Origin of the sequence: Leptospira gomenensis (assembly GCF_004770155.1) — a bacterium.
In the GTDB taxonomy this organism is placed as follows: domain Bacteria; phylum Spirochaetota; class Leptospiria; order Leptospirales; family Leptospiraceae; genus Leptospira; species Leptospira gomenensis.
Genome location: NZ_RQFA01000015.1, coordinates 1 through 56,468 on the forward strand (window position 1 = coordinate 1; position 56,468 = coordinate 56,468).

The following is a 56,468-nucleotide window of genomic DNA, read 5'->3' on the forward strand; positions in this document are numbered from 1 at the left end:
GAGATTTTATCATCACATTCGGAGAATAATATTACATGTTCTTTTTTGATTCCGAGAAGAATTTATGGGAAACTAAATAACTTAGAGAAGAGAAAGATCGGTAAAAATTTGAATATTCTATTAATGAAATATGAAACTAGAATATTGAAGAGTAAACGGTTTCATAATAAAACCGCTACCTCGCTGTATCAGAAGAAAGGAAGCGACCTTCTGAAACTTAATGTTCGTATTCCCACCATTTACTGGGAACAGCTTACGGCTTTTGCAAGGTCTCATGGCGTTTCTAACTGCTATTTGTATCAGATTTTGCTCATATGGGAGTATTTTCAGAATTCTGAGCAGGGTAAAAAAAGTTTTTTTTATAAAAAAAATCCGAAACAAAGAATAGCTTTGTTTTGGCTACTTGACGTTAATTCTTCATTTTCTTGGAGAACGATTCTCAAAATTTCCTCTAATACATTGGGTGACTCCGGATATTCGTAGATAAGATATGAGATTTTAAAAGAATAAATTCTAAATGCACTTCTTAAAACTCATTTTCGATGTGACTTATGACGAAGTTTAAACGGCTTGTCATTTATTCCTTCGGAGCTGAATGGAATTTCATCCGAGGTTTTTTTATTTGATAAGGAGTTCCTACAATTTTTGATTATATAAAAAATGTTTCTTTAATTGTGGGATGATTTTGAATTTTTTTAAGTGCTTTCTGAATACAAGCCTTTCCAGTCTCCGTGTGGTTCCATACATTCAGTCCGGAAGGATGAGGCAACGGGATCCAATCCACAGATACGCCATGGAGTTCCCGCGAAAAAATCCCACCTACAACGTCCTCCAATTTATACTTTACGTTATCAATCAATTGATCAATGGCCAACTTCCCAATCGGAATAATTAGTTTCGGTTTGTGGAAACGAACCTCAAATTCTAAAAATTCCGAACAATTCTGAACTTCTTCCGGAGATGGTTTTCTATCTCCGCTTTTTGCCTTTCCAGGAAAACAACGACAAACTGCCGACATATTAACCTTTGAACGGAAAGTTTCTTCTTCTATACCAATTCTTTTAAACCAACCGAAAAGAGTTTTCCCTGCGGTATACGCAAATGGTTTGCCGAATCGCTCTTCGTGAATTCCCGGCGCTTGCCCGATACTTATAATTTTGGCGGAAGGAATACATCCATGAACGGGATTACCTTGCATTTTAGGACACTTACGACAACTTATTAAACGATTCAGATGATTAAAATATTCGGATTTTCTGTTTTTCATTCTTTGGGGAATCTAATGGGCGATGATACTTGCAGCATCTTCTAACGTTGCCGTGACCCGGATTAGACTTTTTAATTTCGTGAGTTCAAGAATTTTGTTCACTTGCGAAGAAGGGGAAAACATTGCGATTCCACCCTTGCCGTTCTTTACTAATTTGGCGTGCGTGCTCATGAAAACAGCCAAGCCGGAAGAATCGATATAGCGAATATTCTCCATATTTACGAAAACATAAATGAAACCTTTGTCTATTAGCTCGAAAATTTTTTCCTTCAAAGCATGAGCTGAATAAAGATTTATTTCTCCGCTGATTCTCAATGCAACCCCCTCTTTCGGGAAATTTGCGGGAACTCCATCCTTCTGTAAAACAACCTGTAGCTCATTGATGGAGAAATCAACTTCCTCTCCGTCGAGATTCAAAGAATCGCCTGTTCCCATCAAGATTCTCCAATTTAAATTTATAAATTCGGATTCAAAATTCTCCGACGCCGTCGGAAATACGAAACGTGTATAAAATCGGTTCACGGCCGAATTTTTCGAAATAACGGGATTTTATTTTTTCAAATAGTTGATCCTTTCTGCCCCTTTGATCGAGAACCAAGATGCAACCGCCAAAACCACCGCCTATCATTCTGGCCCCTAAAGCAGCTTCCTTTCTTAATTGTTCGACTATAAAATCCGTCTCTTCGCACGAAACTTCGTAGTCTTTCGAAAGCGAACGATGGCATTCGAAAAGAATTTTACCGACCGATGCGGGATCTCCCCCCCGTAAATATCGTACCGCTTCCTCGGTCCGCATTCGCTCGGTCACCACGTGCCGAGCTCGCTTCGCTTCTACCTCGCTCAGTGCGGGAACTCCCAAATCCCCTAATTCGGCCTGATACAAGGACGAAAGGGAATTCCGAACGTTCCGAATCTTAAAAAACGCCGATTCCACTTCTTTTCTTCTATCGTTGTAAGCGCTGTCTTTCAGAGAATGTTTGACTTTCGAATCGATCAAATAGAACTCGCAATCCGAAAGTTCGATGGGATGATAATGGTATTCCAACGTCTCGGTATTCAAAGAAATGCAATGACCTACCTTTCCGGTGGCGATCGCGAATTGATCCATGATTCCGCATTGAACTCCGACAAAATGATTTTCCGCGCGTTGTCCCAAAAGCGCGATGTCTTCCCGTTTCAAATTCCAGCCGTGAATTTCCGAAAGTGCAAAGGCCATTCCCACTTCGAACGCGGCCGAAGAGGATAAACCGGCCCCTTGCGGAATATTCCCCCAAATCACAGCGTCGAAAAAATCGACCGAATAACCGAGCTTTTTGAATTCCTCGATGACCCCGAAAGCGTAATTCACCCAAGGAAATTCGTTCGAATAAGCGGCCGATTCGGATTCCACGAGTTCGTTCGATTCCATAGAAAAAATTCGAAAACGGCGTACGGAATTTTTTCGGATTGCGATCTTTATGGAAACATCTATCGCGGCGGGAAGAACAATTCCTCCGGCGTAGTCAACGTGTTCCCCGATGATGTTGATTCTTCCCGGAGCCGAAAAAAATCGAATCTTCTCTTCTTGTTTCGAATCGGCGAAAACCGTTTCGAACTTTTTAGATAAGGTCTGTTTATCCATTCTGAAGTTTCTTAAAACCCGGGAAACATTGGTATGGACTCCGCTTCTCGTCAATCCTTCTACGTTTCCGTTTTCCCGGAACTTTTGGATTTTTCTTGCCCCTCGCTTTCATTATTCTAAACTGTTCCAGCGTTCGATTTTCGGGAGAATTGGGAACGCCCTTCGATTTCGATATCCGGTTTCTTCGAAAAAGGAATCGATTCGGAGAATTCGGTCTTGAAAAAGAAACCGAAAAGAAACGAAAAAAAAGGATTTTCGTAACCTTATGATCCGATTGGAAACCAGATTCGCATCTTCTTTCGTTTCGACCCGGGAATTGGAACCGTTTTTGTCCACCGCCGAAACCGCACGACTCACCTTACACTCCGCAGACGGAAAGGGAAACGAGTATCTGGGTTGGCTGAATCTTCCGAAAAAAGAATCGGATTCCGAAATCGAAAGAATCATCCAATCCGCCGAACGATTGCGCGCAGTTTCCGAAACGGTGGTGATCATCGGAATCGGCGGATCGTATCTGGGATCGCGCGCCATCCTGGAAGCTGTCCTTCCGTATTTTAAAAAAAACTCCCGAGGGAATCCGGAGATACTCTTCGCGGGTCATCATCTCGAATCCAGATATTATTTCGAACTCGTCGAATATCTCCAAGATCGGGATTTCTCCATCAACGTGATCTCCAAATCGGGAACGACCACCGAACCCGCGATCGCGTTCCGAATCCTTTGGGATCTACTCGTGAAAAAATACGGAAGCGGAGCCGCGAAGAGGGTCGTAGCGACGACCGACGTTTCCAAAGGCGCTCTCAAGTCTTTTGCGGATGCGGAAGGTTTCGAAACCTTTACGATTCCCGACGATGTAGGAGGTCGATATTCGGTTCTCACACCCGTAGGGTTGTTTCCGTTGGCGGCGGCCGGGCTTCCGATTCGCGACTTTATATTCGGATTTCGGAATATACTTTCGGATTTGCACGAAAACAAGGATCCTTTTTCCAATCCCGCCACCCGATACGCTGCCCTTCGGAATTATTTTTTATCCACCGGTCGGATCGTAGAAATATTAGCGAATTTTAATCCTTCGCTTCATTTCGTATCGGAATGGTGGAAACAACTTTTCGGAGAAAGTGAAGGAAAGGAAAACCGTGGGATTTTTCCGGCGTCGATGGACTTTACGACGGATCTTCATTCTTTAGGGCAATACGTTCAGGAGGGGAAACGGATTCTTTTTGAAACCGTACTGAGTCCTTCCTCCAATCGATCGGATTTGATTTTGAATTCGACCCGGGAGAATTTGGATTCCTTGAATTTTTTGACCGGAAATACGATCGGGCACGTGAACGAACAGGCACGTCTCGGAACCCTTCTTGCGCACGCGGATGGAGGAGTTCCTTGTTTAGAAGTGGTTTTTCCGGACATCACACTTTCCTCTTTGGGGGCCTTATTCTACTTTTTCGAATACGCCTGCGCGATTTCCGGATATTGTCTCGGCGTCAATCCGTTCGATCAACCGGGTGTGGAAGCATATAAGAAGAATATGTTTTCCCTTTTGGACAAACCGGGTTTTGAAAAAGAAGGCGCCGCGCTTCGAAAACGTATTTTAGGAAACTGAAAGAGTTACGTCGTTTAATCCGATGGATGTAATTCATTCCTCGAAATGGAAACAGTTTTTCGATCTTTATCATGAAATTTCTTTTCTTGCTTGACACTTTTAAAATTAGGAACTGTATGAGGACATGCAGAGGAGAAGAAACAAAACGGGGATTTGTTTTGCGGCAAGTTTACTCGCCTTCTTGTTTCTTTCTATTTCCTTAACTTCTGCCAGCAATCTTCCTGGGAAGTTGCCCACCCAAAAACAAACAATAGTAGGTATTGAATCCGAATATAAAGAGCCGGTGCAATCGGAGGAAGAATCTGAATTCCTCCTGAGTATCCACTCTTATACCCATAAAAACATTTTATTCGTTTTCAAAGGCAAAATCACTTCCCTCCAGGATAGGTTCCAATTCCACTTCTGTAACTTCCAAACGATAGGTCTTTTAAACTTACCCCCTCCCGCGATCGCGTAACTAGTTTTCGAATTCTAGTTTTACCGTCACGGGGGAAATATGCCTTACAATCGAAGAAACGAGGTTCTTCCTACGAAGAATCCGAGCTCTTTCCTTGAGTTCTTAAAACGCGGGTCGATTCTTTTCGAAAATCGAATCTCCGTTTTTCGGACGCGTCTTTTCCCGTTCTCCGTCTTTATTACTGTTTGCAACTTACGGATCTCCAAATTGTGCCAATCCCGGTTTTGGGAAATTACTCGTTCTCAGGATCGGGATTGGCATTCTTTTTTCGATAAATTCGTTTCCACAATCGGAGAAACTGCGGCAACAAGCTGATTCATTCTAATCCCACGAAACGACCGCGTGTGCGTCGTGTTTCGAGTTGTGAGGTACGGGAGTTCCCGCAAATCTCCCGCGGACCGGGCCCTCTTTTTCGAGATTCCGTCTAAAAATGGTTTTATTTACTCCGGAATTGGGATACGTTTGCCGGGGATTTTTCCTCTAAGCAAAAATGGATCAGGAATTCAAAAGATGGACCCGTCTACTTCGGGCGATCGAGGCGGGAACGCGGATCGAGTTGGGGGGATATATTCTCAACGATTCGTTCCGGAATAATCTCGAAAAGTATCTTAAACTCTGTCTGGAAACCTACAACAAACTCGATTTGACCCCGGTCGTTTACTCGGTGGTTCAGGAGATGCTCCTTCGCGCCGCGACTTCCAATCTCCGGGAAATGTTCTTTTTCCGAAAAGGCGTAAACGGTACTAACAAGGAGGTCTTCGACGAAAACGAGGAAGAGTTTAGAATTTTCTTAAATACCCTCGATACAAAGGACGCAAGAATCTCGTTAAAAGAGAAAGGTCTTTTTCTTAAGGTCATCATTCGCCATAACGATACCGGGTTGGCGGTTGAAGTATTACATAATTCTAAATTGATTCCGTTTTTGGAGGAACGTCTGCGGAAATACCTCGCCGCCGCGATGGAATTCAAAAATCTCATGGAATACTACGAAGTTTATCCCGAAGACAACGAGGGTAGGGATATCGGACTTGCTCTTTCTATTCTGATGTTGCGGGAGACGGGATTAAAACCGGAACTTCTTCGGATCGGATCCGGAGAAGAGGTTCATATTTCGCGGTTGGAAGTCCCTTTCGGGGAGGAATATAGAAGTATTCGCAGAAAAATATTAAACGACGAAGAGATTTTTCCGTTTCCCAAGGATCATACCGAGGAAATCGAATTACCTTGGAAGACGAGCCGTTGCAGCTATTGCGGGAGAGTCGTGGACGACAGGATATTTTTTCCGGAAGTTCCGAAGGACATTCCGGTGAAGGTTATGCCGGAGCCGACAAGATCGGGCCACGGTATCTGCGCTTGGTGTCTTTCTTCTTATCTTTGAAATTTTCGGGATAATCCGCAAAGATCCAGGAACTCTCCCCAGCGCCCTCCCAGTTTCGAGGAAAAATTCTCATTCTTTAGAGAAACGTAATATTCTTTCTCTCCGAGGTCGATCGCCTCGCCGGAAAAACGAATGCCGGCCAACCTGTTCTTTTCCGAAAGAAGCCTGAACGTCAGTGAAAGATCCGCGAAGGATTCCGGTTCGATCGCTTCCAAAACCGAGCTGTCCAAAGTCCCGATTCCCATATAAAAAAAATTTCCAGTTCCGAAACGGATCCGATCACCTTGCAAGTCCAAGCCCGTATAACCCGCGTTTTGCGGTCGAGGAAGAAGATACAACAAACAATCCGCCGAAACGGTTTGCGGAGTTTCGACGATTTTGAAACCTTCTTCGGGGAAGTATAAAAAGTCAGGGTTGACGAGGGAAATCGTTTCTCCCATCCAGCCTGCGCGTTCCAGACCGGTGCGAATTCCTCCTGCGGTGCCAAGAATTTCCTTTTTTTCCTCAGAAAAATAAAGAGGGAATGGTTTAAAATTCCGTAGTTCCTCCCGTATTTTGTCTCCGTAAAAATGAAGATTGACCACCGCGGCTTCCGCATTCTGCGTCCAGGCTTGGAAAAGCGCGTAGTAAATCAAAGGGATTCCGTTTACTGGCAAAAGGGGTTTGGGAAGATCCCGCGTAAGTTCCTTCATCCTGGTTCCGAATCCGGCTGCGGGTATAAAAAATTTCAAATCGATCCGAATCCTTTATAAGAGTTTTCTAAAATTCGAATTCGATGTCAGCTCTTCTTTGAGGAGATGAAAGAATACGAATAGTTGATCCGGAAAAAGACCGGCCTGCACGATTTCGATCAGATTGTCCAAACCGTTCAATACACTTTGCGCGTATTTGTCCATTTTCTTTTCGGAAACAAGATAAAAATAAGATCCCAGCGCCTTGTAGGATCGTTGAAGGCATTGTAGATAATAACATTCCTTCGCTTTGGGAAAAGTATGACCGCTAGACTTTATAAAAAGCTGATATAGTCCTTGTCTCATCGCGAACGGAATCGGTCTGTAGGCGTCGTATAAAATGCTAGCAAGATCGTAAAAAGGAGTTCCCATTCTGGCGTCCTGAAAATCGATCATACAAATTCTCCCGTCCGAATCTATGAGCAGATTTCTTCCGTGAAAATCCCGGTGGCAGAACGTCTTGAGCGGATATTCCGCGAGAAAGGAGGAACATTCTTCTATGAAAATTTTCACTTCGCTTCTGAGTTGGGTTTTTAGTCCGAACTGTCTTTGGAACTTTAGAAAATTGGAATACGTAAACTCGCTTTCGAAATGGAATTTTTCCGCGTCGAATTCCCTGGAGCTCACCGGAGGCACCGGATTCGTTTTCTGAAGGTCTACGAGAATTTCGATCGCTTTGACGAGCCATTCCCTGTATTCCACGTCGTCCGCAACGGAAGTAAGATCACGCGTTCCTCCGTCGCTTAACAAAATCAGGAAGTGGATCATATCCTTTTTAATCACTTCGGGGACGTTGAAGCGGTTGTGGTTCAAAAATTCGGCGACGTCCACGAAATCGTGTTGGAATCGAACGTCTTTACAAAGGATCAGTGTTCGATCCGAATAAACGACACGAAAGTATTTGCGATCCGAGGCTTCCGAAGTTATAGGAGTGATCTTTTCCGGAGAACTGCCCGGTAATTCCAAAAATTTAAGTTCTGCGTCAGAGAGGGAAACGGATACGTTCATCGTTTTTTTATACCTTGTCCGGGAATATCAGTCGGAATTCGGTTCCTGAGTCGGGTTCGGATTCGATCTCGATGCGGATTCCGTATTGGTCCGCGATCTCCTTCGCTACGAACATTCCCAAACCGGTTCCTTTTCCGATTCCTTTGGTGGTGAAATACGGCTGATAGATTTTTTGAATCACTTCCTCGTTCATACCTATTCCGTCGTCCAAGATGGAAACGACCGGATGATGGTTGCGGATTTGAACCGAGATCGTGATGTTCCCCCGATTGCCGGTTGCGTCCGCTGAGTTGAGCATTATATTGGAAAGAAGGAGCGAAAGTTGATCCTGATCCGATTCTATCATCACTGGTAAAGGGTCCGGTTTGAAATGAATCCGACAATCCTTCAGCCTCGAGGTTTTTTGAAAAACGTCGATTACTACTTCAACGGATTCGTTGAGGTCGATGCGCTCGGAGGATTTTTTCGGACCTTCCCCCGGTTTGCCGAGTTGAAGGAGGTTGTTCGTAAGAGTCTTTAACTTGATCAATTGTCCCCAGGTGATCTGGATCGCTTTTTGACGGATCTGATCGTCGGAATCGGGCAGTTTGGCGATTTCGATATGTCCTTGGATGGCGGTCAAAGAATTGTTTATCTCGTGTCCGATACTAGAAGCCAACGTAGATAGAAAAGCTCTTCGTTCCGCATCGATCAACTTTTCCGAAATGAGAATTTTATTCGTGATGTCCCTTGCGATTCCCGTGTAATACGTCTTTCCTTCGATATCGTAATAACATCCGGAGATGTCGTACGTCCGAACTTCCCCGTTTTTGTTTTTCAAATCGGCGTGGTTGATTCTCGCGATCTGACGTTTGCTCTTACGTTTTAAAAGCTGTTCTACCTTTTCCATATAAAGGTCTTCTTTTCCGGGAGGGGAGAGGATGTTGAAATGTTTTCCTATGATCTCCTCCTCCGTATAACCGAACGCATCGAGGGCGGATTGGTTGAGGCCGGAAAAATTCAGATTCTCGTCGAAAGTGATCACGCAGTCGCTCGTTGCATTTAGAATATTATAATTTTGTAAATAAAGATCCCGCGCTCTCTGCGCCAGTTTGGTGTTTTCGTTTTCGGATTGGATCAGGGTTTCCGCGTGTCTGTCCCGCGCGTATTTTTCGTTTTTGGCTTTTTCGAGAACTTCTATGATGTTCGTCCTGCGGATCGGTTTCGAGATGTAGTCGAAGGCTCGGTTTCGGACGGCTTCTTCGGCGGTGGTAAGATCCGGGTTGCCGGTCATCAAGATGACGGGAATATTCTCGTCGATCTTGCGGATTTCTTTGGCGATTTCCAATCCGTTTTTTCCGTTCATGACGATGTCGGAAATGACCACGTCGATCCTGTACGAACGAACGATTTCGATCGCGGAATCGTAATCCTTCGCCAAAAACACTCGATATCCTTCCCGGGAGATGACCCTCTCCAGGACGGTTCGAATTTCCGATTCGTCGTCGATTACGAGCACCGTTGTAGACTTCGATTCCATAGGACTATTCCTCGGAGAAAACCCTAATTTACCAAAAAAACGGACCTATACGGGAAGGCGAATCAAAACCTTGGTTCCGTTTCCGGGCGAGGATTCCAAGGAGATCGTACCGTTGTGTTCGGAGATGATTCTCTGCGAAATTGCAAGACCCAAACCGGTTCCTTGTTTTCCTCTTCTTGTCGTGAACAGAGGAAGAAACGCCTTATCCAAAACGTCCTTGTTCATTCCCGGACCGTTATCCGAAACAATAAACAAAATCGAATCACGATTCAGATGATCCTCTTTACGCGCGGTGATCGTGATCTTGGGCGAAAGGGGTTTGGTTTCCATTTCCGAAATCGCGTTGATCGCGTTGACGAGACAGTTGATCAGCACCTGTTCGATTTCCTGCCAAGCCACCCTTATTTTCGGAAGATCGGGACTTGCGATTCGTTTTAATTCGATTCCGTTTTTTTTGCACGAGACTTCGATCAATTCGCAGGCGCGAAGAAGAATGTAATACGGAGAAACGGATTCCTTTTCCCTTGCGACGGTCCTTCCCAAGTCGAGCAACGATTTGATCAGATCCCTGATTCGAACGCTCGCGGCTTCGATCCTTTTGTAGATTTTCAAACGTTCTACCGGATCGTTTTCCTCGGCTTCGATGAGATCCTCGAGATACAAAAGGCTTGCCTGTAAAGGGTTGTTCACTTCGTGAGCGATTCCAGCGGCCAGTTCTCCTATCGATGCGAACCGCGCCGTTTCGTAAAGTTGTTTGTCGAGAAGTTTGGTCTGAGTCACGTCGGAGAAGATGAGCATCACCGCTTCTCCTTCCTCCCTGTATTTTTTAAGCGGAAGGATTTTTATGGAGAAAAAATTCTCTTCTCCTTTTACGATTTCAATGGGAAGATCTAGAAAAACCGCACGCGAGGAGGAGAGGCAATTTTCGATTCCCTTTCGTAATTCACGAGCAACTTCGTTTTCGAAAAGGGAGAAAAAATCTTCGCCCGGAGTCACATTCAATATTTGGAATAAAAGAAACTTTAGGATCGGCGCGACTTCGAGGACTTTCCCTTCGGGCGTGAGAATTACGATTCCGTTGTTCATCGCGGAAAAAAGGTTTCTCAATTTGATTTCGGAGGAACGGATCAATTCCTCGTTCTTTTTCTGTTCCGTGATATCGAGTAAAAGGAGGATCGTTCCGATTGAATTTCCGTATTCGTCCCTGATTCTTGAGGAAGCTAAAAGCATAGGCGCTTCCACGTCCGGAAATATTTTCAACTTGATTTCGGTTCGGAATTCCTCCCTCGACAAACGTCTTACGACGTCCGGGGGAAGGTTTAGGAATTCAGAAATGGGCATGTCTATGAAATCTTCTTTATAAACTCCTAATATTCTCTCGAGACTTCGGTTGCCGTACGTGATATAACCTTCGTCATCCGTGGATATCAGAGGAACTTCTATGGAATTGAGAAGCGCTCCCTGGAACTGCAACTTCTTGGAGTTTTCGATTCTTGTACGTTCGGTTTTCGCGTTTTGAAGGGAATTCTGGACGTCGGCGATGATCTCTTCGTAGAGGAAATTTTCGCCCGAATCGAACGCCATATCCTCGAGGGAAAGGATTTCGATTCCTCCAAGAAGGCGATCCTTTTCCCGGATTCCGATTGCGAGACTTCTTCTGAACTTGTGTTCGCGGAAGAGCGATTCCCATTCCGGATATCCCCCGTTTCCGAATTCGTGGATGACGAAGTTCTCCTTAGTATCGATGAGATTTCTCATCGGAAAAGGAACGTTAGACGAAATAAAGGAATGGATCCTTTGTCTTAACTCGGGCTGGAGGTCCTTTTGCCCGATCACGTTCAGTGTTCCGTCCTTAAAGTAGAATCCCCATACGAGAAAATAGTGCGGGTTTTCCCTAAGCGTGTCGCATAACTTCTGAAAGACGGAACTTTCCGAAGTTAAATAACGCAGATTCTGTCTGAGTAAACGCAGAGTTCTTAAGATACTTTGCATGTAGTAGAGTCTGAGTTCGGTCTGTTGGATTTCGGAGCGGTCCGTGAAATAAAAAAGAAGTACGTCCTTACCCGCGAAGTTGGACGCGTTTACCGTGAAGTTTACGAGTTTGTTCTCGCCGTTTTTATGTTTGAGTTGCCAGTAAACCTTGAGAGGTTCGTTGCGTTTTACGGTAAGCGTTTCGCGAGGTCGGCTCGGGCTCGGAAGCACGAAATCGAGCGGTTTGCCGATCAGTTCTTCGGCGGAGTAACCGAGAAGCAATTCTAGAGATGGATTTGTGTAGAGGATCGTTTCGGATTCCGTGTCTAACGCCAATATTCCTTCCCTTACCGGATAAAAAAAGGAATGCAGCGCGGAAAGCAAGGGGTCGGGCATGAAAATTCCGAAGGGTTTACTTTGAAAACGAGTCCGATTTCGCGGGACTTCCGGTTCGTATTGAATACCGTGATCCGATTCTTTGCAAGAACTAAATCCCTAACTTGGATACGTAAGTATTTACAGAGAAGGGTTCGCGGTAATTTATGTTCCAAGACAAACAAGAGATCCGAATATGAAAACCTTATACTCCTGGTTCCTGGCCTATTACAATCGGAAGAAGAATCGATATATGAAAGAAGTCCTGGGGTTTCGGGACTTGTACGTCGAGACCGGCGGTAATTCGGTTTATTTTCTGGAGAAAAATTCCGAGAAAAACAAAACGATATTGTTGATCCACGGTTTGTTGGATTCCGCCGCCGGATTGAGGAGACTTGCGCCTAAACTACGTCGGGATCACCGAATTTTGATTCCGGATATTCCAGGTTTCGGAAAGAGCAAACTCCCCGATCTGAAATATCTCTACCAAGTGGACGTCTTCGCAGATCTGATCTATGAGGCGATCCGAAGATTGGATCTTCGTAGTTTGACGTTAGGCGGTCATTCGATGGGAGCCTTGATCGCCATGCATATCGTTTTACGCGATCGTGAAAGAAGGATAACGAAATTGATTCTGCTCTCTCCGGGAGGAATTCCTCATCCGAAACGCGACGAGATGAAGGAACTTTTATTTCCGAAAACGGAAGAGGAACTTTTGAAATTGATCGAAGCCTTGTATTACGAAACTCCCGAACTTCCCGGAGCGTTTACGAGGAAGGTTTTGATTTCTTCCTGGAACGAACTTCCGTATAAATATCTTACGTTGAACACTTTGGATAGGGAGGAGGAGATTTTCTTGGGAAAAAAATTAGGGGAAATTAAACTTCCGTCTCTGATCGTTTCCGGGAAAGAGGATCCGATTACGGATCCCTCGATGATCAAAAAACTGCATTCGTATCTAAAAAAAAGTAGTCTGGTCTTTATTCCTGGAGCAAAACACGCGATTCATATGGAAAAATCGGACGAGGTTTCGTTCGAAATCAATCGGTTTTTGGATTGAGGAAGGTCTTGTTGTTGCGGTTGTTTTTTATTATTTTTGAAAACTGAATGTGAAAGATTTTTCGATTGTTCGATGCGCGGAATCGTGTTCCGATTCCGCACTTTAGCGGACCCGAGTCCTCTCTAAATTCCCCCCAGAATTTCCTTAACCGCTCGGATTACGTCTTGAACGTCTTCGTCCTTCATTCCGGGGAAAAGAGGAATGGAAAGCGATCTCGCGTACATAGCGTTCGCGTTCGGGAAATGTTCCTTTTTAAAACCGTAGCGGGAGGCGTAGAACGGATGTTCGTAGAGCGGGATGAAATGGAGGCTGGAACCTATATTACGTTTTTTTAATTCTGCAGCGAAGATGTCCCGATCCATTTTGGAGGAGGCGCGATCCACTTCCACGCGGAATAGGTGCCAGGAATGTTCTCCGTCGGGAGAGGGAAGAGGGAGGTGTAAAAAGGGAAGATCCGAAAATTCCTTTCTGTATGATTCCGCGATGTCGATTCTCCTTTTCCAGAGATCGTCCGCTTCCGATAGTTGTACGACGCCGAGCGCCGCAGCTACGTCGGTCATATTGTATTTAAAACCTGGGGATACGACTTCGTAATACCAACCCGGACGATCGTACGTTTCCCGGTTGATCCCGTGTAGGCGCATGAGTTTGATTCTATCGGCGAAATGAGCGTGGTTCGTCGTGACCATTCCTCCTTCACCCGTAGTGATTCCTTTAGTAGCATAAAAACTGAATACCGTAAAATCCCCGAATGTTCCGATCTTTCTTCCTTTATGAACGGCGGGAAACGCGTGGGCCGCGTCTTCTATTACATAAAGATGATATTCTTTCGCGATTTCCAGAATACCTTTCATATCGCAGATAACACCTGCTAGATGGACAGGGAGGATTGCGCGAACGGTTTTGCCGGTTTTTTTATGAAGAAGGGAGCCGTTACGATAGATACATTCTCGTTCGATCGTGGTCCGAAGTGTTTCGGGGGTCATCAGGTTAAAAAGAGGATCGACATCCGTCAGGATCGGTTCCGCGTCGAAGTAACAGATCACTTCCGCGGTAGCGGTAAACGTTACTGCGGGGCAGATCGCCGCATCTTCTTTGCTCATTCCTATGGCTTCGAGCGCGAGATGAAGTCCTGCCGTTGCCGAGTTGAGCGCGAGGGCGTAGGAGGCACCCGTGTAGCGGGCGAATTCGTCCTCGAATTCCTTTACTTTGGGGCCGGAGGTGATCCATCCCGATCGAAGAACCGTGGAAACTTCTTCGATCGCTTTTTCCGAAATACAAGGAAGCGCAAAGGGGAGAAACGTTTTGCGTGCTGTGATCATATCGGACATAAACCTCCGGTGTTTCTAAGATTCTCGGCAAAAATGCGATTTTCTCGAGAGGGAAATCCGCTGTGAAATGGAAAAATGCGGGAACTACCGCGAATGTTTCGGCCGCATCCTCGTGCGGGAGAATTTTAGAAAGACACTTGTTGTGCGGTAGTTCCCGCACGAGGACCGCGCCACTTCGGGCTCGCTTTCGCTCGGTCGAAAGCGCGACCTCGGGGAAGGAGTCCGTTTCAGGTCGGGGAAATGTGCCGCGCTTTCGGACCAGGCCCTGCGTGTCGCTTGCGGGATCGTTGACGGAAGCGGGGTCCTGGTTTGACGTTGCCCGCTCACAGTGCGGGAACTACCGCATTTTCGGAAGAGGAAGTTCCGAAAGGTCCGCCGGAACCTAATACGTAGGAACTCCCCGTTCGAATCAGAATTGAAATCTTTTGGTAGGAAATATATTTTGCCTTAGTGGCTCTAACTTTTGGGGAGATCTTAGAACGAATTCGGATCATCGACCGCGATGTCACCGAACTAAACCGATTAAAGTCGAGATTGCCGGCCGATCGGCCCTATTCTTCCTCCCTTCAGATTTCTTTCGATAAACAAATCAACGTCCTTCTGAACGAACGAGTCGGGCTGATGGAGCTCGAAGTTCTCGACCCTCCTAGCTGGATTTTAGGAGTTCCTACACCCGGAATTCCGCAAGAAACCCCGGTCCCGATCAAGGGCCTTTTTCCATCGGGTGATCTCTCGAAAGAAAAGCCGGACGATCAGGACGTAATTAATTTTTTGCGGGAACTCCCTAAAACCGAAATTCACCTACATCTGGAAGCCTGCGTAAACAAAGATACCATGAAACAACTCATGGCAAAAAACGGGATCAGCGTTTCGGAAGAAGACTTCGAGGCGAAGTTCAACTTCAAGGATCTCAACGGATTCATCCAGGTTTTCTTTTTCATACAATCACTCGTCAAAGAACCCGCCGACTTTTCCTTTTTCGTAGGAAGTCTTGCGGAATATATGCGGGCCAACAACATCGTCTATTCCGAAGTATTTTTCGCTCCGTCTAAATTCATTCAGAACGGACTCGATTTCGAAGAGATGATCGATTTTCTGGTCGGGCGAATCCGCGAGGAAAAAGAAACGGACGGAATCACCATACGATTGTTAGTCGATGTTTCCAGATCCTTCGGACCGGAGAATGCGATGAACAATCTCAACCGAGTTTTGAAACTAAGACATCCGGAAGTTATAGGAATCGGTCTCGGCGGCGCGGAATTGATGGGCCCGGCGAGGGATTATCAATCGGTATTTCAAAAGGCAAGGGAAGCGGGATTGAGAGTCGTAGCTCACTCCGGGGAAGACGACGGACCTTGGGCTATTTGGGAAGCCGTTGAATTGTTGAAGGCGGAGAGGATCGGACACGGCACTTCTGCCATTCAGGATCCTGAGTTGGTCAAGTATCTCCGAGAAAACCACATTCCAATAGAGATCTGTGTGACGTCTAACGTGTTCACCGGAAAATACGTGCGTAAGGAACAGAACCACCCTGTTCGGTACTACTACGATCAAGGACTTCCATTGAGTATAAACACGGATGATCCAGAGATATTCAACGTAAATCTTACCTATGAGTATTTTAAACTTTGGAGATTTTTGGACTTCTCTCTCGACGAAATAATCGATCTGATACGACAAGGAGTTTTCGCGTCCTTTCATCCGAATAAGGAATCTCTTTGGGCTGAAATGGAAAAAAAGATCAATCAGGTCAAATCAAGATACGGTTTACGTACGAAAGCGCTCGCTTCCGATTAAATTTCGCTTTGCGAAAACTTTTCTTTGGCGTTTAATAAACGTAATGCAACCGCGGATCAATCTAATCACACTCGGCGTAAAAAATTTTCAGGAATCGCTTCGTTTTTATCGTGACGGACTCGGCTTCCCTAAAATGGATTTCGAAGGAGGGGAGATCGCCTTCTTTATGTTAAACGGAACCTGGATAGCCATTTATCCGAAAGAGGAATTGGCAGCGGATATCGGAGTCTCCGCGGAAGGCGGCGGATTTCCCGGAATCACGTTGGCTTACAACGGACTTTCGAAAGAGGAAGTGGATCGTGTCTTTCTAAAGGCGGAAACGGCGGGTGCGAAGATAATAAAACGACCGCAGGACGTATTTTGGGGAGGATATTCCGGTTATTTTCAGGATCCGGACGGATATTATTGGGAAGTAGCGTGGAATCCCGGCTTTTATCCGGGACCTAAGGATCCCAGCTAACGGCGATTTGGCGGCACATTCGGCGTCGATCGTTCATTTTTTACAGAAGATACGCACGGTCCTTCTCGTATAAACTCCGCCGATCGTCCAATGGATCAGGTTGTCCATAAAATCCCTCCGAATTTGAATCAGAGGTTTTCCGGAAGCGCATTTCGCTTCCGGAGAGGAAAACGTTTCGATCAAACCGGCTAAAAGCCCGCCCTGTTTGAATTCCTCGTTCGGAATTTCGTTTTGTGCCGGAATGTCGAACTCTTTTGTATGAGAAATTTGTAATGTAGTATTGTGGCAAGTCCAAACAAAACACACAAGCGCGGCGACTGCGACTTTCGGAGAACGTTCTATAATAATCCTTTTGATCAATTGTAACATACCAATTCCAATGTCCGAGGGGAATAGATTCCTAACGTAAGTTGTTCGTATAATGAGTCGAAAAAAGTGGAATACTGATGCACTTCCCGCACCCCATTGGCGCAATACGAAGACGTTTCTACGGGATAATTTTTAGGACTCATTCCCCAGAAATAAAACGCCTGAGGAATCGTGTGAACCGGAGAAGGTTGCGCGTTCAGTCTTTCCCTCTCTTCCATTGCGGCTTTACATTGTTTTTGGTTGGCCGCGATGAGACAGGATTTCGGCGGATCCTGCGGAAAACGCACTCGGGCGTGTTGACATGCGGCGAACGTTCCGAAAAAAAATGGAAGAATTGCAGCGAGTGCAATCTTAAGAAAGAATCTATCATTCGATATCGACATAACCTTTTCCGAATATTCCAGCAAAAAGATTGAAATCCCCTTCTCGTTCTGCGAGATCGCGGAACACGGAGAGTTTATATTTTCCCCTTTCCAAGGATGGAATTTCTATTCTGCACGAATATGTGTTTCCTGAATTCATATTTATACAATCCGTCTTCGATCCGAGCGGATATCCGGTTCTTATAAGTCGGATTTTGAGCTCCGGATCGACGGAATCGACCTGGAAAACGCCCTGTATATTCTCCGCTTGTTTTAGAAAAAAAGAATATGTTCTCCGATCAGTTCCCGCTTCCATCCTTCCGTGAAGAAAGGATTGGGAACGTATCATTCCGTTTTGATCGTTCTTTATGAACGGAATACGCTCCTCAATCGGATCGGTATCGCATCCAACGGACGATAGTTGCGCGAGGAAGAGAAAGAATATCATGATTTTTTTATATTCTTTCATTAGTCGTTTTGTTGTCTGTAAACGCGTACGGGCTGATTGTTTTTACCCGCGCTTATGTAAATGTAGTTTACGCCGCCTTCGGTTCCTGATATCGCGGAATAAATCTGACGGTTAAGGGAATCTCCAAATCCGTTTCCTCCGATCTGTTCCCATACGTTCGAAGCGGAACCCGGATTTTGTATATTGGTTCTCCAGACCTGGATTCCGTTTTCGTTGTCGAAACCGATATACAAATAAGAACCGTTCTTGACCACCATCGTGATACTGTGATTGGAAGAATTTCCGAAATTGGTAAATCCCGCGCCGTCGTCGCCGACAACGCTCCAATCCCCCGCGTCGCAATCGGAAGCGTTCCCGGTGAGCGTAGGATCGCATTTCCAAAGTTGAGGTCGTCGATTCGTATAACTGCCGTTAGTGCAACCGGGGATCGTCTGTACCGAACCACGTAGACCGGAATTGCTCTGCGGAGTCACACATACGGTTCTAGCGGCGAAAAGTTTTCCGTTGAATTCGGCGAATTGCGGGAAAGCCTTGTCCGCCGAAATTAAATCGTAGTATTTCACAAGCTCGAGCGAAAACCAATTGTTGGAACTTCCGTTGTGCCACTTTGCGTTCGTTCTCGGTGCGACATCCGTCCAACCAGGACAGTTGTCGATCCCGCCGCAAGGAGAAGGATTTCCTCCCGTGGAACGTATTATACTTCCGTTATGTGCCGTGTTCGGAAATCCGCCGTTGGCCGCATAAATTTTTCCGTTGAATACGAAAAGAGAATCTATTCCCACATAATACGCCCAGTTGATCGATGAGTTGTCGCCTTCTTGGGAACCTCCGCCGAAATACGGCATACGATCGATTCTGAAACGGTCTCCCCTCGAGCCGTCGTTCGCATTACAATTACTTCCGATCGTACATCTTGATGAATCCGAGGTATTGAAGGTTATTTTCCCGAAGTCCGGTGAATTGGAACTTTGGTTTCGTTTCGCAAAACCCGAAAAGATCCTGTCGTTAAGGATTGTGATCGCGGAAGTTCCCGCCGTGACCGTTCCGGTGATCGTTCCCATGTCTATGTATTTGAAATCCAAACCTGCGTCCGTGTCCGAGGAATAGTAGATATAATTGAAATTTTCCGAAGAGCGAGAACCGGCCATTAGGATGTGTGCAGTTCCGCCTAACGTTCCCGTCGCGAAAATCCCCCGTCCGTCTTCGTTATCCGGCCCGCATCCAGTCGCCTGATTCGCGTTATTCGACGTGCATCCGGTGTGTCCGATCGTCACGTAAGGAGGAACTCCGATGCCCCCGTCTCTCGTTGAGGCGCTGTTAGACGAAACGTTCGAGTTTCCGGAGGAGGAAGTCGTGTCCTTCGTAAAAGAGAAGGACACCGATTCCGGCGAAGTTCCGTCGTAGTTGAAACGAACCGCTTGGTTTCCGTTCGTATTCGGACCGATATAAATCCTTCCGTTGTAACCGGTCAAATAACCGAAAGAAGAGTCGTCTCCGAAAGGATTGGTTGCGATCGGTCCGTCCGCAAAATTTACCGGAGAACTTCCGCAGCCGATAAAACTCGTTCTATCTTTAGGTGAAGACTGAAGACTTTCCGAATCGGAGGAGTTACGTATCGCTCCCCAAGTTACGTTGTCGAATCCATCCTGATCCAATCCGTTGGCGGCGATGATCGTATATTGTCCTCCGGATTGGGACAACGAATGTGTTAGACATACTTTCGAAGAATCCGCAGGGGCTCCTCCGCAGACGCTTCCGTCCAAAATTCTAACGTTATGTATGCTTCCAAGAGAGGAAACCCCGGTCAATTTATACCGCAAAGCGCATTGTGATGCATTGGAACACTCGGCCGATTTTGAGACGTCCGTACCCGAATACAATGGTTTCGAAAAGGATACTATGACCCTTCCTACGGTGTCGCATACCGCGCCCGAAATTTTGAGCTGTTCTTGTCCCGTAAAATCGGCGTTATTCGGACAACCGAGAGAGTTCGGAGAGAACGATAAGTCGTGTATTCCCGGTTTGTTAACGGAGACGGTGTACGTTTTTCCCGAAATTTGGGAGGAAGATAGGGTTATCGTGAACGTATTTCCCCCTCCGGAAATAGAACTCAACGCGAAATCTCCCGTTTGAACGTTTCCGGTAAAGTCCGAATTATCCGAGCAGGCTCCTCCGAACGAAGAACCGTTGATCACTTTGTAGTTCGAGAGAGTAAGGGCTTCGGAGTTATTTACGTTTTCTGAATATACAATACGGATAGAAGTCGGGGAAAGCGAAGTTGCGGAAACGATCGCGGGGGCTACGGTGTCGATGGCGTTGACGGTTAACGTAGTGTTGCCTGTCACGAAAGAGTGAGTTGCCGATATCGAAGGTGTTCCCGCGGAAACGCCCGTAGCCAGACCTTTACTTCCGGATGCGTTGCTTACGGTAGCGGAAGTTACGTTCGAACTGTTCCATACGGCCGTATCGGTGAGGTCGATCGTGCTCGCATCGGAATACGTTCCCACCGCCGAAAATTGTTTCGTAGCCGTCGCATTGATCGTAGGATTCGTGGGCGATACGGAAACGGAGACCAATACCGCGGCGGTTACCGTTAAATCGGTGTTAGACGAAACGGAACCCAAGGTTGCGGATACGGTGTTTACTCCCGGTTGAAGCGCGTCGGCCAATCCTTTACTTCCGGTCGCGTTGGAGATCGTGGAAGACGCTGCATTGGAGCTCGACCAAGTTACGGAATCGGTGAGATCCTGATTGGTGTTGTCCGAATACACTCCTAAAGCCGAGAATTGACGGCTAAGTCCTTTGGCGAGATTTGAATTCGCGGGATTGATTTCGATAGAGACCAATGCCGCGGGGTTTACCGTGAAGTTCGCGGTATTACTCGTAAACGAACCGTAAACGGCGTAGATATCCGCCGATCCCGAAGATAATGCAGTCGCCAAACCGACGTTAGATGATGAATTGCCGACGGGTGCAACGGCGGAATCCGAAGAATACCAAGTCGCCTGCGAGGTAAGGTCTTGAGTCGAACTGTCGGTGAAAATCCCCGTTGCGGAAAATTGTTGTGTTAGTCCTTTCGCTTTGGAGGGAGAAGGAGGGCTCACGACTACGGTCACGAGCTCGGCGGCCGTCACAGTCATTACACTTGCCGCGCTACTTATTCCCGCGTATGTCGCGGATATATTAGAATTTCCTAAATTTTCAGCGATGGCGATTCCTTCCGAACCGGATGAATTATCGACGATCACTTTTGAAGAGTCGGAGGAAAACCAAGTAACTGACGAAGTCAGATCACGAATAGAATTGTCCGAGTATGTTCCCGTGGCTGAGAAGCGTTTGTTCAGTCCTTTGGCGACGGACGGATTTGTCGGTGTGATCTGAATGGAAACCAATACCGCCGAAGATACGGTCAAGTCGGCGGATCCGTATAGACCTCCGTAAGTCGCAGTGATTCGAACGTTGCCCGTATTGACGGCGACGATCTTGCCTTCTTCGCCCGAAGTGTTGTAGGCCTGCGCTTTGGAAACGTCGGAAGTGGACCAGGTTACGGAAGCGGTCACGTCGGCGGTCGAATTATCGGAATACGTTCCGGTGGCATAAAATCTTTCCGAAAGACCTTTTGCCAGCGAAGAGTTGGCGGGAGTGACTGCGATCGAAACAAGAATCGCGGGCGTTACGTTAAACGAAACGGAAGGACTCGTTACGGAGCCGAATGTCGCCGATATTTCGGAGGAACCTTCCCGCGAGGCGTTTGCCGTTCCTCTGTTTCCCGCCGCATTGGAAATCGTCGAGACGTTTTCGTCCGAAGAAGACCAAGTAACTTGTTCCGTTAGATCTTGAACCGAGTTGTCCGTGAAAACTCCAGTCGCTATAAAACTCTGAGAAAGACCTTTGGGTTTCGAAGAAGAGGACGGTGTGATTCCGATGGAAACGAGTTCCGCGGCTGTGACGGTTAACGCAGATGCGGGACTCGTGACGGATCCCAGCGTGGCGGTAATCTCGGAGGATCCTTCCGAGTTTCCGTAAACGGTTCCTTCCGTTCCGGACGCGTTGGAAACAGTGGCCGTTATCGTGTTCGAGGAATTCCAAGTGACCGCGGTTGTGATGTCTGCGTTGGAAGAGTCGGAATAAATTCCCACGGCGTTAAACGGACGAGACAATCCCTTCGCCAAGGAAGGATGATGCGGTGAAATTTCGATCGCGGTAAGAACAGCCGAAGAGACGGTGAATATAACGTTAGACGAAATTGATCCTAAGGTAGCGGTGATCGTGGAATTTCCGGTCGTATTCCCTTGAACGACCCCTTCCCAACCCGCCGCGTTGGAAACGGTCGTATTAGAGGACGAACTGGACCAGGTCACCGAGGAGGTTATATTCCGCGTAGAATTGTCCGAGTACGTTCCCGTGGCTACCAGCCGTTCGGTAAGTCCTTTTGCGACGGACGGGGATCCGGGCGTAATCGCGATCGAAACCAGTTGGGCGGCGTTCACCGTGAGCGAGGTGGAGCCTTCCACACCTCCTATAAACGCAGTGACCGTGGTCGTTCCGGAATCGACCGCTCGGCCCGATCCGTGGCTTCCGTTTGCGTTTGAGATCGTCGCCACATTCGTATCGGACGAAGTCCAAGAGACCTGATCAGTGACGTCTAACGTGGTATTGTCCGATAATACTCCCGTGGCGGTGAAATTGAGAATCGATCCTTTGGAGATGGACGGGTTTGTCGGAGTTATCGAAATGGAAACGAGGGAAGCCGCCGTTACGGTTAACGTGGATGATCCGATTTTGGACCCGTAAGAGGCGAACACGGAAGTGGAACCTTGTCCGTTGGTTTGGACGATTCCGTCGCTTCCGATGACGGCGACTTCGGTATCCAATACGGTCCACGTGACGAAAGATGTTAAATCCTGCGAGGAAGAGTCTGAGTAAATTCCCGTGGCTATGAATTGTTGTTCCCCTCCCAATGCAACACCGGAAACGGAAGGAGTCACCTGAATCGAGGAAAGGATCGCGGCTCCGGCTACGATTGGCAACGATCCTTGGCGTCCTCGAAAGGCTGCGCGGATGTCGGCGGTTCCTACGTTATGCGCCGTTGCGATTCCCTCCGAATTCACGGAAACTGCGGAGACGTTCATAGACGACCAAGTCGTCAACGGATCCTCCGTCAGATCCTGATTGCTTCCGTCGGAGAACAGACCGGTCGCGGATAAACGGCGCTCGGTTCCCAGAGGAAGTGCCCCGGTTTCCGAACTCGTAACCTGAATGGAAATGAGGGAAGCGGGCGTAACGGATATCTCTAACAGAGAAGTGAATCCTTGGTATTCCGCATTCAAAAATGAGGAACCGGTTGAAATTCCTCGTATCAGGTTTCCTTGAACGGATGCGATCGTCGGTGCGGAGGAGGTTATGTCCGATGAGGCGGTGACGTCTTCGTTGGTTCCGTTGTCGTAAATCGCTGTGACGTTAAGGACGGAACCGGTTCCCTTGGCTATGGAAATTTCCCGGGATGTCAATTCGATGCGCGTTATGCTCGCTTGCGAAGATCCGGGTGGTAAAAGGAAAAATGTTCCTCCTCCTTTTTTTTTGGCGGCCAAACCGAGGGCTCCGGTCATCAACGGCCAAGCCATACAATTTTGGAAAAGTGCAATTAGGGAAATGAAAATAAAAACTCTTTGTCTCATCGAACGGATCTTTTCGTTGTAATTTTCGACGTTTAGATGTATTGAATTCCGGCATTCGGAGTATTTTTTTCGCACAAAGTGACTAACGTGAATTTTATCGCCGATCGAGATTTTGTCCGAAGCGTTAATCCGACACGGAATTGATATAAATTGCCATACCTTTGGGATATAAGAAGTACCGCGCCTTCCTTTTATTACAAAAAGACGGGGCCGTCTCTCAAGGGATTCGTCTGATTGGAGCCGTCGGATTTCTTTCATAGTTTAGTATATTATAAAAAATTAATATAATCGGATTTTTGATTCCGGAGATTTTTACCTGTACAATCTCGGATGTGAAACGGAAAGAATTAGGGGTTTCCGGTCTTTTTTTTAAAACCGGAAAGTTCGGATCGTGTTTTTTTCGTATTTTGCCAAACCGGACGAAAGTCCTTCAAAAGCGGGTTTCTTTTTTGTCCGCGTTTATGTCTAATTTACAATATGAATCCCGTTTTATTTCTCGGTCACGGATCTCCGATGAATCTGATCCTTCCTTCCGATTTTACCAGAAGTTTGGAGACGTTCGGGGGTTCTCTCGATTCGGTAAAAAATATTCTCGTCGTTTCGGCGCATTGGAAGACGAGAGGAACTTATGTCTGCGACGCGGATCCTCCGGAACAGATCTACGATTTTTACGGTTTTCCGGACCCGCTTTATAAAATCCAATACAGACCGGCGGGAGACCAACGTTTGGCCGAACGGATTCGCGAGACAATCCGGAGCGTTCCGGTGCAAACTACGAAGGAATGGGGGATCGATCACGGTAGTTGGGGTGTTTTGTATTTTTTATTTCGGAACGCGAATCTGCCCGTGGTTCAGTTGAGTATCGACGCCAATCTGAATCCGAAACAACAATATCGGATCGGCGAGGAATTGAGGCCGTTGCGGGACGAAGGAACTCTGATCGTAGGAAGCGGAAACATCGTCCACAATCTGGGTAAGGCCGATTTCCATAACGTAAACGCGACTCCTTCGGATTGGGCGATCGAGTTCGACGAGTTCGTCCGTCAATCTCTCGAATCGAGGAACGACGAAGCGATTTTAGAATTCCATAAAAAAGGGGATATCGCCCGTTTGTCCGCGCCCACCACGGAACACTTGGAGCCCGTCTTTTACGTGTTAGGCGCGATGAGGCCGGAAGAAAGGGTGCGTTTTATTCACCATAGTTTTCAGAATCGATCCGTTTCCATGAGATCGTTTACTTCCGTTTAAATAGAATTATTTTAAAACGAATTGGAGAAACTGTTTTAGGAAGTTCGAGAGTCCGGAAGTCGCAACAAGAATGACCGCGGATTTTCCATCGGGATAGGATTTCGTGTTTTTGTTGCGAAAATACATATAAGGCAGATTTACTTTAATTTTTTCTAATATAACTAGGAGAGCTCATTCATCGTCTCCGGAATGGATCCATTCCTTGTTGAGAAGAGTATTTTCCACCTTCGTCAAATCCCGATCCGGGTCGATGAGAATCTGACTTTTTCTTCCGTTGAGGGAAACCATTACGTCCGCGTAAACCGAAACGTCTTGGCCGGTCTTTTCCTTTTCGTTTTTTCCGATCCAGTGAGCGAACTGAAGAATCATATCCGGTTGATAACTCATCATGATTCTTTGGATTTCGTTCAGATATGATTCCGGAAGTACTACGTTGGTTTCTCCGGTCTGTTGATTTACCACTCGGAACGACGCGATTCCGTTTTTTTGTACGAGCATGATCTGCCAGGCGAAGCGGAATCCCTGTTCGGTCCAGAGATGGTTTCCGGGATAAAGAAAATGCCGAAGAGGAAGTAGGATCTGCAACAGGATATAAAGGATCCAAAAGTAACGAAGGGGACGGTCGGAAAGTAAAACGACGGATCTCCGTCTCAGTTCTCCCGTCTTTGCGGTAAGATACGCGTCGATTTCCGTCGATTTTCGTTCTAAAAAAGAAACGAATATTTCCAAAATTCTAATCAATGATTTTCTAAAGTGAATCGGAAACCTGGTCCAAAGGAAATGCAGAATGTTTTCGCGATCTGGAATCATACTTCTGGTTTTCATAAATTCGAACAGATCGAGCGGCCACGTGGGTGAAAAAAAGAGCGTAGCGTTGGCTATCATCACCCAGGGGAACATCCCGATCGGAAACAACTTCCAGGTGAGAAAATGAAAGATCAAAACCAGAACATAACCGAAGGCCCTGGTTTTACGGTTTAAAAGTAGAAAGGGCACCGATAGATCGAAAAAAAGTCCCGCATAACTGAACAGATATCCGGTGACCGGCATGGACAAAGTGGGGCCGAATATCGGTAGGTCCGAATTCCTCAGCAGCCAAATACGGACCGGCTGGGCGTCGATCAGCCAATCAGGAACGAGTTTTCCGATTCCTCCGAAAAAATACACGACCCCGATCTGAAAACGGAGGAGATACAAACCCCAGACGGGGACCGGTTGTATCTCTTGAATGGTTTTATTTTTGAATATTCTAAAAATATGAAATAGATTGAACGCCCTGTCCGCCGGGATCCATATCATCAGAAATAAAAGAAGGGTTATTAGGTAGTAGTGGTTCAGATATACTGCTACTTCCAGCAGGTTTACGTAGGAGAAGATAAGAAAATAACATACTACGGAGATCCTGTAAAAGATTCCGAGACAGATAAAGACCGAAAAGAAAAGTAGAGACGAAAACATCGGATAGAGGATCCAAGCAGGAGCGACGCCTACCCAGGAAAATGCGAAAAATTTAAAGTGAAATTGCGGTTCTAAAAAATACTTTTCGATCCATCCGTGTGAAAAATAACGAAACGCTACTACGAATAATAGAAGCCCGAATACGATCCTATATACGCCTAAGGACCAAGCGGGCGCCGTTTTAGATAGCCTAAGAACCAGGTTGGAAATAAGTTTTTCTCGCATAATAACCGGAACCGATCGGTTTCCACTCGCCAGAAAAGCGTTTCTCGGAAAGTTCTGCAAGCATTCCCGGGATTTCCGATTGTGATTCCGGTAGAAGGTCTTCGATATAAACGATTTCCTCTCGTCCGAAGGAAATCGTTTCGAGATCGAGTCGTTCTGCTCCGTCGCGTATGAGAATTTCACCGCCTCCGTTCTTTGTCTGCGCGGGATGTGAAAACACGTAGATCTGCCTGTTCTGATCCAAGGCGTTGTACGCGGAGGAAATCGCACCCGACTTTTCGGGTGCCTCCATGATAAAAACGGATTCGCAAAGTCCTGTGATGATACGATTGCGTTTTGGAAAGGAATACTTGAGAGGTCTGTGTCCGGGCGGATATTCGGTAAGTATCAACGCGTTTTCGGAACGTTTCATGTCGCGATAAAGATCCTTGTTTTCCCACGGATATTCGTTTTCCGGTCCAGTTCCCATTACTCCGATCACCTTCATCCCCCGCTTCAAAGCGCAACTCATCGCACACACGTCGATTCCTTTGGCGAGACCGGATACGATTCCGGAAACGTTATGCGTCTTTAGATACGAAGGAAGGAGTTCGCATACGAACTTCGACACGGGAGAAGGTTCCCTTGTTCCGACCACCGCGGCGAGTCGTTCCTGCAATACGTTTACGTTTCCGTAATGGAATAGAATCGCCGGAGGATCGTAGATCTGCTTCAGAAGGGAAGGGTATTCCGGATCGAAACCGGTGAGCACGGAAAAACCGAGATCCGTTACTTCGGAGGAAATCCTTTCCGCGGCCGAGCCGGCCCGGTCGAAGATCGAGGCGGGGAAAGAGGAAGAAAGAACCCGGGTCCATTCCTCTAAAGAATTATATTTTTCGAATATTCTATTTTTAACGTATATTCTGGAGACGTCCGGGTCGGCGAGAAAACACGGATTCATTCCGTTCCGCCGGCGTTTTCCTCGATCCGTTTCAAATTCTGCATTACGTTGCGGTAGGAATCGTTTTTTTCCAGACCTTCGCGGACTAGACCCGCGTCGTTCAATTCCTCGATCGTCTTTTTGATCTTGAGATATTCCTCTTTTGCGTCCTGGTTTTTTCCGAGTCTGTATAAAAAGTTGGCCTTTGCGAAACGGGCGGGCACGTTCCTGAATTCCTTTTTGAGAATATCGTCCAGGATGTGTAACGCCTTTTCCTGATCGTGATATCCGGCGCTCACTCCTTCCCAAGAGGAATCCGCCATCGAAGAATCGAAATAGATGAGAGCGAGTTGGTACGGAAATCTCGAATCCCTAGGGTCCTGGAGGGAAAGATGTGTGAACAGGTCGATCGCAGTTTGTCTGCGGACGGATTCCCAACCCCGATCCTTGGATGCGTTCGCGTAGGCGAGCGCGGTTTCGAAAAGAAGTTGTTGATCGACCGGTTTTAAAAGGAGGGCCTTTTCGAAAAAGGGGATGGCCGGTTCGAAGAAGTGAAGTTCCGCTCCGACGACTTCCACCTTTTTTCCTTCGTTGTTTTCCTGAAGAGCGCGGTTGTAGTATTTCACCCCCAAATCGTAGTTTCCGATTTTCATATAACCTTGCGCGATTTTCCAGCTCAAGGCTCCGGCGGATCTGGTTTTTTGCGCCATCGAGGAGATCTTTTTTTCCAACTCCGCGATCTCGGCTTCCTCCATGGCGAGGCGTTCCTTCCAGGCTTCGAGGTCTTCGATGGAAGGAGGTCGATCGCCCCGATTTTGAAATCCGAAATTTTTGGAACGTTCGCAGGAAAGCGCCAAGAGTGAAATCGAAAGGACGATAAATCGTAGAATGTTCTGAGACATGAAACTTCCTCGGAGAGGGACGGATTCTTCCTTAGTGAATGTATCGGTAGAAGATCGAAAACTCCCCTCTTCGAAATGAACGGTTCCGGGAGACGAGGGAAGGGAAAGCAAAGGCGAAAAAAAAGAAAAAAGCGGAGAAAAAACTCCGCTTTTCAAACGTATCAGTCTTTCGTGCTGCCTGCGATCAGAAGCGCAGCGCCTAACAGGGAAACATCTTTTAAGAGGGAAGCCGTGGACATTTGATTTCCTGCAACCGCTCCGGGAAGGTGGACCAATACCACGAAAATTCCGAGAAGAACGGCGAGAAGAATCGTCGCAAGGTGGGTTTTGATTCCCGTAATGATGGAAACCGAAGCCGCGATCAACGCCAAACCGAGCAAATACACCCATACGACGGGAAAGGGAATGTACGACGGAACGAGTCCCGCCATAGCCGGCCCGGAAAGAAAGTGGAACAATCCGAAAATCGCAAACGGCACCGCATATACGATTTTTCCTATTTTTTTCATAACTACTCCTCGATCCTAAGGCCCGAACTCGGCTTCCATTGAGGGGTGGGAACTCCTCCGAACCTTAGGAGTAAATCTAGATTGAATATTGGACTGTCCGAATCGAAATTTGATCGAAAAACGAGGAAAGCGGCCGGCTTTGGAAACGAAAATTCTCGATAAAACCGATACGGAACGGATCCTTTTTCTGGAGAAGCTCTGTTTTTCGGAACACGCCTGGACGGAGAAGATGATCGAATCTCATCTTTCTTCTTTCGGAGGGATCGGTTTGAACGACGTCGGTTATGTTCTCTACAAAGTGGCGGGGGACGAGGTGGAGATCTATAGAATCGCGGTTGATCCTTCCCGACGAAGAAAGGGATACGGCAAAGAACTTTTGGATCGTTTGTCGGAGCTCGAATCCGAAAAAACTTTTTTCTTAGAGGTAGCTTCGCAGAATTCCGCCGCGATCGGTTTGTACGAAAGTTGCGGATTTCAAAAAATCCACGTACGAAAACGCTATTACGAAGACGGTTCCGACGCCTGGATTTTCAAAAAAACGCCTCCGGAGGCTTCCACGATCTCTAATTTCGAAGCCTAAGGCCACGGAAGTACGGTCGAGGGTCGCGGTTTTACGGAATGACTGTTACGATTTTCTTTCATTCAAAAATTCTAAACAAATTCGAGCGTTGTCGCATTAACGGGAAAAGTCGAATTTTTTTGGTGCCGATTGTTTTTTACGCCCTTTTTTAGGTGAAAGTTATTTTCTCCCGGTATACACTTGCCTTATTGGAAAATTATAATATGAAAAGAATTTCGTATATCGCTCTCCTCTTCATTGTAAGCGCTTTTATTTCGAATTGTTTTTTAAATCCTATTTCTCAGGCGGTTTCCGAGACGTTTTTTCCCACAAAGGAAAATTGTGCGGGTTGTGACGAACAGCGTGCGGCCGCTTTGGCTTCGGTGTTTCAACCGCGAGCCAACGGTATCCAAGGGTTCGGTTTCGATTTATCTTCTTCGTTTTCTACGTATTGTGCGGCCGGGGTTTGTGCCGGTGGAATCACCGAGAATCAGCCGAATTCTTCGGTCACGGTCGCGGTGCCGAACGCGACGGATTTGACTTCTTTGAAGGCGAGCTTTGTCATTCCGGCTTCTTCCAAGTTGGAGGTAGGAGGTGTTGCACAGGTTTCCGGATCTACGGTTCAGAATTTTACCAATCCAGTGGTTTACAGATTCACGGACGAAAACGGCGTTTCCCAAAATTATACGATTACCGTGACACCCGCTTTGCCTGCGGACCGGGTAAACGGAACCGTGATTCTTTCCGGAATTCTTTGGACGAAGTGTTCCTACGGTCAGGTTTGGAGGCCCGGATTTAACGACTGTCAGGGGATCGGATCCGCGGCCGACGATTTCGGCGCGAACTTAGAAACGGTTTTTTGTAATACCGACGATTCTTCCTGCGATCCATACGGTTTATACGAAGCGGCTTGTCATGAAATGCAGCGGGTTTTGGCTCCGCCGGGAATTCCCAACGACGTGTTGCGTCCCGGTTCGTTCAACGACTTGGATCTTTTGACTTCCTGTCCGACGTATTCGAAAGGGCCCCTGTGTTTCGGATCCGCGGATCAATGTCCGGGTAACACGGGTTCGACGATCGACGTCTCTTTGTTCCCGAACACGGTGAACGCGTATTATTGGACCTCGGATATCTGTTCGGCCGCGAGCGTGCAGGTCATCCAATTCGGCGGTGCGAGCAATACGACCTCGCACGCGAAAAGCAGCAAAGGAAAAGCCCTTCGTTGTATGTACAACCTCGCTTCCTAATCGGGAGTGTTCGGTTTTATAGGATTGCCCCCACGCGGAGAAACACGAAAAGTTTTTAGTTCCGAGGTTGATTCCAAAAATGAAACATATGATTCTGATTCCTTTTTTTATCGCCGCGCTTGCGTTTCAATTCGATTGTAAGATCGATCAACGGATCAGTTCCGATAAAAATCACAGAACGATCCTCGCCTCGGCGGACGCGACGAATTGTAAGGTCGTTGCGGTGGATCCGCTGTATTCCTTTCTTTTCGGTTTGGTTCCCGTTTTTAGGAATTCCGAGCCTGAACCTTCTCCGGGACAGACGTTACGCGTCACCGAAGTCACCAACTGGAAGGATTACGCCGTAACCGCGGTCGGAGGCTGGGCTATAACTCTGGTTAGACGGACGAGGACTTTCGAATTCTGCGACGAGAACCTTTTCGTAAGCGCGTATAATCCCGAAAAGGAAAGTTCCATTGATCAGACCTTGTATCAGATGGCCGCCGCGGGAAAGATCGTTTTACATCTCAAGTCCGGGGATACCCTGACTCAGGTAAAAATTCTCGGCTTCGACGATTCTGCCGTTTTGATAGAAGTTACGGTCCCCGATCCTGCGGGAGGATTTACAGATCGCGCATTTTTACGGGACGGTTCCACGATCGACGGAAAACAGGTCGGACAGGACGACAAACAGGTGATTTTAGAGGGGTTTGACGGTAAGAAGGTTACGATTTTGAAATCCACTCTGCATAAGATCGATATGAAGATTCCGAAAACCGTCCACGAAAAGAGGAATCTTTTGAAGTCCGATATCTCCAGAATCGCGTTCGAAAAACTTCCGTACTAGGGAAAAAACGGGGAGTTCCTACGTTTTAGAAAGGAAATTCGGCGCGGTCGGACCGGAAGGAAACGGATTTTTCCGCCGAACAAACCTGTTCCGGTCGATAATCGAGCCGACGACGATCGGTGTGGGAACTCCCCGTTTTTTCGTAAACCACGGTCGGATCAAAATTCGTCGGAACACCTACGGTTTCTTTTTTTATCCGGTTCTTTTTAAAAGAATCGAACAGAATGCGCCGATCCCTTCCTGTCTTCCTAGGGCGCCCATTTTTTCCGTGGTGGTCGCCTTAACGGAAACACAATCGGCGGGAAGAGACAACAAAACGCTTAAGGATTTCGTAATCCTTTCCTTTAAAGGCGCGATTTTAGGACGTTCACCCACCACGGTGCAATCAACGTTGACTAGTTCGAAACCGCGTTCCCGCATCAATTCCAGACATTTGGAAATGATTTTACCGCTATTCATATTTTTTAGGGAAGGATCTGTATCCGGAAAATACCGGCCGATGTCGCCTAACGCGAGCGCTCCTAAAATCGCGTCGGAAATGGCGTGAAGAACGATGTCCGCGTCGGAATGTCCGACCAAGGCGAATTCCGATTCGCACTCGATTCCGCCTAAGATCAAAGGGCGGTCCGGGTTGATTTCCAGTCTATGAAAGTCGATTCCGTTTCCGATCCGATACATTCCAAATTCCTAATTTTTATGATTCTAATGTTCTAAATTACGTTCGCAAGTAGAACGTCCGAAGTTGTGGTCCAGCAAAACGACCGGAAAACGACGTATCTACATTTTTACGTATGTTAGTCGAGTCCGAATATGCGGTTTCGTCTAACGGAAAATCCGAGATTCGGTTTGTCTTTCGCCTTCGAAAAGAAGGGTTGATTCACTTTTTAAACGAAAGATCCAACATTCGTTGGACTGACATTCTCCCTTTTTCGATCACTTCCGGATCGAGATGGATTTCGTATCGATCGTACAAAAGCGCGTCCCGTATCTTTTCCAGGGTGATCCGTTTCATGTGCGGGCAAACTTGACAGGTCGAAACGAAATGTCTGTCCGGAAATTCTGAACGCAGATTGTCCCCCATGGAACATTCCGTGATGAGAAAGATGTTTTTGGCTCCGGACTTTTTGATGAATTCGCTCATTTGGGAGGTGGAACCGGAATAATCCGAACGATCCACCACCTCCGTCTTACATTCCGGATGGGAAATCACGGTGACACCCGGGAATTGTCTCCTAGTTAGATCAATGTCCTCCGCGGAATACATTTCGTGCACCATACAACTTCCGGGATGAGTGATGATTTTTTTCTTCGTGAGATTTTGAACGTTGGCGGCGAGATAACGGTCGGGCAAAAAAATGACCGTATCACTTTCCAGAGATTCGACCACCTGTAGCGCGTTAGCCGAAGTACAGCAGATATCCGTTTCCGCCTTCACGTCCGCGGTGCAGTTCACATAGGTGACGACCGGAATCCCCGGATATGTTCGTTTGAGATCGATCACGTCCTGTCTCGTGATACTTTCGGCCAGGGAACAACCCGCTTTCAGATCCGCGATCAGAACCTTTTTTTCGGGAGACATCAGCTTCGCCGTTTCGGCCATAAAGTGTACTCCGTTAAAAAGAATCACGTCCGCATCCGTATCGGCCGCCACTTTACTTAAATACAACGAATCCCCCGTGATATCCGAAACTCCGTGGAAGACGTCGGGGGTCATGTAGTTGTGTCCGAGTAGGACGGCGTTTTTTTCTTTTTTCAGCTTTTGGATCTCTTCGATCAGAGGAAGTTTTGCTTCCACCTCGTGTTCCATATATGTGTTTTTGAGCGTTTCGGCGATTTCTTCGATGGTTTTCATGGGTAAGGCCAATAAGTTGTTGATGTGGAAATTCCGTTCAGCTTGGGATATCCGGGATCGGCTCCCGTGTTACAATTAGACTGGCATTGTCTCCAAACATTCCCGGCATTTGCGGTTCCGGAACGTTTTGCATCGACATAATCCGCTTCCGAATCGAAGGAGCAATGTCCGGTAGCGGAAGAGGAATAAGTCACGTAGAACGTGGAATTACATTTTCCCCAACAACGAAGCAACTCCTCCAGAGTTTCTCTGTTCTGGAGTGTGAGCGGTTGGATTCCGCTTTGCAGAACATCCAATTCCGACTCGGAACATTTTTCGCTGATGGAAACCGCTTGTTTTAGACAAAGATTTTGTTGCGTGTAATATTCCACACAAGCTGGGTTGGAACCGGAAGCGAGCAGCCAACTGAGGAATTGTTGTCGGGTCGAATCGTCCTCTTTTTTAGAAGCGGGACATCCGAGGAAAACGATCATACAGAAGAGTTGAAAAACGATCCGTTTGTGCACAGCAAAATCCGTTCCGATTCAATTTCTTTCCAATGAATCTTTGCTACAATCAAAAAAACGGAATCGCTCGGAAGCCCAGATCAAATCCGAAGGACTCGATTCTAAAATATATTGACACGATTCTTTTCGTCTTTTAAATCATACCTTATCCCCAAAATCAAACAGGATTGGTGTTACTTTACCATGAGAAAATTATCTTCTCTAATTGCTGTGTTAGTTCTCCTTATGTTCTTAGGAAATTGCGCAGATACAGTCGATGTGGAATATCCGGTATTCCCGAAAGATAAAGAAGGCCGTGCGCTTCAAAAATTCCTCGGAACCATTCGTAACGTAGGTTTGGCCGTCGAGCCCCCTAAAAAAAGTCTTTGGGAAGCGATCTTCGGATCCGGATCCAGCTTTATCGACCAAATGCCTTCTAAAGTTTTCGAGGCATTCGACAAAGAATCCTATTACAAACTGACCGACTTAAGCAAACGTGCGGACATTCTGAACGAGGCAACTCTTTCCTTAACAGGAATCACTAAGTCCAGATCCAAGATCGGAAATCTGATCGGAGCGGAAGCGATCCTTTACATCGGTTATCAAAAACCTTATACCGAGTGCGGCAGCGAGAACAAAATCGACGCGGTTGCGGCCGGTATGAAAGTTGCCGGTTTCGCGGCTTCTATGGCGACTGGAAAAGACGTGAACACAGGAAACGATCCGGTTTCTAAGCCGACCGGAGTTCGTTATATGTTGATTCCTCTCGACGCTACTTTGATCAAAGTAGATACGGGAGAAGTGAAAAAAGCGGTCGTTTCCAATCCTGCGAAAATCTTCAACAGCGTAGGAAACCTCGAGTGTCCTTCCGTTCTCGATTCTTTCGGACAAGGTTTGGATGAAGCTGCGGCGTATATCAAGGGCAGACTTTCTCCTTTAGTTAAAACCGAGAAAATCGAAATTTTCGTAAAAGACGACGATGAGGAAGTGAAAGAACTTCTTCAAGAAGGTTACGAAGAAATCCAAGGTGAAACTCCAAGTTTCAAAAAGGCGAAAGAAGCCTGGGAAAAAGCGGATAAAAAAGCGAAAGGTCAATCTTGGGGAGCGAAAGCGAACCTCGGAACCTTTTACTTTTCTTCCGGTGATTTCGAAAAGGCGATCAAACTCTACGAAGAAGCTATGAAAATCAACGGAGCTAAAAAAAGCTACCTGAGAGAACTTAGAAAAAGAGTAGAAGCTACTTTTGCCGTTGACGAAAGTAACGCAAAGTAAGCAGCTCCTTTGAAATCGCTGAATTGCGGGAAAAGCGGACGTACGTCCGCTTTTCTTATTTATACCCTTTGGATTCCGGTTCTTTTTTTGGTGGATTGCAGAAAGACTCCCAACGAGGAGGAATGTGTCCAGAACCATATGCACAACGTAAAGTTGATCGCACAAGCTCCGGAAACGGAAATTCCGCCTACGATGCAACAGATCATGCTGAAGGAAATCCTTCAACCGGATATGTCTCGGGCCATTGTGCTTCGTTGTATGGAGGAGAAGACCCTCGATCAGGTTCGTTGTGAATTGGAGAAGGAGACGTTTTCCGATTTAAAAACCTGCAAACAGTTCGGAAAGAAAACCCAGGAATGACGAAATCTAAAATCGTCGTTCCTTGAAATTCTAAATACCGCTGATTCGCTTCCGTTTCGTTCCGGGAAATCCTATCGGGAAACGGAGGCGGACCGGTGGATGGGATGGGTTAGAAAGCGAGCCGATTTCTTTGTGTCACACGCGCGGAATCGTTCGCTGTTTTTACGCACGAGTTCCTTGTTTTTTCCTTCGAATTTTTACTCGAATCGATTCGCGCAACGTAGGAGCTCCTCCTTGGTCGCGTTTTTGCAGTTGCAGTTGCAGTTGCAGTTGCAGTTGCAGTTACAAGTTACAGTTACAGTTACAGTTACAAGGGTGCAAACGGCCGATCAATGGCCCGGGTTGTTTCTTCTCAAATAGGCCGGGATGTCGTAATCTTCGCCTTTCGTAGTAGTGCCGTTTGGTGAACGGAAACGTGGAGTTCCCGCATTCCTCTGCGGTTCTACGTTCTCCTCCTGAAAAAAATCCTTTTTCGTTTCCGATGAATGAGATTCCATTCCTACGGCTTTGCGCTGATATCCGTAGGCTTCCTGCACCCTCGTCGTCAAATCCTGATTTTGAGCGGGTTTTCCGACAGCAGAACGTTTGTTGAATCCCGTTGCGATTACGGTCACCCTGATTTTGTTGGAAAGACTTTCGTCTTCGTGAAGGCCGATGATGATGTTCGCGTTCGGATCGACTTGCGAAGTGATGATTCCGGAAACCTCGTTCCAATCCGAGATGGTAAGATCTTTTCCTCCCGATACGTTGATCAAAAGGGAGGACGCACCCGCGATGGATGTGGAGTCTAACAGCGAATTGTTGATCGCGTATTCGACCGCTTCCTTTACTTTTCCTTCTCCGCTTCCTTCTCCCACACCCATAACCGCGTCTCCCGTGTCGCGCATGATTGCTTTTACGTCCGCGAAGTCCACGTTGATGAGGCCGGGGTTGTTGATGATGTCGCTGATTCCGCGCACCGCGTTTAAAAGAATATCGTCGATCACTTGAAACGCGAGATCGATCGGAGTATTTTTGTCCACTACCTTGAAGATGGAATCGTTGTTGATGAGAATCAACGTATCCACGTGCGCGCGGAGTTGTTCGATACCTTTACGCGCGAGTTCCATTCTTCTTCTTCCTTCGAAGGAGAAGGGAAGTGTGACCACTCCGACGACGAGGCATTTCATTTCCTTGGCGATCTTGGCGATAACGGGTGCGGCTCCCGTTCCGGTTCCGCCTCCCATCCCCGCCGTGATAAAAACCATATCCGCTCCCCGCACAACGGATTGAATCCTTTCTTTGTCCTCTTCGGCGGCTTTGTTTCCCAATTCCGGATCGCCGCCCGCTCCCATACCTCGGGTAACTTTCGTTCCTAAGATGATCTTGTTTTCCACGGCGGATCGGAGTAAGACTTGTTCGTCCGTATTGAGAATCGCGAATTCGACCCCTTTGAGGGTGGAGTTGGACATCCGCGTGACTGCGTTCATTCCGCCTCCGCCGATTCCGAACACTTTGATGACGGCGGGACTTGTTTTGGATTCCTCTTCAAATCGAATCATATTCTGTTTTCCTAATAAAGACGTTTCAAAGATTGTCTTCGATCCATCTCCTGATTTTTTTCGTCCAACCTTCGGAACGATCCACGGATTTTTGATCCATGTCCGTCATTCTATCCGCGTATTTGATCATCCCTATGGCCGTAGAAAATTCGGGAGAAGACGCCTTTTCTGCGAGTCCGCCGATTCCTCCCGGTCTCGCGCGGGATGACGTTAGACGAAACACGTCTTCCGCGAGTGTATCGATGCCTTCGAGAAGACTTCCTCCTCCCGTAAGGATTACACCGCCTGCGAGAAGGCCTTTTTTCCCTGACTTTTCGAGTTCCTTATCGGCCATTTCGAAAATTTCACGCATCCTCGGTTCGATAATGGAGACGAGTTCTTCGCGTAGAACTTGACGTGCCGGTCTGCCGCTGATCGGGGGAATTTCTATGGTTTCGGTCGGATCGATTTCGGAAAGAACGGTGTGCCCGTATCTTTTTTTCAAAAGCTCCGCGGTTTCGAGGGTGGTTTTGAGTCCGATCGAAATGTCGCTCGTTACGTTGATTCCTCCGAAAGGGATCACGGCCGAATATGCGATTCCGCCGTCCACATATACGATCAGATCGCAGATTCCCGCGCCTATGTCGAGAACTGCAGTTCCGAGGTCCTTTTCTCCGGAAGTCAATACCGCTTCGGACGAGGCGAGGCTGGACAATACCATTACTTCACAACCGAGTCCGGAAGATTCTATACATTTTTCTAAATTATGAATTGCTGTTATACCGGCGGTTACGATATGAACTTCCGCTTCGAGACGGACTCCCGTCATTCCGATGGGATCGCGAATGCTGGTTTGGTCGTCCACGGAAAATTCCTTGGATAACACGTGAAGAATCTGTTGATCTGCCGGAACGCGGATGGCCTGCGCCGCTTCGATCACGCGTACTACGTCCGGTTCGGCCACCGTTCGATCGCGATTGGTGATGGCCACGACCCCTTTCGAGTTGTCCGCCTTGACGGTTTTTCCCGTAATGTTAACGGCCACGATGGAAATTTCTTGACCGGACATGAGTTCCGCTTCGCTGACCGCTTCTATGATGGAGCGTGTGGTGGATTCTATATTGATGATGGATCCGTTTTTGATTCCGGAAGAAGGATAGGCTCCCGTGCCGATGATTTCGACTTCGTATTCGGAGACGGGACGGGCTACGACCACTTTCGTCAAAGAGGTTCCTAGGTCGAGCGCTGCGATGATTCTATCTTTGGGTTCCGACATATCAATGATAGACCGCGTCTTCTCCTCGAATATCGATCAACTCGGAATGAATTTTATCTTTTTCGAAATAGGCCAAGACAGCGTAGAGTTTGCGGATTTGGTCTTTGTGAAGGAGAGTTCCGACTTGGATTCTCAACTGTACGGGTTCGTCTGCGAAGAAAAAGATTTCTCCGTCTTCTTGTAGGAGGACCTCCGAAATTCTGGGTTTGAGCGCGGGATACATACGAAAGGCCTGTTCTACGGAGGTGTAAAGGTCGCGGAAGCTGGCGTCTTGGATTGCGCCGTTTTTGATCGGAAAATTTCCCGACAAAACACAAAGGTCTTTTTCACGGACGTCGTCTTTGGAAAGGACGCGTAGTTCGGAATCGATTTCATACAGATGTCCGTCCGAGTTGACGACGTAGGAGGACTTACGTTCGGTAAGTTCTATGAGGAGTTGGTCTTCCGACTTTTTGGTGATACGAACGGAGGAAACTCGTGGATGTCTGGAAAGTTTTTTCTCCAGAATGTCCAGATCCAGGGTATCAAAGGAGGTTCCGGGTTGAATTTCGAGCATCCTTACGATTTCTTCCGTTTTAAGTTTTTCATGCCCCGTTATGATTAACTTATTCAGTTCTCGGGGAATTCCTTGGAATCGGATCCCGAGAACAGCCCCCAGTCCCAAAATACAGACCAAAAGAGCCAAAAGGAGAATGTTTCTCCTTTTCTGTATCAATTCTCGTAGGAAGTCAATCAGATTATGTCTCATCGTAATTTCTGTTGGGAAATTTCTTCTTTCAGTTCCAGTATCGGGAATTCGATCGTTGTGTACACCTTGTTTTTTGGTGTGGGAACTCCCGCTTTTTCAAAATGAATTGTGGTTCGTGAGAGTTCCCACACTCGGAAAACGAAGGATTGAAATTCGGACGGGAGTTCCCGCATTTTGAAATCTCACAGAAGACGGTTGTTCTTTGGCGGAGGAGTTCCCGCGAAATTTGAACTAATAACGAAAACTTCCCGCCCGTTTCGTGAGAGTTCCCACATACGAAGAAAATCGGAAGAACATTTGTATTCCCGATTTCCCGGGGGGGGGGCGAACTTCCTGCTTTCCTCCGGCGGCCCGACAAAAAACCACAGAACCTTTTTTACGATGTCAAAAATTCCGACCCATGCGATAAATTGAAAAAAAGAAATTTCACCCGGAACAACCGGATTTCAAACTCCGATCCTATTATTATAGAAAGCAAACTTCCATGAATCTAACGCGGCATACGGCAGTCCTTACCGGAGTAATTTTCTTTTTATCGTTCGCCTTGGGAATGTACATTTCCGTCATCGAAAAAGCGGGAACCAAAGACGATTATCCGTATACGATGAAAATCTACTATCCTCGTTTGGAAGGAATTCATCCCGGCGCTCCGGTGAGAATTTTGGGAGTGGAGCGGGGAATCGTACGCAGTATCGACGTGGTTCCGATTGAAGAAGTGGGGGATCAGCGGTTTCTCAAAAAAGAACAAACCAAGGCCATCGAGATCGTCATACGGTTGAAAGAACCGATTACCCTTTGGGACAATTATAAGATTACGTTTCAGACGAACACGATTCTTTCCGGAAGAACGATCGACATCGATCCAGGATCTTCTGAAAAAGAAGATACGACTTTTTTTCAACCTACGTATTTGGAAGAGGAACAACGTCCTCCGGACTTTCTTCCTTCGGCGGATTACTTTGACGATTTTTTCGCCGCTTCAACGGGAGTGATCCGGGAGAATCGGGAGGATATCCGCGTTTCCTTCAACAACCTGTACGAAATTTCGGAAAAATTGAAATCGAGACGCGGGACGATTCCCCAAATGATTCACTCTCCGGAAACCTACGACAACGTAATGGAACTTTTGACAGACGCGAGGATTTTCGGAACCGACGCTCGGCGTTACGCGGAAGGTTATCGAAAACTGGAACGTTCCGCTCCTACTCCGTTCACGATCAATATGTATCGAAGAACCACTTTGATCGGCAGCGTTTCCAACGATTATTATTTCGGTAAATTATGAATTCCTAAAGTTTTTCGAATTTGGATCCCGGTTTTGTGCCGGAGTCGTTTTTACGACGGAAATTTTTTGGAAGGGAGGCGCGAGTCCGTGTTTCGAGCCAGGGAATTTCCGCTGGATCGGGAGTTCCCGCATATTGCGTCCTGCAACGTGGCATTTGTGTGAGAGTTCCCACATTTCCGCTCCTCCGACCGACACGACGTGTGAGAGTTCCCACACTTTCTCCCGGGGGAAACCGGCCATTCTGCCGATATTTCCCGTATGAAAGTTGCGATCATACACGACTGGCTCAACGGAATGCGGGGCGGAGAACTCGTCCTAGACGCCCTTTTGAAAATTTATCCCTCCGCCGATCTCTTCACGTTATTTTATACACCCGGAAAACTAAACGCGCGCATAGAACAAAGAAAGATCGTTACCGCCTTCACCGATCGGCTTCCGTTTAAAACTTCCCAATATCGTTGGTATCTTCCCTTATTTCCGACGGCGATCGAATCCTTGGATCTCAAAGGATACGACCTCGTATTATCCTCTTCTCATTGTGTGGCCAAAGGTGTGATCACCGATCCGGACGCGGTTCACTTTAGTTACGTACATTCTCCGATGCGATACGTTTGGGATTTGTACTACGATTATTTTCCGGCACGCAAAGGTCTGAAGTTTTTCGCGTTTCAGATGATTTCCAATTATCTTCGGACTTGGGATGCGGCTTCGGCTGCGCGAGTGGATTCGTTTTGGTCCAATTCGGAATTCGTCGCAAGGAGAATCCGGAAATTCTACCGCAGGGAAGCGAAAGTCATCTTTCCACCCTGTCTTCCCGAAAAATGGAAAGTCGTCTCACAAACCAAAGACGATTTCTATCTCATCGTTTCCGCATTCGCCCCCTACAAACGGATCGACCTCGCCGTAGAAGCCTTCCGCAAAAACGGAAAAAAATTGATCCTGATCGGAGGAGGTCAGGAATTCAAAAAGATCGCATCCGATCTTCCGAAAAACGTCGAGCTCATTCCCGATCTGAAACGGGAAGAAGTTTTGGAATATTACGAAAAAGCCAAGGCTTTCGTCTTTCCGGGAATGGAAGACTTCGGAATCGCACCGGTGGAAGCGCAGGCATACAACACTCCGGTGATCGCATTCGGCAAAGGCGGGGCCTTGGAAACCGTCGTTTCCGGCAAAACCGGACTATTTTTTTCGGAACAAACCGTGGAATCGTTAAACGAAGCGATCGATCAAAGCGAGAGAATTTCCTGGAAAACTTCCGAGTTTCAGAAGAATATAAGCCGATTTACCGAGGAAAAATTCATTATCGAAATCCGCAAGCAGGTCGAGAATAGAATCGGAACTCCAAGGAAAAAGGGATAGTCGTTTGATTCTACTTCACAGGTTGAAAGGAGACGAATTCGTTCTCAATGCCTCTCATATAGAGAGTCTCGAAGCGAATCCGGATACGACGATTACCTTGTCCAACGACAGAAAATACGTGGTAAAGGAATCCGTCCCCGAAGTGATCGATAAAATTTTAGAATATAAAAAACGGATTTTAGTATTTCCTCTGGGATCTTCTCCGGATCAGTTCAAAAGGATGGAATAGAAAGTTATGGATTTTGGAACAATAGTCGGTTTAGGTTCGGCGGTCGTCCTGATGATCTTCGGGATCATCTCGGCAGGTTTAAGCCCATTAGACATTTTTGATATTCCGTCGGTCATCATCACGTTCGGAGGAGCTACCGCCGGTACGATCATGGCCGTTCCTTGGGAATCCACTCTCGCCGTGGGAAAGGTGACACAAAAGGTTTTTAGGACCGAAAAAGCGGACTTGATCGAGCTCATTAAAACGTTAGTCTCCTTTTCCGAAAAGGCGAGAAGGGAAGGTCTTCTCGCTCTCGAAGACGACGTCAACGAACTTCCCGACGAATTCCTACGTAAAGGAATCACTCTTGTCGTGGACGGAACCGACCCTGAACTCGTACGGAATATCATGGAAACTGAAATGGGAAACATCGCCTCGCGTCATAACAACGGAAAGGCTTGGTGGGAAAACTGGGGCGCTTTGGCTCCGGCCTTTGGGATGATCGGGACTTTGATCGGACTCGTACAGATGTTGAAGAACCTCGGTTCCGGAGATCCTTCCGCGATCGGAACGGGGATGGCCGCCGCTTTGATCACCACTTTATACGGATCGATGGGCGCCAACATGTTCGCGATTCCCGTCATGAAAAAACTCATGCGTAAATCGGAAGACGAACTTACGATCAAACAAATCATGATCGAAGGAACTCTTTCGATCCAATCCGGGGACAATCCTCGGATCGTTAAGGATAAACTGTCCTCGTTTCTTCCGCCTTCGGAAAGGGACGTGCTCAAAGACGACAGCGAATAGTAAGATCGGTTTTTTATCATGGCAAAAGCGAAATGTCCCGAATGTATTCAGAATATCCCCGAGTATATGCTTACCTACGGGGATATGGTGACCCTGCTTCTGTGCTTCTTTATCATGCTTTACACCACCGGTAAAACGAACGCGATCGAGATGCAGATCATTCTTTCGGCGTTTAAAACCACGACCGGCTTTTTCGACGGAGGTCAAACCCTTTCCAAAGGAAGACTCGAGGAGATGGGAATGAACATCGAAAGTCTTCCGTCCCAGACGACCGGAAAGGCCTTGTCCAAATCCAAAAAACTCGCCACCGAACTTTTTAAACCGGAAGTGGAAGCGGGAAAGGTGAAAATCACCGAAGACGAAAGAGGTTTGATCATCTCTCTCGTAAGCGCGGACTATTTTAATCCCGGATCGGCGATCCTTACCGATTCGATCAAAGTCGCATTAAAAAAAGCGAGTTCGCTTATCAAAGAACTGGATCGTTTCGTCCGAGTGGAAGGGCATTGCGACGCCGACGCGGTCAATCCGGGTGTGGCTCCCGGCAAGGAAGAACGCGCGTATATCAACAACTGGGATCTCGCCGGAGCGAGGGCGATCAATTCCACGGATTATATCATCAACGCGGAGAAGTTGGATCCGGCTTGGTTTCAAGCGGTGAGTTTCGGCGCATTCAGACCTTTGGTCGTGGAGTATTCCGGAACACCCGAGGCAAAAGCCTACAATCGAAGAATCGATATCGTAATCATGACGGATAAGTCCACCAAACGAAGTCCTTACGAAACCAACTTCGGACTTCCGAAAACTAAAATTCCCGGCTCCGAGTCGAGTGTACCCGGCAAAGAGTGATCGGAAGAGCAACTAACGTTAAAATTCAGGAGGCAGAACGATGGGTGATGCGGAAATAGACGAGGAAGAAGGCGGGCTACCCGCCGCCGAAGGCGGCGGCGGAACATCTCCCATTATCAAATGGCTTCTATACGTTGCGGGAGCGATATTCGGAATCATCATCGTCGCGATCATCGCTATGGTGGTCGCTAAACAGACCGCGACGAGCACGTTCAAGCAGATGAAGAACGTGGCGTTGGTGAAACCGCCTCCGCCTCTGGCGAATTACAACTTCACCGAGGAATTCAGGATCAATACTTCGGACAAAGGTGAGGCGCACTTCGTAAAGATGAAACTCGCGTTCGGAATCGCGAAAGAGGATCAGACCTTATCCGCCGAACTCGCGGAAAGAAACGCTCAGATGCGCGACTTGATCAATCTCATCGTGGGAAGAAAATCCAAGGACGAATTGATCAATATAGAGGATCAGCTGGATCTGCGGGAAGAGATCAAGGCTCAGGTGAATCATATTCTTACGGAAGGAAAAATCCAAGAGGTTTACTTCACCGAGTTCATCGTAAACTGATGGGGAAAATCCTAGGCGTAATTCCGGCGCGTTACGCGAGTTCTCGGTTTCCGGGAAAGCCGCTCGCCAAAATCGGAAATAAAACGATGATCGAGTGGACGTATCGGAACGCTTTCCGCTCTTCCACCTTATCGGAGTTAGTCGTTGCGACCGACGACGATAGGATTCATAAAGAGGTACTTCGTTTCGGAGGGAAAAGCGTGATGACGAGCGTCGATCATCCTTCCGGAACGGATCGAATCATCGAAGTGGCCGATCGATTTTCTGAATATTCAATAATTGTAAATATCCAAGGCGACGAACCCGGAATCGAACCCGAACTGATCGACGGAGTCGCCGGTCTTAAGGCGAAACATCCGGAATGGGCGATGAGCACGGCTGCGGTTCCTATTTCGGATCCGGCGCAAGGACTCGATCCCAATCGGGTGAAGGTGATCGTCGATCGAAACGGTAAGGCGATTTATTTTTCGCGTTCTTTGATTCCGAGTCAGTTTAAAGCGACGGTTCCTTTGCAAAGGCATTTGGGAATTTACGCATACGATCGTGAGTTTTTGCTGCAATACAATTCTCTTCCCAAAAGTATTTTGGAAGAATCCGAATCCCTCGAACAATTGAGAGCCGTGGAAGCGGGATATGGGATCGGTGTTTATACCGCCAAAGAAGCGGGTTTATCGGTGGATACGCCGGAAGATTTGGAACTTGTGGTCGAAGATTTTAAGAAACGGAAGTGGCTTACTTAAGCGCTTCCTGCAGGGAATTGTGGATCAAAACGAAATCCGTGAGTCCGACGATATCCATCACTTTGCGGAAATGTTCGTTTAGGCCGGCGAATTCGATTTTGCCTTTGGTCTCGGAGGCCCTTGTAATCAAACTGATCAAGGTGGCGATTCCTGCGGAGTTGATGTAGGATGTCCCCTGAAAGTTCAGGATGACTCTGTTTCTTTTTTCTTGCGGAATCGATTCGTATTTTCCCACGATTTCATCATCCGCTTCGGAGGTAATTTCTCCTTCGATATGAATGATCGGAACGGAAACGGAAAGATCTACGAAAATTTTAAACTCGTCGGACATAATCGAATCTTTCCACTAAAAATCGTTAAATTCCATTAAAGTCAATCGAATTACGCATAATTTCCGAGTTCAGCCGGAGACAACTGGTCAAATTGTCTTCCGCATTTTTTGCAATAAAATTTGACCGAGTTCGGTTTGGAGGAGATGCCGAAAAGGATCAGAAAGATTGCGAATTTTGAATACGTTTTTTCTTCCCTCGCGTTCGGCGAGGTTCTACTGATTCCGCAGTCTTCACCGCAGGGAGGAGATTGTATCGGGGTCACGAGATTAGGATCCTGTCGGAGGTTAAAAATGCCAGTCGAAAATGCGAAGGCCGGAAAACAAAATGTGCTCCGACCTTCCGGAGTTCTTAGTTTTGGGAAAGGTGAACTACGTATTTCGCGAGTAGTTTCAGATTCTCGTCGCCTAAGAATTTGTAAGCGACCATCGGGCTGTTTGGAATTCCGTTGTTCAAGGTTTTGAGAACGCCCGCTTCGGTATTTCCGTTTTTCCACTGAGACGCGGGGGATTTGTAATTTCGTGGTTTCGGATTCAAACTCGCAGCAGCGGCGCCGTCTCCGGCTCCTTTTTCACCGTGACAAGAAGAACAGTTCTGAAGAAAAATCTCCTGTCCTTTTTGTAGTTCGGGGCTGAGAGCAGAGGCCGTTTCAGCCGTCGGAGCGGGTGTGGTTTCAGCCGGTTTTTCGGACTTATCTCCGCAGTTCAAAAAAAGAACCAAGGAGATAAGAGCGATCGCGATGGAAAGAATGATATTTTTGGAATTCATCGAAAATCACCTCTATGTATGCGGCCAGCCTACCGGGCGATCCGATTTCAAGATAGAATTTTTTTGTCAGACAAATGTCATGGACCTTGATTTTTCTCAAGTGTTCCGACGATCGCAATCAAACGGGAGAAAAGATAAAACCGATCTCCGGTTCCTCGTTTCTGAATTTTACGTCCCAGCCGATTCGCACCGATTCGGTCACGGGAGTTCCCGCAACTTCTCCCTCTAAAATTCCCATCGTTCGGATCCCTTCTTCGAGTTCGACGACCGCGAGCACGTAGGGTGCTCGTCGGGAGAGTCGGCCGAATCCTACGTGAACCACCGTGTAGGTGAAAATTTTTCCGGTTCCGGAAAACGTGATTTCCGAAACGTCGGAATTACCGCAGTTCGTACATCCGACCGGAGATTCCGTCGTTTGAAAACCGCAGGAATCACATCGGATTCCTTTCAAAATAGGGAAAATGGTTTCGGACATACGTAAGTCCTCCGAAAAAAATCGACGAATCGGAACGGAGAGGTCGTCGTTTTACCTTCAAAATCCGTAAAGAAAGAATCGGTAAGAGCCCGCGGAAGTGCATCTCTTTTTTACGACGTTCGCCGCCGATTTTGCCTATGCGGATGCGGTTTTCTTTCGTAGTTTTGACTTTGAACCAAGGCCGGACTTTGTCGTTAAAAACCGCGGCAGATCTGAACGGACCTCGCGGTCCGCTGGTCGGAATTCCTACGGAACTAAGAATGTTCGATTTAAAGAATTACATCCTTATACTCAAGGCGATCTCGATCGTACAACTATTCTTTTTGATTCTAAATTTTCTGATCAGAATGAAAACGACTTATCAGGGAATTTTCGGAAGTTTATTCTTGGGCAGTTTGATCGCTTATTTTATATGTCCGATGATCGAACATCCGGAAACGCATCCGATCGTATTTATTCCCGTTCATATCGGCTGTTATTCCGTTTCCTTCTTTTTTTATCTTTTCGTTACCGCTCTGTTTGCCGACCGGTTTCGTCCGCGGTTGGCGCACGCTGCTTTATTCGTCTCGATCAACGTATTTTGTTTTTATATATTCGTAATTTCGAATGTAAGAAACGAAACTACGATCGTTTCGAAAATCCTATTCGCCGCGCCTCAGATGTTATTTTTGGGGCTCATACTGGCGGCGTTGAAAAACGTATTAAAAGAAAAGAATATGGATCTGATCGAATCGAGAAGGGAGTTCAGGGTCGTTTTCGTTTTTTTGACCGGCGCGTATGCGATCTCCGTCGTTTTGGTCGAATTGATTCTGAAGTATTCGGATTATTCCGCGGAACTGGACCTATTGAATTCGTTTCTGATTACGATTCTGATTTTTTTCCTTTCGTTCCGACTTTTCGAATTTCGGGAGAATACATTTTTCGTTCCCGATCTCAAAAAGACGGAAGAACCCTTGGACGAGAGTTTATTCGGAAAATTGAATATACTTTTGGAGGAGGAGAAAGTATATCTGACGGAAAATCTGACAATATTGAAATTGGCGCGGAGGATCGGGGTTTCCGAAAAGAAAATACGCAGATTGATCAATCAGGGCCTAGGGTATAGGAATTTTAACGAATTCCTAAATCATTATCGAATTCGCGAGGCAAAGGCGATTTTATCGGACCCTACGAAAAACGAAGTTCCGGTTTTGCGGATCGCGATGGATCTCGGTTACGGTTCTCTGGCTCCGTTTAATCGCGCGTTTAAGGAAATCGCGGGAACCACTCCTTCCGATTTCAGGAAACAAATTCTTTCGCGGACACGGTAGGAAATACGCGCGAAAAATCGCGCGTCCGATCGGAATTTTTTCGTTTGGATCGGTTCGTTTTCTCTAAATGTGTTTTGGTTGGATCGGCGTTTTTGATTCCATCGATCCCGCCAGCGTTTTTCAATTCGTATCGTTTTCGATTTGATCCGAAAGCCTCTTTTCTTTTTCCTCCGTAATCTTGCGAAAGGTTTTTTCGTATTCCGGATGAATCGTTCCGAATAACCCGTCCCAAATCGTCGTATAAAGCCCGAAGTTGTAACGAAAGAATTGGTGGTGCATATCGTGATTCGTATTCGTGTTGATATGTTTCAGAATTCCGTTGGAAAGAAAGCGGCCGGGAAAAATTTCGTAACCGCTGTGACCCAACACGTTTCTGACGATTTGAAACGTCATCGAAATCAATAGGGCCAAGTTGTGGACCGGGAACAAGGAAACCACGATCGGTAGAATCAACGCGTGAAGGAGCGCTTCTCCCGGGCTGAACGAATAAGCGGTCCAGGGCGAAGGTATGACCGATTCGTGATGAACCTTGTGGAGCAATCGGAAGAACGGCTTCGTGTGCATCAAACGATGGGTCCAATAAAAATAAAAGTCTTGGACCGCCAAAATCAGAAAGACGCTCAGAAACAAATAACCCCAACCGTATTCGCGGACGTCTTCATAAAATTTAAAATAACCTAATTTACGAAAAAATAATACCGTTAGGGTCACTAAGGTATAAACCGAGACGGAGGAAACGGAATAGAGGAATTCCCTTAGAAACTGGGACGGTTGCGCTTTTTTATTCTGAATCTTCCTGTTCTGAAAGGGGTGTTTCCATACGTACAAAATCAGAAAGGCGAGGCCCGCAAACACGAAGTAGCGCAGAAAATCGATCATAAAGATCGCTGGTGTGTGCGGAATCAATTCGAGTAGGTTTTCGATCCATCGGGAATATTGGTTCATTGTTTTTCCTTTCGTTCGGTTTTTTCCTCCGAACATTAGAAAACAGTAAAACGTATTTTCCGCTTCTTTTCCTATCGAATCCGGACGAAAGCCGATCAAAGCCGGATTCGATCAGTCTTTTCGCGCCAAAAAACCGTAGTGATACGGAGGTAAATCGATCGGCGTGGCGGAATCGACGCGGAAGTTCGTCGATTTTGCCCAACGATATACGTCTTCCGGTTTCGGTCTGATTTCCATTTTCGGACCGCGAGGAGTTCGTGAATCGTAATTCCAATGGACAAGTCCTGCGATTCCTCCCGGTTTTAAAATTCTGCGGGCCTCGGCGAGGATCGCAATGGGATCTTCATGGTGAAGAAGATTGAAGATCATGACGTAATCGACGGAGTTTGCGGATAAGGAAGTGCCTTGTCCGATGATATCCTTTTCAACGGGGAGAATATCGTTCAAACCTTCTTCTTCCTTTTTTTTGACAAGATCTCGAACTAGATCCGCTTCGATTTCAAAGGCGACGATTCGCGTTTTTCGCATCCTTGCAAGCGGCAGAGTAAAGGTTCCATAGCCGGAGCCGAATTCGACGGTCGTTCCGGTTTCCCGGGATAATTCCATTCGTTCCAAAATTAAGGGAACGTCAAAAAGGCCGTTCCAATATTCGGAATCAGGCATTCCGCTATCTCTTACTTTCATAGGACTCATTCAAAAAACCGGTTGACAAAAGTCAATCAAATATTCAAATATATATTTGAATATTTGAGGAATTATGGACCGCCAAAAATCGGGAAGACAATTTAAGGATTTTATCTACGTCGCACTTTCCAAATACGGAAAAGCGATTTCGGATCCGAAGCGGATCGAGTTGCTCGACCTTTTGTTGCAAGCCGAGAAAAATGTGGATCTTTTGTCTAAGGAAATCGGTATGAGCGTCGCTTCTACGTCGCACCACCTACAGATTCTAAAGGACGCGCGTTTGGTCGGCGATCGTAAGGACGGAAGGAATATTTTTTATCGGATAGAAGCTGTCGGCACCGCGATTTTCGGGGTCGTCGCGGAATCCGGGCGTGAATTTAACGCGGAAATCAAGGTCGTTATGGATTCGTTCTTCGGCGACGAATGCGAATTAAAAGAATTGGAATATTCCGATTTTATAAAGCGTATTTCCTTGAAGGAGGTCGTCCTTGTGGACGTTCGGCCGAGCGACGAATATGCGGCGGGGCATTTCCCGGGTGCGATTTCCGTTCCGCTCAAAGAGCTTGAATCTAAACTCGCCTCGTTTCCAAAACGCAAGAAAATCGTCGCGTATTGCCGAGGTAAGTATTGCGTTTTATCGAAGGAGGCCGTGGAAATTCTCAGGAGTCACGGTCTGAATGCGTATCGTATTTCCCACGGTCCTCTCGAATTCGCGAACGCCGGTTTCGAATTCGTTAAATAGGGGATTTTGACGAAGGGTTTTCTATACGCGTTCACGCGTTCGAATTTTCGTATAAAGATAGAAGTCTCCTACGCCGACGGATTTCGTATTTCCGTTTTTGACGCCGGCAGATCCGGAGTAACTTCCGGATCTACATTCCATTTTTCTAATTTACATTCCGATTGCGGCGCCGCCGTCCACCCTCAAATACGTTCCGGTGATGTAATTGGACTGATCGCTTAGGAAAAATTTCACAGCGTTTGCGATCTCCTGTTGTGTTCCCGGTCTTCTTAACGGGATGAACATAGGATCGGTGAGTTTCTTTTGAACTTCTTCCGGAAGCGATGCGGTCATATCGGTTTGAACGTAACCCGGGCAAACCGCGTTTACCAAAACGTTTCTTCCCGCGAATTCTCTCGCGGCAACTTTGGTAAGAGCGATCACTCCCGCTTTGGAGGAGGAATAGTTGGCTTGACCCGGTTGTCCCGTAAGTCCCGAAACGGAGGAGATGTTTACGATTCTTCCCGACTCGGCTTTGAGAAGAAGTTTGGACGCATACTTGGTCATCAAAAAAACTCCTTTTAAGTTTACGTCGAGAACGAAGTCGAATTCCTGTTCCGACATTCTTATAAAAAGATTGTCCTTTAATACTCCCGCGTTGTTTACGAGAAAGTCGAGTTTCCCGAATTTTTCCTTTACACCCGCGATCACCGCGTCGCAGTCGTCGGGTTTTGTGACGTTACAAGGAATTCCCAGCGTTTTAACGCCGAACTCTTTGGCGATATCGGTCGCCGCCTGTTCGATCTGTTCTTTGTTTAAATCGACGACTACTATGTCGCCTCCTTCTTTGGCGATCGTATTTGCGATCGCTCTTCCGAGGCCGCGAGGAGATGCCGCTCCGGTAACGAGTGCCACTTTCCCTTCGAATTGTTTAGACATGATTTCCCTCGTATCGAGATTCTGATTGGCTTTCCATTTCCGGGATAGAAATGGAATTGCCAAGTAAAAACTTTCTTTCGAATTTCCTTTGCCTTTCTAAATCGAAACTTTATCTTTGTTAGAGGAACGTTCTTACGTTTCGTTTTTGGAGAATTCAATATGCAGTCCTCTTACAATCGTCCTTTGGAATCGATCGGTCCCATCGAAGCCGTTTATCTTCCCGGAAATCCCGAATCATACACGATCATTTTGTTTCACGGATACGGAGCGAACGCGTACGACCTCTCTCCGTTGAGCGCCTATCTTGATTTGCCGGAAGGAACGGGTTGGGTTTTTCCGAACGGGGTTTTGGAAATTCCGGTTATGCCGGGTTACAACGGAAGGGCTTGGTTTCCCATCGACATGGAGGTATTGCAAAAGGCGATGATGTCCGGAGGTTATCGCGACTTCGCCGATCGTTATCCTGCCGGTTTGGAAAGTGCAAGGGAACAAGCACAGGAGATGATACGAACTTTGGGCGTTCCGATGGAGAGAATCATTTTAGGCGGTTTCAGTCAAGGCGCTATGCTTGCGACGGACATAGCGCTTCATTCCGAAATTTCTCCGGCGGGTTTGCTGATCCTTTCCGGGACGTTGATCAGCGAAACGGATTGGAAACGACTCGCTGAAAAAAAGAAGGATTATAAGTTCTTTCAAAGTCACGGAAGAATGGATCCCGTTCTCGGTTATCCCGCCGCGAAAAAACTCGAACAATTGTTAATCGAAGCGGGATGGCTCGGAGAGATGATCGCGTTTCCGGGTGGACATGAAATTCCGGAAGTCGTACTTAGGGGTATGAACCTGTATCTCAGGAACATCACCGGATGACGAAATTAGTAGAAAAATACATCGCTCTCAAAAACAAATACCGAAACTACGACACCAAGGAAGCGTTGAAGAGGATGCAGGCCTTCCGCATAGCTTTGAAGGAATTAGAGGAAAAGGGTTTTCATACCGGAGTCGAGATTCTTGGATCGATCAACTTCGGTATCGTTGAGACTGCCTCCGACGTAGATTGTATCCTTCTGCATTTTTGCGATCTTCATAAAGAAGTGGAATGTCCGGAATATTGTCCCAACTTCCTCTACGAGACCGAAGAGATCAAAACCTCTCTTCGTAAACGCCTGAACGACGAAAATCTAAAGGTCGAATTTTTGGACTGTATCAATCTGCGTATGGTCGAAAAAGCCATGGAGAAAAAGGAAAATCTCAACGAGAGCGATCTGCTCAAACGTCTTATGTTTTATCGGACCATCGGGCGACCCGTCAATCGTCCGTTGTTCATTCCTTATTGCGAGAAGCTCGAGGAAAACGAGGAATTTATTCAGGATATTCTGGATTGGGGTTCCGAGGCTTTGGAGGATTATCTTAGAACTTCGCGTCACAGGTTTTCGTTTAACAAATACAACGAACGGATCGAAAGTTCCGGTCTTCAGCTTCCTCCCGGACTTAAGGAAGAGTTGAAAAGTTATCTGGACGAAGTTCCGGAAACCGGATAAAATACGTTCGATCGTGTTTTTATCGTCGAAGGTGAAAATCCCGTAGAGGAGGGGGAGGAGGTTCCGGGAGTGGAACACGTCCTTGGTGTGTTCGATGTACGATGTTCGATGTTCGGTCGGATCTCCGTTTCTTAAAAACATGTTCTTATAAAATGGATTTTTAAATTTAGAAATCGATGATATACTTTTTACGGAAACCGAGTTTTTCCGCTAACACGCGGAAACGATTCTGCGAGGAATGGATTCGATTCGAACGCGTAAGGACCTGAAACCTATGTCGAAAAAAACAACGATCCTGCTTTCTCTCGTCTTTTCCTTTTTTCTCTGGGCCAAATCGAACGGAGAGTTCACCTTAGACGGTAAATATAAATATCACAACGTAGGCATCCAGGATCAATTCGCGTATCTGGAAATCAACGGACAAATCGAAAATCTTTCGGGCAAGGATCACGCGGAAGCGTTCTTTACGATAAACTTCTACGACAAGGACGATATACTTCTCGAATCCTGTCGTTTCGCCGTTCAGGGACTTCCGGCGGGTCAGAAAAAGGATTTTTATGCGAGCGCAAAATACGTGGACCCGAAGCTGATCCGGCGTTTTACGATCGAATTCGAAAGCAATAACTAAATAAAAAAGGAATATAACAGTTTATGAATAGGAAAAAATTCTTCTTAGTTCTTCTTTTGTTCGGAACCTTGAATTGCGGCGCCACCGTACGACCGGGTGAAATAGGCCTTTTTTGGAAGCCTTTCGGAATCAGCGACGTGGGTCTGAGTAAGGATCCGGTGTTGAACGGTTTTTATTGGCTTTTACCTTGGAATGATATTTATACGTATTCTACACAATGGAATTCGTACAAGGAAAAAGTGGACGTTCTCACCAACGACGACCTTAAAATCGACGTTCAAGCGGTGATCATCATGCGGCCGGTCCGCGACGAAATCTTTCAGCTCCACGTGGAAGTCGGTCCAGAATATTATAAAAGTATAGTACAGCCCGAATTTCGCGCCTCGATTAGAAACGTTGTCTCTCATCATCAGATGATTCAGATTTCCAAAAATAGCGCCGTTTTGGCGAAGGACATCAAATCCGCCGTGATCGAACGGACCAAGGGAAAACACGTCGAGGTTTTCGACGTGATTTTGGACGACGTAGAATATTCTCCTAATATGTTGCACGCGATCGAAGCTAAGTTGACCAAACAACAGGAGTTGGAACAGCAGAAATACGAGCTCGAAATCGCCGAAAAAAACATCGAAATCGCCAAACGTAAGGCGAAAGCGGACGCGGAAGCTCAGTTGATCCGCGCGGAAGCTCAGGCCAAATCCCAGACGATCATCAACGAAAGACTTACGACGAAATATCTGCAGTATAAGGCGTTCGAAAGCCCGAACTCCAAGATGATCTTCGTTCCTCAGGATAAGAATAATCTTCCGATCGTGGTCAGTCCTAAGGATTAATACAACCTAACGCCCGTTCGTCGAAACTCCGCGCGGTTTTCCGCCGTTTTTACTGCGCGGCGACTAACGCATGAAAGTCAGGATCGTCCCGGAAATGATCGAAATCGCTGTCTTTAAAATCCGTTTTCGGTTTACCCAGGCTTAGGGCCAGTTTCGTATAACGGATCGTGTTTTCCTTGTTTTTTTCCAGCGAATTGAGACAAGCCAGGTTGAACGCAAGCCGTCCGTCCTGTATGTTAGACGGCAGAAGCGTTTCCACCAAGGGAAGAAATTTCCCTCCTTCGTATTTCGCGATAAAAACGATGATATCTCCCGCGAAGTATTCGGCGGTGTTGTAGGAGTTTCCGGTCACGTTTCCTTTTACGATCGAATTCCGGTTTACTCCCAATTTCGGAAACAATTCGTGATAACATTCCAAAACCCAACGGGCGAGTTCCGGTTTGTTCGATTGTAAAAAACGGTTCAGGGCCATGGAAGAGATCTGCATCGCCAAGTCGTCCAAGGAGAGTTTCGTTTTTTCGTCGGACGTCTTTTCCTTGTATTCCAATACGCGGTCGAATTCCCGCTTATAACGATCCTTGTTCTCGGTGAAATTCCTATCGAGTCTGTCGATCGATTGTTCCATCGTAGTTTTCCAAACCCAAGGATAATCCTCCAATACTTCTCCGGAAACGTCGTCGATCAGTTCCTGTTCCTTTTCCGTGTTTTCCCGTTTTTCTTTTTTTTCTTTTTCATTGGGAAAGAATTTTTTGAAGAAGGAATCCTCTTTTCCTCGAGAGGTGTGAAAGGCGATTTCCGCTTCCTCGTCGTGAAAGTGCGAATACGCGAAATAAACCCCTTCTTTGTCCCGAGGAACGAGTTTGAATTCCTCTCCGCTTAGAACGGAGATCGCGTTTTCAATCGAAAGATAGGCGAGGATATCGCGGACGATTTCGTAATTTTCCCCCAATATGTCCAGAACTTCGGAGCCGTCGATTTCGGAAGAATTAGATTTTCCTAATATATTCGCGTAAAACGGCGTGAAATCCAGGATGTATTCTATGAAGTTTGCCCCTTCCGAAATTGCGTCCTCGTAGTCGGTTCCCGAATGCCAGTCGAAACCTAAGAATAGGATCTCTCCCGCGTCGTCCCAATACGAATCGATCACGAGAACGTCTTCGTTGACAGTTCCTTCCCGAGCCAAAAAAAGGATCCAGTTGCGGATCGTCGCATGGACATATCCGGCCAACGAACGCCAGTTATACTCTAACAGACGTTTGGCGATTTCGGGTTCTTCCTCGGAAAGTTCAACCGCGCGACGAGCCACGTATTCCTGAAACGTCGCGTCGAAAACGGGCGTATCGTACGACTCGGAAGCCGAATCGGATTCGGGACGGATGTCGCGGATCCAACCGCAGATTTCCCGCAACAGAAATCCTCCCAATCCGTATTCGATTTCGGGAACCTCTAGATCGCAGGTTCCGTGTTCCACTCGCGTGATGGCTGCTTCTCCGTATTTGTTTTTGATAAAAGGATGATATACGAACCAGTTTTGACTTTCGTCGTAGGTGCCGAAAGATTGTACGTCTTGGAAATCCTTGCCTACGATTTCCAAGGGGCCGATCCACCAACTTTCCCCTTCTTCCAATATTTCCGCTTCCCAACCGTAGTCGTCTAAAACCTTGGCCGGTTTGTTCGAATCTTCGTCCGGAGTTCCGACGCCTTGGATCGAAAATGTCGGATAATCGTTGTCGTCGTGTACGATTTCCATTCCGTTAAAGATCGAGACGAAACGTCCCATGGATTGTGGAACGGACGAATGGATTTTTCCGAGGTACGGTGGATTCCAGACGAGATGAACGGGAGTTTCCTCGTCGTAAGACCAAGGTAAGGTGAGGACGAATCTGCCTTCTTCGTCGATTCTTGCGTCGGTGATCGATTCCAAGATTCTGTCCCAGAGAATTTTGCATTCTTCGGTTTCGGTCAAAAAACGGAACTGGTCGCGTAACGCTTGTTTGCGGTCCGGCGCATCGAGAATCCGTTTCCAGGTTTCCGGATAATTCGGATCTCCCGTGAGAGGTTTAAACGTAGGAACTGCTTCCGATGATTCGGTAAATCCGCGTGATAGGGCTTCGGAGACGAGATGGGCAAATCCTTGGAGACAGGACTGACGATTCGAAAACGTCTTTGCGGTTCGTCTGCCCACGGAACCGGTTTCTCCTTCGGAAATCAAAATGGAATATCCGGAAATTTCGATTTGGCGAAACCTTTCGGTCCCGTTGTCCGAAAGAAGAAAGTGTTTTTTCATGTTTGCCCCTTGGTTTTGGGATGATCTAAAGTGCACCGGAAGAGTATAAACGATACGCTCTTCAATGACTTATCAGGTTATATTCTGATGTCGATCGAATTATCACGGATCGCAAGGATTCAAAATTTTTGTACTCGGTAGGAAGAAGGGTTCAGATCGTTTTGGCGACCGCTTGCACTGGATCGGAAACGTGTCGAATGTCCATTCCCGTGTTTAGACGCACCAGTTCTTCCGCGATGTTAACCGCATAGTCTCCGGTTCTTTCCAAACAAAGGATCAATCGATATACGTCCGCGAATTGATTTTTGTCCAATCTCGGATCCATTACGAATTTGA

57 protein-coding genes (1 of these 57 running past the window's edge) are annotated in these 56,468 nt (G+C 46.9%); 26 read left to right on the plus strand and 31 right to left on the minus strand.

Translation table 11 applies throughout. The features are described 5' to 3' along the window. The coding region (locus tag EHQ17_RS03410; protein WP_135736135.1) for a DUF1564 family protein at positions 1-483 on the plus strand (483 nt) is incomplete at its 5' end. A 166-nt stretch (positions 484-649) separates the two neighbouring features. On the opposite strand, the gene EHQ17_RS03415 is transcribed toward EHQ17_RS03410, so the two are convergent. The 3 genes from EHQ17_RS03415 to galK are packed head-to-tail and all read right to left on the minus strand — an operon-like array spanning position 650 to position 2,888. After that, positions 650-1,267 (minus strand): uracil-DNA glycosylase family protein, encoded by a 618-nt coding sequence (locus EHQ17_RS03415; protein ID WP_135594692.1) that lies wholly within the window; start codon positions 1,265-1,267, stop codon positions 650-652. Positions 1,268-1,279: 12 nt separating this feature from the next. Further along, the gene (locus tag EHQ17_RS03420) at positions 1,280-1,702 is read right to left on the minus strand and encodes an STAS domain-containing protein (protein WP_135594694.1); all 423 of its coding nucleotides are present in this window, start codon (positions 1,700-1,702) and stop codon (positions 1,280-1,282) included. A 34-nt stretch (positions 1,703-1,736) separates the two neighbouring features. Next, complete coding sequence (gene galK, locus EHQ17_RS03425) at positions 1,737-2,888, minus strand: galactokinase (protein WP_135594696.1); 1,152 nt, start codon at positions 2,886-2,888, stop codon at positions 1,737-1,739. A 265-nt stretch (positions 2,889-3,153) separates the two neighbouring features. Here galK and EHQ17_RS03430 point away from each other — a divergent pair, with 265 nt between their 5' ends. The 3 genes from EHQ17_RS03430 (at position 3,154) to EHQ17_RS03440 (ending at position 6,326) form a co-directional block, all read left to right on the plus strand. After that, the gene (locus tag EHQ17_RS03430; protein ID WP_135594698.1) at positions 3,154-4,491 is read left to right on the plus strand and encodes a glucose-6-phosphate isomerase; all 1,338 of its coding nucleotides are present in this window, start codon (positions 3,154-3,156) and stop codon (positions 4,489-4,491) included. A gap of 124 nt (positions 4,492-4,615) precedes the next feature. Further along, a complete protein-coding gene (locus tag EHQ17_RS03435) occupies positions 4,616-4,948 on the plus strand; it encodes a hypothetical protein (protein ID WP_135594700.1) in 333 nt (110 codons plus the stop codon). Positions 4,949-5,438: 490 nt separating this feature from the next. Next, complete coding sequence (locus tag EHQ17_RS03440; RefSeq protein ID WP_135594702.1) at positions 5,439-6,326, plus strand: hypothetical protein; 888 nt, start codon at positions 5,439-5,441, stop codon at positions 6,324-6,326. Here EHQ17_RS03440 and EHQ17_RS03445 read toward each other — a convergent pair. From EHQ17_RS03445 to EHQ17_RS03460, 4 genes are read right to left on the minus strand one after another with little or no spacing between them, the layout of a single operon-like run. Further along, on the minus strand, positions 6,317-7,057 hold the full coding sequence (locus EHQ17_RS03445; RefSeq protein ID WP_135594705.1) for a sugar phosphate nucleotidyltransferase: 741 nt from the start codon (positions 7,055-7,057) through the stop codon (positions 6,317-6,319). The genes EHQ17_RS03440 and EHQ17_RS03445 overlap by 10 nt on opposite strands. Before the next feature lie 15 nt (positions 7,058-7,072). Continuing rightward, positions 7,073-8,065 carry an aminoglycoside phosphotransferase family protein gene (locus EHQ17_RS03450; protein WP_135594707.1) on the minus strand — a complete coding sequence of 331 codons (993 nt, stop codon included), beginning with the start codon at positions 8,063-8,065 and terminating at the stop codon, positions 7,073-7,075. A gap of 7 nt (positions 8,066-8,072) precedes the next feature. Continuing rightward, complete coding sequence (locus EHQ17_RS03455; protein WP_135594709.1) at positions 8,073-9,584, minus strand: hybrid sensor histidine kinase/response regulator; 1,512 nt, start codon at positions 9,582-9,584, stop codon at positions 8,073-8,075. Positions 9,585-9,629: 45 nt separating this feature from the next. Next, complete coding sequence (locus EHQ17_RS03460; protein WP_135594711.1) at positions 9,630-11,951, minus strand: PAS domain S-box protein; 2,322 nt, start codon at positions 11,949-11,951, stop codon at positions 9,630-9,632. A 232-nt stretch (positions 11,952-12,183) separates the two neighbouring features. Here EHQ17_RS03460 and EHQ17_RS03465 point away from each other — a divergent pair, with 232 nt between their 5' ends. Further along, positions 12,184-12,990 (plus strand): alpha/beta fold hydrolase, encoded by an 807-nt coding sequence (locus EHQ17_RS03465; protein ID WP_210412912.1) that lies wholly within the window; start codon positions 12,184-12,186, stop codon positions 12,988-12,990. 122 nt (positions 12,991-13,112) lie between these two features. Here EHQ17_RS03465 and EHQ17_RS03470 read toward each other — a convergent pair whose 3' ends face one another. After that, complete coding sequence (locus EHQ17_RS03470; RefSeq protein WP_210412911.1) at positions 13,113-14,321, minus strand: DegT/DnrJ/EryC1/StrS family aminotransferase; 1,209 nt, start codon at positions 14,319-14,321, stop codon at positions 13,113-13,115. A gap of 450 nt (positions 14,322-14,771) precedes the next feature. Here EHQ17_RS03470 and add point away from each other — a divergent pair, with 450 nt between their 5' ends. Both add and EHQ17_RS03480 read left to right on the plus strand, forming a co-directional pair. After that, a complete protein-coding gene (add, locus tag EHQ17_RS03475) occupies positions 14,772-16,118 on the plus strand; it encodes an adenosine deaminase (RefSeq protein WP_135594715.1) in 1,347 nt (448 codons plus the stop codon). 43 nt (positions 16,119-16,161) lie between these two features. Next, the gene (locus tag EHQ17_RS03480; RefSeq protein ID WP_135594717.1) at positions 16,162-16,578 is read left to right on the plus strand and encodes a VOC family protein; all 417 of its coding nucleotides are present in this window, start codon (positions 16,162-16,164) and stop codon (positions 16,576-16,578) included. Between the two features lie 33 nt (positions 16,579-16,611). Here the strand turns inward: EHQ17_RS03480 and EHQ17_RS03485 are convergent, their stop codons facing one another. From EHQ17_RS03485 to EHQ17_RS03500, 4 genes are read right to left on the minus strand one after another with little or no spacing between them, the layout of a single operon-like run. Next, complete coding sequence (locus EHQ17_RS03485; protein WP_246057364.1) at positions 16,612-16,947, minus strand: LIC_10461 domain-containing protein; 336 nt, start codon at positions 16,945-16,947, stop codon at positions 16,612-16,614. Then, positions 16,935-17,324, minus strand: coding sequence for a Bor/Iss family lipoprotein (locus EHQ17_RS03490; protein WP_425460674.1), 390 nt, complete (start codon positions 17,322-17,324; stop codon positions 16,935-16,937). Before EHQ17_RS03490 ends, EHQ17_RS03485 begins: the two co-directional genes overlap by 13 nt. Continuing rightward, entirely contained in the window at positions 17,314-17,778 is a 465-nt protein-coding gene (locus EHQ17_RS03495) for an LIC_10463 family lipoprotein (protein ID WP_246057366.1), read from the minus strand. The genes EHQ17_RS03490 and EHQ17_RS03495 overlap by 11 nt, the downstream gene beginning before the upstream one ends. Further along, complete coding sequence (locus EHQ17_RS03500) at positions 17,778-23,456, minus strand: beta strand repeat-containing protein (protein ID WP_135594719.1); 5,679 nt, start codon at positions 23,454-23,456, stop codon at positions 17,778-17,780. Before EHQ17_RS03500 ends, EHQ17_RS03495 begins: the two co-directional genes overlap by 1 nt. A gap of 477 nt (positions 23,457-23,933) precedes the next feature. Here EHQ17_RS03500 and ygiD point away from each other — a divergent pair, with 477 nt between their 5' ends. After that, entirely contained in the window at positions 23,934-24,704 is a 771-nt protein-coding gene (gene ygiD / locus EHQ17_RS03505; RefSeq protein ID WP_135594721.1) for a 4,5-DOPA-extradiol-dioxygenase, read from the plus strand. Positions 24,705-24,875: 171 nt separating this feature from the next. Here the strand turns inward: ygiD and EHQ17_RS03510 are convergent, their stop codons facing one another. The 4 genes from EHQ17_RS03510 to EHQ17_RS03525 form a co-directional block, all read right to left on the minus strand. Next, positions 24,876-26,387 carry an HTTM domain-containing protein gene (locus tag EHQ17_RS03510; RefSeq protein ID WP_135594723.1) on the minus strand — a complete coding sequence of 504 codons (1,512 nt, stop codon included), beginning with the start codon at positions 26,385-26,387 and terminating at the stop codon, positions 24,876-24,878. Beyond that, positions 26,353-27,327: a DNA-processing protein DprA gene (locus EHQ17_RS03515; RefSeq protein WP_135594726.1), complete on the minus strand. Its 975-nt coding sequence runs from the start codon at positions 27,325-27,327 to the stop codon at positions 26,353-26,355. The genes EHQ17_RS03510 and EHQ17_RS03515 overlap by 35 nt, the downstream gene beginning before the upstream one ends. After that, positions 27,324-28,208, minus strand: a complete 885-nt coding sequence (locus EHQ17_RS03520; protein WP_135594728.1) for a tetratricopeptide repeat protein — start codon at positions 28,206-28,208, stop codon at positions 27,324-27,326. The genes EHQ17_RS03515 and EHQ17_RS03520 overlap by 4 nt, the downstream gene beginning before the upstream one ends. A 161-nt stretch (positions 28,209-28,369) precedes the next feature. Then, entirely contained in the window at positions 28,370-28,717 is a 348-nt protein-coding gene (locus EHQ17_RS03525) for a DoxX family protein (RefSeq protein ID WP_135594730.1), read from the minus strand. Positions 28,718-28,856: 139 nt separating this feature from the next. Between EHQ17_RS03525 and rimI the strand changes: the two genes are divergently transcribed. The 3 genes from rimI to EHQ17_RS03540 all read left to right on the plus strand — a co-directional run bounded on the left by rimI (position 28,857) and on the right by EHQ17_RS03540 (position 31,349). After that, positions 28,857-29,297, plus strand: coding sequence for a ribosomal protein S18-alanine N-acetyltransferase (gene rimI, locus EHQ17_RS03530; protein ID WP_135594732.1), 441 nt, complete (start codon positions 28,857-28,859; stop codon positions 29,295-29,297). Between the two features lie 203 nt (positions 29,298-29,500). Further along, positions 29,501-30,523, plus strand: coding sequence for a glycoside hydrolase xylanase (locus EHQ17_RS03535; RefSeq protein WP_135594734.1), 1,023 nt, complete (start codon positions 29,501-29,503; stop codon positions 30,521-30,523). A gap of 79 nt (positions 30,524-30,602) precedes the next feature. After that, on the plus strand, positions 30,603-31,349 hold the full coding sequence (locus tag EHQ17_RS03540) for an LIC_13076 family protein (RefSeq protein ID WP_135594736.1): 747 nt from the start codon (positions 30,603-30,605) through the stop codon (positions 31,347-31,349). Between the two features lie 192 nt (positions 31,350-31,541). On the opposite strand, the gene ispF is transcribed toward EHQ17_RS03540, so the two are convergent. The 3 genes from ispF to EHQ17_RS03555 form a co-directional block, all read right to left on the minus strand. After that, positions 31,542-32,027: a 2-C-methyl-D-erythritol 2,4-cyclodiphosphate synthase gene (gene ispF / locus EHQ17_RS03545; protein WP_135594738.1), complete on the minus strand. Its 486-nt coding sequence runs from the start codon at positions 32,025-32,027 to the stop codon at positions 31,542-31,544. A 199-nt stretch (positions 32,028-32,226) separates the two neighbouring features. Continuing rightward, complete coding sequence (gene nadA / locus EHQ17_RS03550; RefSeq protein ID WP_135594740.1) at positions 32,227-33,201, minus strand: quinolinate synthase NadA; 975 nt, start codon at positions 33,199-33,201, stop codon at positions 32,227-32,229. Beyond that, positions 33,198-33,674, minus strand: a complete 477-nt coding sequence (locus EHQ17_RS03555) for a hypothetical protein (RefSeq protein WP_135594742.1) — start codon at positions 33,672-33,674, stop codon at positions 33,198-33,200. Before EHQ17_RS03555 ends, nadA begins: the two co-directional genes overlap by 4 nt. A 216-nt stretch (positions 33,675-33,890) precedes the next feature. Here EHQ17_RS03555 and EHQ17_RS03560 point away from each other — a divergent pair, with 216 nt between their 5' ends. Beyond that, the gene (locus EHQ17_RS03560; protein WP_135594744.1) at positions 33,891-34,958 is read left to right on the plus strand and encodes a lipoprotein LipL41; all 1,068 of its coding nucleotides are present in this window, start codon (positions 33,891-33,893) and stop codon (positions 34,956-34,958) included. A gap of 9 nt (positions 34,959-34,967) precedes the next feature. Next, the gene (lep, locus tag EHQ17_RS03565; protein ID WP_135594746.1) at positions 34,968-35,318 is read left to right on the plus strand and encodes a LipL41-expression chaperone Lep; all 351 of its coding nucleotides are present in this window, start codon (positions 34,968-34,970) and stop codon (positions 35,316-35,318) included. A gap of 329 nt (positions 35,319-35,647) precedes the next feature. Here the strand turns inward: lep and ftsZ are convergent, their stop codons facing one another. The 3 genes from ftsZ to EHQ17_RS03580 are packed head-to-tail and all read right to left on the minus strand — an operon-like array spanning position 35,648 to position 38,862. Further along, positions 35,648-36,859: a cell division protein FtsZ gene (ftsZ, locus tag EHQ17_RS03570; protein WP_135594748.1), complete on the minus strand. Its 1,212-nt coding sequence runs from the start codon at positions 36,857-36,859 to the stop codon at positions 35,648-35,650. Positions 36,860-36,884: 25 nt separating this feature from the next. Further along, positions 36,885-38,114: a cell division protein FtsA gene (gene ftsA / locus EHQ17_RS03575; protein ID WP_135594750.1), complete on the minus strand. Its 1,230-nt coding sequence runs from the start codon at positions 38,112-38,114 to the stop codon at positions 36,885-36,887. A gap of 1 nt (position 38,115) precedes the next feature. Next, positions 38,116-38,862, minus strand: a complete 747-nt coding sequence (locus EHQ17_RS03580; RefSeq protein ID WP_135594752.1) for a cell division protein FtsQ/DivIB — start codon at positions 38,860-38,862, stop codon at positions 38,116-38,118. Positions 38,863-39,346: 484 nt separating this feature from the next. Here EHQ17_RS03580 and EHQ17_RS03585 point away from each other — a divergent pair, with 484 nt between their 5' ends. The 7 genes from EHQ17_RS03585 (at position 39,347) to kdsB (ending at position 44,675) form a co-directional block, all read left to right on the plus strand. Next, positions 39,347-40,147 (plus strand): MlaD family protein, encoded by an 801-nt coding sequence (locus EHQ17_RS03585; RefSeq protein WP_135594754.1) that lies wholly within the window; start codon positions 39,347-39,349, stop codon positions 40,145-40,147. Positions 40,148-40,405: 258 nt separating this feature from the next. Continuing rightward, positions 40,406-41,506, plus strand: a complete 1,101-nt coding sequence (locus EHQ17_RS03590) for a glycosyltransferase (RefSeq protein WP_135594756.1) — start codon at positions 40,406-40,408, stop codon at positions 41,504-41,506. A gap of 4 nt (positions 41,507-41,510) precedes the next feature. Then, positions 41,511-41,735 carry a flagellar FlbD family protein gene (locus EHQ17_RS03595; RefSeq protein WP_135594758.1) on the plus strand — a complete coding sequence of 75 codons (225 nt, stop codon included), beginning with the start codon at positions 41,511-41,513 and terminating at the stop codon, positions 41,733-41,735. A gap of 6 nt (positions 41,736-41,741) precedes the next feature. Then, complete coding sequence (locus EHQ17_RS03600; protein WP_135594760.1) at positions 41,742-42,524, plus strand: motility protein A; 783 nt, start codon at positions 41,742-41,744, stop codon at positions 42,522-42,524. An 18-nt stretch (positions 42,525-42,542) separates the two neighbouring features. Continuing rightward, on the plus strand, positions 42,543-43,370 hold the full coding sequence (motB, locus tag EHQ17_RS03605; RefSeq protein WP_135594762.1) for a flagellar motor protein MotB: 828 nt from the start codon (positions 42,543-42,545) through the stop codon (positions 43,368-43,370). Between the two features lie 40 nt (positions 43,371-43,410). After that, positions 43,411-43,935 carry a flagellar basal body-associated FliL family protein gene (locus EHQ17_RS03610; protein WP_010573664.1) on the plus strand — a complete coding sequence of 175 codons (525 nt, stop codon included), beginning with the start codon at positions 43,411-43,413 and terminating at the stop codon, positions 43,933-43,935. Then, a complete protein-coding gene (gene kdsB / locus EHQ17_RS03615) occupies positions 43,935-44,675 on the plus strand; it encodes a 3-deoxy-manno-octulosonate cytidylyltransferase (RefSeq protein ID WP_135594764.1) in 741 nt (246 codons plus the stop codon). Before EHQ17_RS03610 ends, kdsB begins: the two co-directional genes overlap by 1 nt. Here the strand turns inward: kdsB and EHQ17_RS03620 are convergent. The 4 genes from EHQ17_RS03620 to EHQ17_RS03635 all read right to left on the minus strand — a co-directional run bounded on the left by EHQ17_RS03620 (position 44,668) and on the right by EHQ17_RS03635 (position 46,247). Further along, positions 44,668-45,006, minus strand: coding sequence for an STAS domain-containing protein (locus tag EHQ17_RS03620; protein WP_135594766.1), 339 nt, complete (start codon positions 45,004-45,006; stop codon positions 44,668-44,670). The genes kdsB and EHQ17_RS03620 overlap by 8 nt on opposite strands. 50 nt (positions 45,007-45,056) lie before the next feature. Continuing rightward, positions 45,057-45,269, minus strand: coding sequence for a hypothetical protein (locus EHQ17_RS03625; protein ID WP_135594768.1), 213 nt, complete (start codon positions 45,267-45,269; stop codon positions 45,057-45,059). 86 nt (positions 45,270-45,355) lie between these two features. After that, positions 45,356-45,772: a c-type cytochrome gene (locus tag EHQ17_RS03630; protein WP_135594770.1), complete on the minus strand. Its 417-nt coding sequence runs from the start codon at positions 45,770-45,772 to the stop codon at positions 45,356-45,358. Between the two features lie 118 nt (positions 45,773-45,890). Then, on the minus strand, positions 45,891-46,247 hold the full coding sequence (locus EHQ17_RS03635) for a Zn-ribbon domain-containing OB-fold protein (protein ID WP_135594772.1): 357 nt from the start codon (positions 46,245-46,247) through the stop codon (positions 45,891-45,893). Between the two features lie 137 nt (positions 46,248-46,384). On the opposite strand from EHQ17_RS03635, the gene EHQ17_RS03640 reads away from it, so the two are divergent. Then, complete coding sequence (locus EHQ17_RS03640; protein WP_246057367.1) at positions 46,385-47,557, plus strand: AraC family transcriptional regulator; 1,173 nt, start codon at positions 46,385-46,387, stop codon at positions 47,555-47,557. A 120-nt stretch (positions 47,558-47,677) separates the two neighbouring features. On the opposite strand, the gene EHQ17_RS03645 is transcribed toward EHQ17_RS03640, so the two are convergent. Then, positions 47,678-48,502 (minus strand): sterol desaturase family protein, encoded by an 825-nt coding sequence (locus tag EHQ17_RS03645; RefSeq protein ID WP_135594774.1) that lies wholly within the window; start codon positions 48,500-48,502, stop codon positions 47,678-47,680. 111 nt (positions 48,503-48,613) lie between these two features. Continuing rightward, positions 48,614-49,165 carry a class I SAM-dependent methyltransferase gene (locus EHQ17_RS03650; protein WP_246057369.1) on the minus strand — a complete coding sequence of 184 codons (552 nt, stop codon included), beginning with the start codon at positions 49,163-49,165 and terminating at the stop codon, positions 48,614-48,616. 94 nt (positions 49,166-49,259) lie between these two features. Here EHQ17_RS03650 and EHQ17_RS03655 point away from each other — a divergent pair, with 94 nt between their 5' ends. Then, positions 49,260-49,928, plus strand: a complete 669-nt coding sequence (locus EHQ17_RS03655; RefSeq protein WP_135594778.1) for a metalloregulator ArsR/SmtB family transcription factor — start codon at positions 49,260-49,262, stop codon at positions 49,926-49,928. A 150-nt stretch (positions 49,929-50,078) separates the two neighbouring features. On the opposite strand, the gene EHQ17_RS03660 is transcribed toward EHQ17_RS03655, so the two are convergent. Next, positions 50,079-50,846 (minus strand): glucose 1-dehydrogenase, encoded by a 768-nt coding sequence (locus tag EHQ17_RS03660; protein ID WP_135594780.1) that lies wholly within the window; start codon positions 50,844-50,846, stop codon positions 50,079-50,081. A 159-nt stretch (positions 50,847-51,005) separates the two neighbouring features. Here EHQ17_RS03660 and EHQ17_RS03665 point away from each other — a divergent pair, with 159 nt between their 5' ends. From EHQ17_RS03665 to EHQ17_RS03680, 4 genes are all read left to right on the plus strand, one after another. Next, positions 51,006-51,713, plus strand: coding sequence for an alpha/beta hydrolase (locus tag EHQ17_RS03665; RefSeq protein WP_135594782.1), 708 nt, complete (start codon positions 51,006-51,008; stop codon positions 51,711-51,713). Continuing rightward, on the plus strand, positions 51,710-52,384 hold the full coding sequence (locus tag EHQ17_RS03670) for a hypothetical protein (protein WP_135594784.1): 675 nt from the start codon (positions 51,710-51,712) through the stop codon (positions 52,382-52,384). The genes EHQ17_RS03665 and EHQ17_RS03670 overlap by 4 nt, the downstream gene beginning before the upstream one ends. Before the next feature lie 274 nt (positions 52,385-52,658). After that, complete coding sequence (locus EHQ17_RS03675; protein ID WP_135594785.1) at positions 52,659-53,012, plus strand: FxLYD domain-containing protein; 354 nt, start codon at positions 52,659-52,661, stop codon at positions 53,010-53,012. A gap of 23 nt (positions 53,013-53,035) precedes the next feature. Continuing rightward, on the plus strand, positions 53,036-53,845 hold the full coding sequence (locus EHQ17_RS03680) for a prohibitin family protein (RefSeq protein WP_135594787.1): 810 nt from the start codon (positions 53,036-53,038) through the stop codon (positions 53,843-53,845). 49 nt (positions 53,846-53,894) lie between these two features. Here the strand turns inward: EHQ17_RS03680 and EHQ17_RS03685 are convergent, their stop codons facing one another. Together EHQ17_RS03685 and EHQ17_RS03690 are read right to left on the minus strand one after the other, a co-directional pair. After that, on the minus strand, positions 53,895-56,132 hold the full coding sequence (locus tag EHQ17_RS03685) for a TPR end-of-group domain-containing protein (RefSeq protein WP_135594789.1): 2,238 nt from the start codon (positions 56,130-56,132) through the stop codon (positions 53,895-53,897). Positions 56,133-56,283: 151 nt separating this feature from the next. After that, positions 56,284-56,468: the final stretch of a phosphate signaling complex PhoU family protein gene (locus EHQ17_RS03690; protein ID WP_135594792.1), read on the minus strand. It continues 529 nt past the right edge of the window; only the last 185 of its 714 coding nucleotides appear in the window; its start codon lies off the right edge, out of view; its stop codon occupies positions 56,284-56,286.

Bases quoted from the DNA above. Each gene is read 5' to 3' on its own strand.
- EHQ17_RS03415 (WP_135594692.1), bottom strand. From the start codon at position 1,267: ATGAAAAACAGAAAATCCGAATATTTTAATCATCTGAATCGTTTAATA.
- EHQ17_RS03420 (WP_135594694.1), bottom strand. From the start codon at position 1,702: ATGGGAACAGGCGATTCTTTGAATCTCGACGGAGAGGAAGTTGATTTC.
- galK (WP_135594696.1), bottom strand. From the start codon at position 2,888: ATGGATAAACAGACCTTATCTAAAAAGTTCGAAACGGTTTTCGCCGAT.
- EHQ17_RS03430 (WP_135594698.1), top strand. From the start codon at position 3,154: ATGATCCGATTGGAAACCAGATTCGCATCTTCTTTCGTTTCGACCCGG.
- EHQ17_RS03435 (WP_135594700.1), top strand. From the start codon at position 4,616: ATGCAGAGGAGAAGAAACAAAACGGGGATTTGTTTTGCGGCAAGTTTA.
- EHQ17_RS03440 (WP_135594702.1), top strand. From the start codon at position 5,439: ATGGATCAGGAATTCAAAAGATGGACCCGTCTACTTCGGGCGATCGAG.
- EHQ17_RS03450 (WP_135594707.1), bottom strand. From the start codon at position 8,065: ATGAACGTATCCGTTTCCCTCTCTGACGCAGAACTTAAATTTTTGGAA.
- EHQ17_RS03455 (WP_135594709.1), bottom strand. From the start codon at position 9,584: ATGGAATCGAAGTCTACAACGGTGCTCGTAATCGACGACGAATCGGAA.
- EHQ17_RS03460 (WP_135594711.1), bottom strand. From the start codon at position 11,951: ATGCCCGACCCCTTGCTTTCCGCGCTGCATTCCTTTTTTTATCCGGTA.
- EHQ17_RS03465 (WP_210412912.1), top strand. From the start codon at position 12,184: ATGAAAGAAGTCCTGGGGTTTCGGGACTTGTACGTCGAGACCGGCGGT.
- EHQ17_RS03470 (WP_210412911.1), bottom strand. From the start codon at position 14,321: ATGTCCGATATGATCACAGCACGCAAAACGTTTCTCCCCTTTGCGCTT.
- EHQ17_RS03480 (WP_135594717.1), top strand. From the start codon at position 16,162: ATGCAACCGCGGATCAATCTAATCACACTCGGCGTAAAAAATTTTCAG.
- EHQ17_RS03485 (WP_246057364.1), bottom strand. From the start codon at position 16,947: ATGTTACAATTGATCAAAAGGATTATTATAGAACGTTCTCCGAAAGTC.
- EHQ17_RS03495 (WP_246057366.1), bottom strand. From the start codon at position 17,778: ATGAAAGAATATAAAAAAATCATGATATTCTTTCTCTTCCTCGCGCAA.
- EHQ17_RS03500 (WP_135594719.1), bottom strand. From the start codon at position 23,456: ATGAGACAAAGAGTTTTTATTTTCATTTCCCTAATTGCACTTTTCCAA.
- ygiD (WP_135594721.1), top strand. From the start codon at position 23,934: ATGAATCCCGTTTTATTTCTCGGTCACGGATCTCCGATGAATCTGATC.
- EHQ17_RS03510 (WP_135594723.1), bottom strand. From the start codon at position 26,387: ATGCGAGAAAAACTTATTTCCAACCTGGTTCTTAGGCTATCTAAAACG.
- EHQ17_RS03515 (WP_135594726.1), bottom strand. From the start codon at position 27,327: ATGAATCCGTGTTTTCTCGCCGACCCGGACGTCTCCAGAATATACGTT.
- EHQ17_RS03520 (WP_135594728.1), bottom strand. From the start codon at position 28,208: ATGTCTCAGAACATTCTACGATTTATCGTCCTTTCGATTTCACTCTTG.
- EHQ17_RS03525 (WP_135594730.1), bottom strand. From the start codon at position 28,717: ATGAAAAAAATAGGAAAAATCGTATATGCGGTGCCGTTTGCGATTTTC.
- EHQ17_RS03535 (WP_135594734.1), top strand. From the start codon at position 29,501: ATGAAAAGAATTTCGTATATCGCTCTCCTCTTCATTGTAAGCGCTTTT.
- EHQ17_RS03540 (WP_135594736.1), top strand. From the start codon at position 30,603: ATGAAACATATGATTCTGATTCCTTTTTTTATCGCCGCGCTTGCGTTT.
- ispF (WP_135594738.1), bottom strand. From the start codon at position 32,027: ATGTATCGGATCGGAAACGGAATCGACTTTCATAGACTGGAAATCAAC.
- nadA (WP_135594740.1), bottom strand. From the start codon at position 33,201: ATGAAAACCATCGAAGAAATCGCCGAAACGCTCAAAAACACATATATG.
- EHQ17_RS03555 (WP_135594742.1), bottom strand. From the start codon at position 33,674: ATGATCGTTTTCCTCGGATGTCCCGCTTCTAAAAAAGAGGACGATTCG.
- EHQ17_RS03560 (WP_135594744.1), top strand. From the start codon at position 33,891: ATGAGAAAATTATCTTCTCTAATTGCTGTGTTAGTTCTCCTTATGTTC.
- ftsZ (WP_135594748.1), bottom strand. From the start codon at position 36,859: ATGATTCGATTTGAAGAGGAATCCAAAACAAGTCCCGCCGTCATCAAA.
- ftsA (WP_135594750.1), bottom strand. From the start codon at position 38,114: ATGTCGGAACCCAAAGATAGAATCATCGCAGCGCTCGACCTAGGAACC.
- EHQ17_RS03580 (WP_135594752.1), bottom strand. From the start codon at position 38,862: ATGAGACATAATCTGATTGACTTCCTACGAGAATTGATACAGAAAAGG.
- EHQ17_RS03585 (WP_135594754.1), top strand. From the start codon at position 39,347: ATGAATCTAACGCGGCATACGGCAGTCCTTACCGGAGTAATTTTCTTT.
- EHQ17_RS03590 (WP_135594756.1), top strand. From the start codon at position 40,406: ATGAAAGTTGCGATCATACACGACTGGCTCAACGGAATGCGGGGCGGA.
- EHQ17_RS03600 (WP_135594760.1), top strand. From the start codon at position 41,742: ATGGATTTTGGAACAATAGTCGGTTTAGGTTCGGCGGTCGTCCTGATG.
- motB (WP_135594762.1), top strand. From the start codon at position 42,543: ATGGCAAAAGCGAAATGTCCCGAATGTATTCAGAATATCCCCGAGTAT.
- EHQ17_RS03610 (WP_010573664.1), top strand. From the start codon at position 43,411: ATGGGTGATGCGGAAATAGACGAGGAAGAAGGCGGGCTACCCGCCGCC.
- kdsB (WP_135594764.1), top strand. From the start codon at position 43,935: ATGGGGAAAATCCTAGGCGTAATTCCGGCGCGTTACGCGAGTTCTCGG.
- EHQ17_RS03620 (WP_135594766.1), bottom strand. From the start codon at position 45,006: ATGTCCGACGAGTTTAAAATTTTCGTAGATCTTTCCGTTTCCGTTCCG.
- EHQ17_RS03630 (WP_135594770.1), bottom strand. From the start codon at position 45,772: ATGAATTCCAAAAATATCATTCTTTCCATCGCGATCGCTCTTATCTCC.
- EHQ17_RS03635 (WP_135594772.1), bottom strand. From the start codon at position 46,247: ATGTCCGAAACCATTTTCCCTATTTTGAAAGGAATCCGATGTGATTCC.
- EHQ17_RS03640 (WP_246057367.1), top strand. From the start codon at position 46,385: ATGCGGATGCGGTTTTCTTTCGTAGTTTTGACTTTGAACCAAGGCCGG.
- EHQ17_RS03645 (WP_135594774.1), bottom strand. From the start codon at position 48,502: ATGAACCAATATTCCCGATGGATCGAAAACCTACTCGAATTGATTCCG.
- EHQ17_RS03650 (WP_246057369.1), bottom strand. From the start codon at position 49,165: ATGCCTGATTCCGAATATTGGAACGGCCTTTTTGACGTTCCCTTAATT.
- EHQ17_RS03655 (WP_135594778.1), top strand. From the start codon at position 49,260: ATGGACCGCCAAAAATCGGGAAGACAATTTAAGGATTTTATCTACGTC.
- EHQ17_RS03660 (WP_135594780.1), bottom strand. From the start codon at position 50,846: ATGTCTAAACAATTCGAAGGGAAAGTGGCACTCGTTACCGGAGCGGCA.
- EHQ17_RS03665 (WP_135594782.1), top strand. From the start codon at position 51,006: ATGCAGTCCTCTTACAATCGTCCTTTGGAATCGATCGGTCCCATCGAA.
- EHQ17_RS03670 (WP_135594784.1), top strand. From the start codon at position 51,710: ATGACGAAATTAGTAGAAAAATACATCGCTCTCAAAAACAAATACCGA.
- EHQ17_RS03675 (WP_135594785.1), top strand. From the start codon at position 52,659: ATGTCGAAAAAAACAACGATCCTGCTTTCTCTCGTCTTTTCCTTTTTT.
- EHQ17_RS03680 (WP_135594787.1), top strand. From the start codon at position 53,036: ATGAATAGGAAAAAATTCTTCTTAGTTCTTCTTTTGTTCGGAACCTTG.
- EHQ17_RS03685 (WP_135594789.1), bottom strand. From the start codon at position 56,132: ATGAAAAAACACTTTCTTCTTTCGGACAACGGGACCGAAAGGTTTCGC.